Here is a 57671-nt window from a genome sequence, read left to right as displayed (position 1 = left end):
CTGTAATTTGTCGATGCTATGAAATAGTCATTTGACTCAATAAACAAGCCTGCATTCGCAGGCTTTTTACTCTATGTCACCCGCATTAATTCGTCTTCTGCTGGCGGGATAAACCTTCCCTCGCCACCAGTTGTAACCAATTTTGGATCAATGCAGAGTTAGCACTGTGGCGGCGATAGGCACCAAATAGCGGTCGTTTCAGACCTTCTTGGCCGAGTTTTACCGTAGCGAGACTCAGTCCATGTCCTTCATTAATCGACCAGCTTGGCAGTGCGGCTATGCCGTCTTTACAGGCGATGCGTTGCAATAACATCATGGTTAAATCACAGGTTTTTTGCTCGCCCGCCTCTATGCCCGCAGGCTCTAAAAAGTGGCGATAAATATCTAAACGTGTCAACGGCACTGGATAACTGATAATAGGCAAGTGTGCTAATTGCTTAGGGGTGACATAGGCTTCTTTCGCTAAAGGATGATCCTTAGCAACCACTAACTTCACTTCAAAATCAAACAAATGCTGGTAGGCGAGTGAATGCCCAGGCACAGGATCTGAGGTTAATACAATATCCAGTTCACCCATTTCTAAGGCATTGAGCGAGTCGAACAGATGACGGCTCGATAAGTCTAACTCGGCTGCCGGATGATCTTGCCTAAATTGCTCCATTACAGGCATTAACCAGCGAAAACAGCTATGGCACTCAATGCCGACCCGCAACTGATTGGTTTCGGTTTCCAGCCCATTCTTCAAATCTGTCTCGGTTTCTAACACCTTAGGCAAAATTTCTTCGGCCAGATGCAGCAGGCGTGCACCTTCTTGGGTGAATGACAGTGGCTTACTCTTACGCACAAAAATGGGCGAGTTAATCCTTTGCTCCAGCTCCTTAATCTGGTGGGAGAGGGCGGATTGAGTGACAAAACGTTTTTTGGCTGCGCCCGCCAAACTGCCGCTTTCTTTCAGGGCCATTAAGGTTCGCAGGTGTCTTAGTTCGATCATGTTCACTCCAAGTGAATTTCGCTCATGTTGTGCTTGAAATCAATTCGGTTGCTGGCATAGAGACTAACACAATAAACTTCTAGACGTCCAGACGCCCATTGTTATTTATCAAGGCTGAAATGCTGAAAAGTGCCAAGAGAAAACAATCTGGTGGGTGCAAGTGCCGAATATGGCTTATCTCAAATAAAGGAAGATAGTGTATGCAATTAAATAGTCTTGGGTTTCCCCGTATTGGGCGTCGTCGTGAATTGAAATTTGCCTTAGAAAAATACTGGCGTGGTGAGAGCACTCAGGCGGAATTACGTGAAGTGGCGAGTGAACTTCGCCGCACCCATTGGCAGTGGCAAGCTGCTGCGGGCATTGAGCAAGTTCCCGTAGGTGATTTTGCCTTTTATGATCAAGTGCTGACCTTAAGCGCGACTTTAAATGCCATTCCTGATCGTCATCGTGGTGAAGGGGCAATCGATCTCGATACTTTATTCCGTGTTGCCCGCGGCAGAGCGCCAACGGGCCAAGATGCGCCAGCCTCTGAAATGACCAAGTATTTCAATACTAACTATCACTATCTGGTACCTGAGCTCAGCCAAAACCAAGTGTTTTCGATTGCCTATGAGCAATTTTTCGATGAAGTCAGCGAAGCGCAAGCACTAGGCTATAAAGCCAAACCTGTTCTACTCGGCCCAGTTAGTTACTTGCACCTTGCTAAAACTGTGAGTCAAGAGTTCGATAAGTTAAGTTTATTACCGAATTTATTAGCTGCTTATGCTGACATTTTGGCGCGTTTTGCTGCTCAGGGAGTGCATTGGGTACAGCTCGATGAGCCCATTCTCGCATTGGAATTGGATGGCGAATGGCAAGCGGCTATGACTGAGGCGTATCAAGCACTCAGCACTGCGAAGGTGAAGATCCTTCTTACCAGTTATTACGGCGGTATCGCTCACCATCAAGCACTGGTATCAGCCTTGCCGGTCGCGGGTTTGCATGTCGATTTAGTCACAGCGCCGGATCAATTGGCAGTCTTTGCCAATGCGCTTGGTCAAGATCAAATTTTGTCGGCGGGTGTGGTCAATGGTCGCAACGTGTGGGCGGCAGAGGTGGATTTGATTGCCGAACGCATAGGCGCGGTTGCCCGTGATCTCGGAGATCGCTTGTGGATCGGTACTTCTTGCTCACTCCTGCATAGCCCTGTGGATTTAGAGGTGGAAGCCACGCTTGAGCCTGCGCTGCGTCAACAACTCGCGTTTGCGAAGCAAAAATTACTCGAACTGGCCAATGTGCGCCAATTGCTACTGGCACCTGAATCTATCGCGGCAAAAGAGATTGTGCAAACCTGTTTGGCACGCCGTGAGGCGAAAGCGCAGGCCGCCGACAGTCAAGTGATTGCCCGCGTTGCCGCGTTGACATCTGCCGATTATGAGCGCGTCAGTGATTTCAGCGTACGCCAAGCTGTGCAGCAGCAGAAATACCGTTTACCTCTGTTGCCGACCACCACCATTGGCTCCTTCCCACAAACACCAGCAATCCGTGGACTACGCAGTCGTTGGCGCAAGGGCGATCTGAGTGATGCACAATATACAGAGCAATTGCAGCAAGTCACCCGCGATACAATCGACCGCCAGCTTAAACTCGGTATCGATGTACTGGTTCATGGTGAGGCCGAGCGCAACGATATGGTGGAATACTTTGGTGAGCAGCTTGCGGGCGTTGGCTTTACCAAAAATGGTTGGGTGCAAAGTTATGGTTCACGCTGTGTTAAGCCGCCGTTGATCTATGGTGACGTCAGTCGTCCAAAGGCGATGACGGTCGATTGGGCCGAGTTTGCCCAAAGTCTCACCGACAAACCTGTAAAAGGCATGTTAACTGGTCCTGTGACGATTCTGCATTGGTCATTCGCCCGTGAAGATATCGGCCGCGATGTGATTGCGACTCAGCTGGCGCTGGCGATCCGTGATGAAGTGGTGGACTTACAAAATGCCGGTATTGGTATTATACAAATTGATGAGCCCGCCTTCCGTGAAGGTCTGCCATTGAAACAAAGTGAATGGCAAGCCTACTTAGATTGGGCGGTGAATGCCTTTAAACTCAGCGCTGCTGGCGTGACTGATGAGACTCAAATCCACACCCACATGTGTTACAGCGAGTTTAATGACACCATTGCCGCGATTGCCGCCATGGATGCCGATGTGATTACTATCGAGACTTCGCGTTCACGGATGGAGTTACTCAACGCCTTTGAAGATTTTGAATATCCAAATGAAATTGGCCCCGGTGTGTATGACATTCACTCGCCAAACCCCCCAAGTGTGGAGGCCATGGTGCACTTAATCGAGAAAGCGGCGCAAAAAGTGCCCGTACGTCAGCTGTGGGTCAATCCAGATTGTGGCCTAAAAACCCGTACTTGGGATGAAGTCGAACCCGCATTGAAAAACATGGTCGATGCCACGCGAGAACTACGTCGCCGCCTTGGTTAATATTATGCTTGAGTGAAATATTTTTTACTGAGCTTACTGAGCTTACTGAGCTTACTGAGCTTACTGAGCTTACTGAGCTTACTGAGCTTACTGAGCTTACTGAGTTTACTGAGTTTATTGAGTTAGTAACAGCGGATGCTTATGCATCCGTTGTTGTTTATTGCTTGCCGACGAACTTAAGCATCTCGCGGTAAGCCTTTTTCGATAATGCGCACCATACGCTCGGTTTTGCGGCGGGCTTTTTGTTGTTCAGTTGCAGCGCTTTCAGCAAGGCGCGATTGCTGGGCATTAAGCGCCCATTCAATATGCTCACGCACTATCTCATCGATATCTTCGCTGTGATTGCGGGCGTTAAGTGCGGCAATAATGCTTGGGCTTGCGGGAGCATTACCCAGTGCTACTGCAATATTACGTAGCCAACGTTTATGCCCAATGCGGCGAATGGCGCTGCCTTCAGTTTGTTTAAGGAACTCGGCCTCGCTCCAAGTAAAAAGGCTGAGAAGGTCAGGTTGCTTTAACTGCGGACGAATATGAAAGTCAGTTTCTTCAGTCAGCGGCGCTTGGCGATTGATGGGACACGCGAGTTGGCAATCATCGCAGCCATAGATGCGATTGCCCATGAGTGGCCTAAATTCTTCGGGAATAGCGCCCTGCAGTTCAATGGTGAGATAGGAAATACAGCGTCTGCCATCGACCACATAAGGTTCTACGATTGCACCCGTTGGGCAGGAGGTGATGCAGGCGACACAAGTGTTACAGCCTTCTTGAATGGGAATATCCACAGGTAGAGGCAAATTGATCAGTAGTTCACCTAAAAAGAACCAACTGCCAGCCTCATGGTTGAGTATGAGTGAGTGTTTACCTGTCCAGCCTATACCGGCTTTTTCGGCTAAGGGGCGCTCAAGTACTGGCGCTGAGTCAACAAAGGGGCGAAAGTCAGCTGCATCGAAACCGAGAGCAACTAACTCTGCACTGATTTGATCCCCCAGCTTTTTAAGCCGAGCGCGGATCAACTTGTGGTAGTCGCGACCTCCTGCATAACGGGAAATATAACCTAAGTTGGGATCGGTGAGATTCGTTGCAAAGCCAGCTTCGGGTGGTAAATAGTCCATCCGTACGGAGATCACCCGCACTGTGCCCGGATGCAGTTCTTGCGGGCGAGCGCGCATCATGCCATGGGTGGCCATATAGGCCATTTCGCCATGAAAACCTTTGTCTAGCCATGCTTGAAGTTTGGCTTCTTCAGCGGTTAAATCCGTATCGCAAATGCCAACCTGCGCAAATCCGAGTGCTTTTCCCCACGTTTTAATTTGCAGAGCGAGCCGCGACAGCATGCTGGCATAGGATTGGCTTGGGGTTTGATTGGCTAAAGTTGACATGAATTGATTGCAGCGAGGCTCTTGGCTAGGTGGCAATATGATAGCAGTTTTCACTTATTGAGGACGAGTTTACTCAGAAGGGGGCGTGAGGCGATATTTTCTTTGGGGTATTTGTTTATTTGCTGTTGGGATTGAGTCTATGATTAGGTCTAATGTTTATCGTTTGGTATTCGTATGCTGAGTGCGTTTCCCCTTAGGGCGTGTTTTCTTGCGATGAGCTTATTAGGCCTGATGCCTAATCTTGTTTTTGCGGCGCCTGACAAGTTGAAATTGGTGACCGAAGCTTGGCCTCCCATGAGTTACGAGCAAAATGGTGTGCCGCAAGGTTTTGCGGTGGACTTAGTCAATACCTTGCAATCAAGACTGGGTCAGAGTGAAAAAATCGATGTGTTACCTTGGGCTCGGGCGTATTCGATTGCCAATACCTCAGCGAACGTTTTACTTTTTGCTACGTCAATTAATGATGAGCGAGCTGAGCAGTTTGATTTTATCGGTCCTATTGCGACCAGTAAAATTGCATTGTACGCAAGGGCGGCAGATCCTATCGCTCTCGATCAACTTGCTGAACTTCAATCGACAGATATTGTGGGGGTTTATCGGGAATCGGCGGGTGCGCAGTTGCTACAACAAGCGGGCGTGGATAATTTGCTGGTGGCGAGTTTTCCGCAGCAATCGGCGAAACAGTTGCTGTTTTCTCGAATTCGTTTTTGGTGCCAGGCGGATCTTGCGGTAAAGCAGATACTCGAAGAAGTGGGTGCGAGTGAGACAGATATCCGCCAAGTGTTTGTAGTATCGGAGATTAATCTCTATTTAGCTTTTTCTAAAGGGACATCGGCGGCAACCGTTATCAGTTGGCAAACAGAGCTTGAGAAAATGAAAGACTCAGGTGAATTTAGTCGTTTGTATCAGACATGGTTTGGCACTTTGCCACCGCCATTACAACATCAAGTGTTTTGGCATAAGGCCGTTTAATTCTCTCTTAAAGCCTCATTCTTGGCTGATTTCACACAATTTCTGCCCGCATTTTTAGCCTCATAAAGAGCATTGTCGGCCCGCTTTAGCAAGGTGGCAAAATCTTTATCTTGATATGCATCTTCAGTATTATTTTGTGGTTCTAAAGTGGCGACACCAGCGCTAACGGTCAATTTGAGTTCTGCTGGTAAATTCTGTGCGCTAAGGCAGCTAATATGGTTCTGCAATTGATGCGCCAGCGCCAACGCACGTGTGGCATCAGTGTTAGGCAATAGGATTAAAAACTCTTCACCACCGATGCGGCCAACGAGGTCTTTATTACCCGATAAGGCTCGGCCTGCATTTGCAATGGTCATAAGGGCGCGATCGCCTAATTCATGGCCGAAGTTATCGTTGATTTTTTTGAAGTGATCCGCATCAAAAATAATCACTGAAAAAGGGCTTTGATGTTTTAAGGCTTGCTGAAAATATTTCGCGGCTTGGGCATAAATATGCCGACGATTAGGGAGTTTGGTAAGGTAATCCGTGAGGGCAATAACTTGCAGTTGGCGATTTCTATGTACTTGTTTATAAGCGAATATAGACACTATCGTCAGGATAAAGCCCGCTAGTAATAGGATAATGTGTTGCAGTGATTTGTTCTTTTCGAGTAGCGCGAGCTCTTGTTCTTTAAGGTTTTGGTTTTCAATCAAGCGTTGATTTTCTGATTCAATCCGACTGGTATCAAACTTGACCTTTAATTCTGTCGTATGATGGGAGAGAGAATTGCCATCGACTTTTTTTGTTAGGGTAACAAATTCTTGCAGCGCTCCGTAGGCGGCAGATAAATCATTCATCGCCACATATATGTTACTTTTAAGCTGCAGCAGTTGAGTGAGTCCCCGATTATTCTGCAGAGTGCGAAAGGCTTTTTCCCCTTGCTCAAGTTCGGTAAGCGCCTCTTTATAGCGAGCTTGTTGAAACTTTATATCGGCCATAAAAAGCTTCATGAAGCTGTAATCGGTCAGATCTTTTTCATTAATAACAGTATCGGCTTCGATTAAATACTTTTCGGCTTCGTTTAGACGATTGAGTTTGATTAAACTGTAGGCAATATTTGTTGCCATAGTTGCTGCCACTTTTTCCTGCTGATGTTCCTTGAAGTATTGATAACTTACTAAGAAATTATCTACGGCCTGTTGATGTTCACCGAGTTCATCTAAGGCAAGGCCAATGTCCGAGTTGACATACATTGCCTGTTCTTGGTTATTGTTTTTTAGATAGAGAGCTTTGAGTTTGGTGTAATAGCGGATTGCACTTTGGGGATCGCCATAACGTCTAAAACTGGTAGCAACATCGGCAAGGTTAATGTTAGCCCAACCGCTTAAATTGAGTGATTCATAGAGATCTTGCGCTGTGACGAGATCGTCTAATGCCGCAGAAAAATCGCCAATATAAGAGTAAAGTGCGCCGCGAATGCTGCGCGAGTCGGCGATTAGCTTTAGGTCTTCATGCTCATAGGCACGTTTAACACTGAGATTATAGCCTTCCATCGCGCCATCCATGTCACCACTTAATTGCAGAAACCAAGAGCGGCAGAGCGTGAGGTCGGTAATGAAATGGGGGGAGGCAGTTGGCGGAATATTGCTCAGTGCTTGGTTAGTATTTTTAAGTGCCAGTGCAATAGCTGTGTCGTTTTCTGTATTCTGATCCCAGCATTTAAGCAGTTGCAGCTTTTCATGACGGGTGACATCGTCAGTCGAAATTAGTTTGCTTAATAACGCTAGATTGCTTTCGATTTCTTCACGGGTCATAGGGACGCCGCTTTCAAATCTTGCAAATATTTTATCAACCTGAGTCTTTTCTTCTGCCATAGCGTTGCTGAGCGGCAGTAGAAGCAGCAATAAGGAGAATGATAAATACCTAAGTTTATGTAGCAAAAAAGATTCCTGTTCGCATTAAAATCAATAGCTAATTATTAGCTTAGCATAACTTGTTTGCTCATTTTTAATATAGATGTATAGCAATTTTGCATTCGGTTAATGATCAAGGTATAAACTCCGCCTTGGTTATTATCCCACAAAGGAATCACCCTTGAAGAAATTACTCTGTGCTGCATTATTCATGATGAGTGGCACTAGCTGGGCAGGCTCAGATTTAGAAACCTCTGGCGATGTATTGCATTTATTATTACCCGCTACTGCGATGGGTGCGACCTTGTTTTATGAAGAGGGTTATGATGGTAGTTGGCAGTTAATTCAGGCAGCGGTGTCGAGTCGGTTAATTGTTGAAGGTCTTAAGTATGGTGTGAGTAAAGACAGGCCAGACGATAGTGGCGATGATTCGTTTCCATCGGGTCATACCTCAGACAGCTTTATGGCGGCGACGTTTATTCAGCAGCGCTATGGTTGGCAATATGGTTTACCTGCCTATGTTGCCGCATCTTATGTGGGCTACACCCGAGTGGCGAGCGACCAGCATTACCTCGAGGATGTGTTAGCTGGCGCGGCGATTGGCGCGCTGGCGGGTTGGTATTTTACTCAACCCTATGAGGGGATTACAGTTACGCCGATTGCGGGTAACGGCGTTTATGGTTTATATGTGAGTGGCCAGTTTTAAGACTATTTTTGGGATGCGAATCGAGATTTTTATGAGCGAATTATCAGCTGTTTACCGCGAAACTGCCGAGCAGATTTCTTACAATGTTGCGAATAAAGTGTTACCAATGGCGAAATTACCGGGTGACTTATTAGCAGCGTACCAAGGTTTGTGTGCCGAACTGTTGGAAGACAGGGAAGGTAAATTTAGCCAAGCTTGGGCATCTTTACCTGCCAGCGCACGTAATCTAATGGAACAAGCCGCATTCCACGGTTTCTATATCGCGAATGCTTGGTTGCAATTGAGTCGTGTCGCCCAAGAAATTTCTGAGCAAGCCGATACCGATAGTGCAATCCAAGAGCAAGAATATAATGGCATTTTTACGCGCTTAGCCGATGAATCGCTCAAAGAAAGCCTACGTAAGTTGAAGAAAGCGCGTACCGATCGTGCTTTGCTCAATAGCTTTAAACAGGTGATGGCGCCTTAGTTTTTATTGAAATCAGCACAGAGTCAGAAAATTAAAAAGCCCGTTACTGCAAAGTAACGGGCTTTTTGCTGGCTAGCACAAACGCTCAACTAAGCTGCTTTACTGCGACTTGGGTCGCGGCAACGCTATGCTTAGAACGAAGTGCGTTTGTAGCGGCGATATTCTGGACTCCAGAAATTGCCTTCAATCGACTGCTGTAAGATCTCATCGCTCATTGGCAGCGTTAACCCTTGTTCAACTGCGACTTTACCTACGGCGAAAGCAATATGCTTACTCACCGCATGGATATCTTCGAGTTTAGGCAGTAGTGGACCTGTACCATCGATTGCCAGTGGCGAACATTCGGCAAGTGCGCGACTTGAAGCCATCAGCATGGCATCGGATACATGACGTGCGCCAGACGCTAATACGCCTAAGCCAATACCTGGGAAGATAAAGCTGTTGTTGCACTGGGCAATTTCATAGGTTTCACCATCGACAACCACTGGCTCGAACGGGCTGCCCGTAGCGACGAGTGCTTGACCTGAGGTCCAATGCAAAATGTCCTTCGGTGTCGCTTCTACGCGACTGGTCGGGTTCGACATAGGGAAAATAATCGGCCGAGCACAATGGCTGTGCATAGCACGGATGATTTCTTCGGTGAAGAGTCCTGGAACGCCAGATACCCCAATCAGCACTGTCGGCTTGGCGTTGTTAACCACATCGAGCAGTGAAATATTGTCGCTGAAATTGCTCCAATTTTGGATGTTGGTGCATTTCTGCGCCAATTTTTGCTGGAATGGCAACAGGTTAGGCATGTTGTCGAGCAATAAGCCCCAACGGTCAACCATACACACTTGAGTGCGAGCTTGCTCGTCGCTGATCCCTTCAGACACCATTTGTGCCACGATAGCTTCGGCAATACCGCAACCGGCACTACCAGCACCAAGGAAGGCGATACGTTGTTGATTCAATTCAGTGCCCGCAGCCTTACACGCGGCGAGCAAGCAACCAACGGCAACCGCAGCAGTACCTTGAATATCATCGTTAAAGCAGCAATAGCGATCCTTATAACGCTCTAGGATCGGCATGGCATTCTTTTGGGCAAAGTCTTCGAACTGGATCAAAGTATCCGGCCAACGCACATGTACAGCTTGCATAAAGGCTTCGATAAACTCGGCGTATTCTTCACCACCGATGCGTGGATGGCGCCAACCCATATACATAGGATCTTCTAACAACTGCGGATTATCTGTGCCTACATCTAAGGTAATAGGCAGGGTATAAGCCGGACTGATACCGCCACAGCTAGTGTAGAGTGACAGCTTACCGATAGGGATCCCCATGCCGCCAATACCTTGATCGCCAAGTCCTAAAATACGTTCACCATCAGTGACTACGATAATTTTAACTTTTTGACGAGTCGAGTTATTGAGGATGTCATCGATCCTATCTTTGTTCGGATAGGAGATAAACAAACCACGGTTGCGGCGATAGTTTTTCGAGAAACGTTCACAAGCTAAACCTACTGTCGGCGTATAGATGATGGGCATCATCTCGCTGATGTTATTTTGCACTAAACGATAAAATAAGGTCTCGTTTGTGTCTTGGATATTACGTAGGTAAATGTGCTTGTCTAAGTCGTTATTGAAACTTCTAAATTGATCGTAGGCGCGAGAAGCCTGCTCCTCAATCGTTTCAATGGCATAGGGGACTAAGCCTTCGAGGTTAAAGAAAATACGCTCTTCTTCAGAAAATGCACTGCCCTTGTTAATCAGTGGGGCTTCAAGAATGGCAGGTCCTGCAAACGGAAGATAGAGGGGGCGTTTATTATCGTCCATGGGTAACCTTTTGAGTTATTGTTTAAGTGGTCAATACGTGCTGTAAGTCACGTAAGGTTATCATGAAATGTGATCTTTGTTGTCCGTGGAGCGAGGTATTTGTGGTTTTTTTTGCAGCAGTAAAAAAGTCAGCTGTTTTAAACAGGATTTCTGAGGTTGTTGAGATGGAATTGTTAAGGTCTTGTTTATATCCAAACAAGCTCAGGTGTAGATAAACATGGATATAAAAAAACGCAGCCTAAGCTGCGTTTTATGTCATAAGTTTAGCGTTATACGCCGCGATACTTAAGTGATAAGCCGCGGATAAAGTTACGCAGTATTTGATCGCCACACTCTTTAAAATTCTTGTGGTCTGGATTGCGGAACAGGGCGCTTAGCTCTGATTTTGACATTTGCACTTCGGCTAAAGCCAAAGCTGCTACTATGTCTTCTTCACGCATTTCGAGGGCAACTCTCAGCTTTTTAAAGATGAGGTTGTTGTTTAAACGTGAAACGGGCGCTGGAATTTCTGCACCTTCACGTAGACCGCGCTTCTCTATGATAAGACCATCTAAAAACTGACATAAGGTCGTGTCGTTACAAGCTTTATAACCTTCTTCCTCTTCTTTACGTAGAAGATCAATCATCTCTTCGACAGGCACTTCTCTTCCAGCTTTAGCAAAAATTTTAATCATTTTTGCATTGCTAAAATCAAACACGAAGCGCAAACGGCGCAAAATATCATTATTAATCATGGTCATCTCTTGGCGCGGCTGCGCTGTCTGGTTTAAGAGCCCGCATTATACACCCAAACCACCTTAATTGCAGAATTCAGCGGGAATTTAATGGCAGTTAGTTAAGGCCATTTATTGCTCCGGCATAAACATTCTGTGCAATTAACCTTTAATGATGTTGTACCAATAGATAAACAGTGCCGCGAAAATCAGTAGATAAATCAAGCCAAACCAAGAGAGGAGTTTCATCTTAGTGCCGTATCTATCGGCCTCGGGGAGCTGTTTGCTGGTCATTAAGCGGTAATTTAACCAAGCAAAAATGACTGTGGTCATAAAGGCCAAAATCATCACAAACTCGAGTAACGGTAAGAGTGCACCTTTAAAGAAGAGGATCAGCAATAAGCCAAAGGCACTGATGACGAGCATGATCCCTGTGAGACGTTTATCTGAACTGGTCTTTGAGGTGAGTAACTGCCAGCCCATATCTAAGGTACGGCTATAGCCATCGATCACTGTTACTGTTGTGCTGAAAATACACAGAAATGCCACAATACCAATAAGATAACGACTCTCGCCGCCCATCACTTGGCTGTAAAGATTAATCAATTGATTAGCAAACTGCGCGCCGGAATCTGAAAAGTGTTCGCCACTGCCATGCATCACTAAAGCGCCCAAGGACAAAAACACGATCGCGAGGATCGCAGTGATTATATAGCCTAAGTTAAAGTCGAGCAGCGCCTGCGCTTTCGTCACTGTCTGGCTTTTTTGTTTTTCGAGCAACCAGAGAGAATTCCAAGCGCTGACTTCAATCGGGGCTGGCATCCAACCCATCATGGCGACCAAAAATCCCACATGGGCCCATTGCCAAGGTGAAGGAGAGATAAAATTGCTCGCTAATGGTTGAGCGTGATCCCAAGCTAAGGCCACGGCAATTAAGGTGGTTAAGGTTAGGGCGAACATGATGATCTTAGTGAGTCTATCAAGCAGTTGATAATGGCCTAAAATCAGTAAAGCCAATGAACTCAGTAATACCAGTAGGGCTAACCAATCGATGGGCAGCGGAATAAATTGGGTCAACATAGCGGCGGTTAACATGCATACCCCTGCAGTACTGGCAATGGCGGCGATCACATTGAGCCCAGTAAACAGCAGTAAGTAACCTCGGCCCTGTTTTTGGTAGCCGTGCAGTAGACTCTCCCCTGTGGCAGCTGTGTAGCGTGCGCCAGCTGCAAAGAAGGGATACTTAAGTAAATTCACCCCAAGAATAACCCAAGCCAGTTGCCAACCAAATTCGGCGCCCGCCCGAGTCGAGGCGACTAAATGGGATGCGCCAATCGCCGCTGCGGCCATAAGAACACCTGGGCCCATGGCTTTAATGCCGAGAGTTAGGTGTGTCATCCAAGAGGATGAAGGAGAAGTTACTGAAGATTCTGTCATGTCGTTATTAAAAATGCCTGTTGAAAATTAATCTGGGGAATCGAATAAGCCCTCATGCTAAGGCTGCGCTCATGTTAAAGCCGCGCTAACGCTAAGTGAGTGGCTCAACATTAAAGGTAAAGTGATTGAACTAAAAGTCGTTTTATTCAATTTATCTGTTTAATTTTTGGCTGAGTAAAGTTTCAATGCGTTTTAAGCTTGCAGCCATTTCGACTACGATTTGTAATAGCGTATTATCTGGCTGTGCCGATGGGATTGTTGGGTGCAAGGGTTGGGTAAGCCGTTCTTTTTGTTCTAATACGCGGGCTCTAAATCGAGGCGCATCGACTATGCCGACTAAGCTTATCAATGCGCCTGCGCCCGATTGCCCTGCGGTTTCTACCGTGAGTTTATGCAGACCAAATAGGCGCATAATTGGGCCTTGGATCAATGCCATATCGGTAATTTTGTCCAAAGGCACAGTGTTTTCAGTACGAGTTAATATGCCCCTCCTGACAATAAGTTTATTGCTGGTGAGCTCGGCACTCATATTGCGAATATAGCGGCGAGTCCCCCAGAGCCCGATTGGAAACCAAAGTAATAACAAGGGAATACCTATTATGCTTAGGCTGAAATAGGCGGCGCCTGAAAGCAACCAATACAGACCTAAATGGGTTTCAAACTCTGCTTGATAAATAATCTTGTCTTCCATCTTTTTTCCTTAAATTCTGATATTCAAATACTGCGACTTGTTTTGTAGGTTGAATTTTTAGTGCCTAGACCTACTTTGATTCTCGTATGAGGAAAATACACCGCATCAAATGTAACAAAAGTTTAACTTTTATTTCTCTGCCATTGACTTTGGTTTGTAACTCATTACCTTGTGTATTGTTAATTTAGGGCTTTCTTATTGTTAAAATAATTTTAATGAGATAAATAAAACAAGGGAAATGTATGAACAGACCTCAGATTCTACCCAGTGCTTGTGCAATCGCAATTGCAATGGCATGTGCGCCAACAGTGGCCCATGCTGCCGATAAAGGTGCAGAAAAAGTTGAACGTATTGAAGTAACGGGTTCCCGTATTAAACGTACCGATATTGAAGGCCCTTCCCCTATTCAATCGATCAGTAAAGACGATATTGCCAATATGGGATTTGATAACCTGCAGCAATTACTTGAACGCATGCCTGCCAATGGTGCTGGCGCGTTTTCTACCCGAGGAAACAGCCAAGATTCAACCGCCAACGGCGGCGCATCTATCAGTCTACGTGGTTTAGGCCCAGATGCGACCTTAGTGTTAATTAACGGTCGTCGTGTTGCGGCGAGTGCTTTTGCCGAAGGTATCACTAATTCCTTTGTTGATATCAATAATATTCCGGTATCAGCTATTGAACGTATCGACATACTGAAGGACGGTGCATCGGCTATTTATGGTTCTGATGCGATCGCGGGTGTGGTTAACATAGTTCTGAAAAAAGACATTGAAGGCATTGAGGTCAATCTTGGCTACGGTGATGCTTCAGGCACTGGCTACGATGAAACTACAGCGAATATGGTGTGGGGGATGAAGTCCGATAAGGGTAGCGCATCGGTTATCCTCGACTATTTCAAAAATGATACTTTAGCTGCGACTGATTTAGGACGTTTTGGTGTTTCAAATCAATCACCTTATGGTGGTGAAGATTTTCGTTCTTCCCGTGGCTTTCCTGGGTATTTCTATGTTGATGGTGTTAAAACTATCGACCCTGCTTGTCCTGCTGATAGTGCAACCGCGAGTGGAAGTTGTTTATTTGAGTACGGCTCATACAATTTTGTTGCGCCGGCTGCGGAGCGCGTAGGGGCTATTGGCCAATTTGACTATCATTTTAATGATGATTTAACAGCATTTTTAGAGTTAGCGGCGCAGCACAATACCTCAATCGCAGGGGGAGCACCGACACCACTTGACGAGGATGCTGGTTTAACTGTACCTGGATCTCACCCGAATAATCCTTGGGGGAAAGATATTGAAATTGGTCGCTTCCGTACGGTTGATGCGGGCGCACGACGTTGGGATATTGAATCCGATAGTTTACGTTTAGTCGCAGGTTTACGCGGTGTAGTAAAAGAGTGGGATTGGGAAGCTTCTGTTCAAAAAGGTCGCAGTGAGTCGACTCAAACGGGTGATCGCAGCCAAGGCTGGGTAAGAACCGATTATTTGCAACGTGAAATTGATGCGGGTCGTTACAATCCTTTTGGCGGCACGATGAACTCACAAGAGATCATTGACGCTATTACCACCAGTTTAGTACGCCAAGGTTTGTCAAACATGACATCTTATGCGGCTAACATATCTGGTCAAGCATTTACCTTGGCCGGTCGCGACATCATGATGGCAGCGGGAGCTGAATATCGCGAAGAAGATGTCAGTGATGTGCCCGATGAGCAATTCCAACGTGGATTGATTTTTGGTACTGAAGCTGTCTCTGCGGCGGCATCCCGTGAGCAATATGCCGCTTATATGGAATTATCTATTCCAGTCACGGATAACTTCGAGTTGCAACTCGCTGGTCGATATGATCATTACAGCGATTTTGGTTCAACGACTAACCCTAAAGTTGCCTTTCAATGGGGAGTGACCGACGAGTTAACGGCGCGCGCGTCTTGGTCTACGGGCTTCCGTGCACCCTCGTTAGCGCAGATAGGTCTTGGTCCATCTCGCGAAAGTAGTTTCTTTGTCGATACTTACCGTTGCGCTGCCGATAATGTTGATTGTGAAGCCTTAGATTACAACACTGAATTTGAAGGTAACTCTGAGCTGGATGCTGAAGAATCCGAAACTTGGAACGTCGGTATGATCTGGGCGCCGAGTCAGACGTTTGATGTGGGTTTTGATATCTTTAGCATCACGCAAGACAACAAAATTGATAAACAGCCATTAGGCGATATCTATACTGCAAATTGTAACGATCAAAATAGCACTGTGTGCGAGCGCTTAGCGCCACAGCTAGGTCAAACTTTAGGTCCGATCAGTATTATCCATTCAAGCTTTATCAACTTAAGCTCTCAAGATGTACAAGGGATGGATGTCTCTAGTCATTATGGTTTTGAGTTAGATAGCTATGGGGATTTGAAGTTTGGCTTAGAGTACAGCTACTTACATAATTTTGAGAAAGATGGTCTGGATTACACGGGTGAGTATAAGTTCCCTCAACATCGCTGGTTACTCACCACTAACTGGACTATGGATAATTTTGCCGCCAATATTAATTTGAGTTACATCGGTGAATTTGAAGATACCCCAGATATCAATTTCGATGGTGTACTTGATTTTGAAAGTAATAAGTCTCGTATGATCGACTCTCAATTATTGGTCGACATGTCTGGTACTTATCGCTTCAATGAAATGTTCAAGCTGACACTAGGCGTGAACAACGTATTTGATGAAGAGCCACCATTTGCTATCGGTGACGGTGATACGGATCTCTACGGCTATGTTATTTCAGTACATAATCCTATGGGCCGATACATTTACACTAAATTCACGATGAACTTCTAACTACCGCTTAGCGTCATTTCATTCGGAATGGCGCGTCATTTATGATGGGTGGTGTGATCTCTAATAAAAAAGGCCAATAATGATATTGGCCTTTATTTTTATAGGGTTAAAACTTGTGACGGTTGAGTTTATAACTGAGTCGCTGCCCACTTTGCGCGACTTTCGCGGCTTTCACTCATTTTGGTCGGTTCACGGAAGGCTTTGTAGGCATCCACGTCGAGAGCCACTAGGCTGACGTCGACTTCTAGGACCAGTTTGCACTCTTTCTTAATGCGCCAAGCTGCCGTGTTGTACAGCTCAGTAAAAGGCAGTGAACTTAAGAATTCGGGGTTGTATTGTGTGTAAACCGCTTGAGTGGGGTAGACCACGAAGGCTAAGTGACGCTTAGGTTCTTTCTTAAATAGTTCTTCGATACCATCGCAGGTGTTGAGCACTTGCATCTCAATGATGTCATCAATATCAAGCAGTTTCTTTTGCGCCAGCTCAGGTGCCAGTTGTTCACCGCTTTCCCAGGCGAGTACATCGGCTTCGCTATGGTTAGTCAGAGCACCAACTTGAGCCGCGCTTAAGCTGAGTGACTGGCGTAAGTAGCTCATTTCGATGGCATTCAAGCCAATGTTCTTATACATAATCGTGTTCTCAATGCAATAAAAGTAAAATTAGTATTTGATCTTTAACCAGATTTCTTCAACCCATTCCCAAAACGACTCCCAATAGATATCGGTAAAGTCGCCGTTTTTCCAGAAATGTACTTGACCATCTTGGTCGATACAGTAAAAAGCATCACCCTGCTGACATATGGCAATCATGTCCCTTGGCATACCGATGGACCACGCATAGCAAGTCACTTCGGGCAGGTAGGTGTGCGAGTAGGGATCCGATGCTGTTACTGGCTCTATCGTGCCGTAAATCACATCACTGGCATACAGCAGGTATTCTTTTAGCTCCCTTGGCAATGAAATCAGGATTTGCTCTTCGACTTCGACGAGCTGCTCAAATGTAGGTAATTCGAGTGGTACAGGAACAGTTTCGCTGCGTTCTTGGAGTTGCTCAATAATGTCGTGCATGGCATTTCCTGCTTATAGGGCTATGGCGCGGGATTATATACTTAAAAAGACGTTCGATGCGAGAGAGTGCTTTTTTACACCTTATTAAGATGATGTTTCAGGCGCTGTAAAATATAAAAAAGCGCTGGTACCTTTACAGATAACCAGCGCAAGAGTGGAAGCTTTTTAGTTAAGCGACTGAGGCTCTTAATAAACTGGCTTCATCAACCCGTTTATAGTTAAGCCATGCCTTGTGGTACAACTTATGTGATTCTTGACGTAATTGGGCAATCTGCGCGAGTTCAAACTCACTTAGTGAACGTTGTTGTTTACGAGCATTGGCCTCAATCCTCTGTACTTTTTCATATACCTTGTGTTCAGGACCATTTTTAATATCAGCGATATCCTGTAGGTGTAATTGCACTTCAGCAATCATGCCTGATTGGGGTAAGCGTACCAGTAGATTGAGATCGCGATAGCCGGAGGCTTTAGGTTCAGCAAAGCGGTTTTTTTGTTTCACAACTTGGGTGTGCTCATTCAAAGTTTGGTAGGCCTGCATCAGATCTTGAATGCTGTCGGTCACAATACTTGCCCTTGCAAGGTCGGTAATTTGGCTGGCATCACCGTTAAATTTTGTGGCCACTTTATCGGCAGCTCTTTGGTAACTCTTTACTGGCGGAACAATCACTTGTGCCTGTGAATAATGGGCAATCTTGGTGAGTAATTGGGCGAGTTCAGCTTGTGCATCATAGGCTTGGTGATGGAGCACGGATAAGTCATTCGAGGATTGATGAGGCGCATCGAAGGTCTGACTGCTGAGTGCATATAGACCTTGTAGGTCATGGCTTGATGCCTGTCTTGCACTGTAATTACCACGTTCTGCTTTACTGTCACTAATGTCGAGAGGATTTGCTACACCAGCGCGGCTTGATAATAAGAGTAGAAAAATAAAAAAAGTACGAAATAACTTAGTCATGCGGCCTACTTCCTTATGGGTGAGTTATTCAGGTCACGCACCCACCATAGGCTTCTATTGCTTAATTAAAGCTGAACCAACCATGAAGACTTGTTCATCTCAGTGGTTTAAGGAAATAAAAATGGCGCCACCTGTAACAGTGAGCGCCATTGTTGGCCAGCTTATGCCGCTGAACAGTGATTTAAATTTGGCTTACCAAATTTTTACGCGTTTCTCTGGTGCGATATACATGGCATCGCCAGGTTTTACATCATACGTAGTGTAGAACTCAGGCATGTTAGATAGTGCACCCAGTGCGCGGAATTCCGCAGGTGAGTGTGGATCGGTCGCTACGCGGTTACGCATTGCTTCTTCTTTAGCTTTTGCGCGCCAAATTTGCGTGAAGCCGATGAAGAAACGTTGATCGCCCGTTAAGCCATCGATAACGGGTGCATCTTTACCGTTAAGCGATTTCTTATAAGCACGATAAGCGATAGTCACACCTGACAAGTCACCAATGTTCTCGCCTAAGGTTAAGCTGCCGTTAACATGCAGATCATCAAACACTGCGTAACCATCGTACTGTGCGATCAGCGCTTGGCCGCGAGCAGAGAACTCTTTCAAGTCTTGCTCTGTCCACCAATCACGCATGTTGCCTTCGCCATCGAATTTAGCGCCTTGGTCGTCAAAACCATGGCCCATTTCGTGGCCGATTACCGCACCAATACCACCGTAGTTGACTGCATCGTCAGCCGCCAAATTGAAGAAGGGTGGTTGCAGAATTGCAGCAGGGAACACGATTTCATTCATGGTTGGGTTGTAGTAAGCGTTAACCGTTTGTGGCGTCATGTGCCATTCGTCTTTATCGATTGGCGCGCCCAGTTTGGCTAATGATTTAGCATGTTCAACTTCGCTGGCACGCATAGCGTTACCGACTAAGTCGTCTGCCTTGATGGTCAGCTTACTGTAATCTTCCCATTTGTTCGGGTAACCGATTTTCGGGTTGAATTTTGCTAATTTATCCGCAGCAGCCACTTTAGTGCTGTCGCTCATCCAAGTTAATTCTTTGATGCTGTCGCCGTAAGCACCACGCAGGTTTTCAACCAGTGCTTGCATACGGTCTTTGGCTTCTGGAGTGAAGTGACGTTTGACATACACTTTACCCACAACTTCACCAAGAACGCCATTGACGGCTGCAACGCCACGCTTCCAACGAGGTTCTTGTTCTTCTTGACCATTCAATGTCTTAGAGAAGAAAGCGAAGTTTTCATTGTCTAACGCTTCACTCAGATTGCTCGCCGCGTGCGTCAGCACTTGCCATTGCATATAGGTTTTCCAAGTGGCTAACTCAGTCGTTTTTAAAACTTCGTTTAACCCTTGGATATAGCTAGGTTGGTTAACTATGATATCGGTTTGCTTGTCAGCGCCAAGAGCGGCTAAGTAGCCAGCCCAATCGATATCTGGTGCCAGTGTTGGCAGATCTTTGACTTGAAATAGATTGTAGGTTTTAGTGCTGTCGCGATTTTCAACCACATCCCAATGCTTAGCAGCAATCGCCGTTTCTAAGGCTAAAATAGCTTCAGCACTGGCTTTCGGGTTAGCAAGACCCGCAAGGGTAAACATTTTTTCGATATGGGCGACATATGCCTTACGGATATTAACGAAGCGTTCTGATTCGTTAAAGTAGTAGTCTTTTTCTGGCAGGCTTAGGCCATATTGATAGAGATGAGTTGCGTAACGGCTAGAGTTTTTTGCATCAATATCGATATAAAATGCTATTGGGGTACCCGCGCCAGCGATTTGGCTGTGGGCGAAGTACTTCACTAATTCATTCTTATCTTTTAAGGCATTAATAGCATCAAATTCGCTTTGGATTGGTGTGACTCCCAGTTTATTGAGTGTCTCAGTATCCATAAATGAACGATATAAATCGGCCACTTTTTGCTCGTCTGTACCAACGGCGAGGTTGGGCGTTGCAGCCACTTCTTCGATAATGGCTTTTACGTCGTCACGTGATTTTTCACGTAAATCGTAGAAAGCGCCAATGCTAGTGCGATCGGATGGGATCTCAGTGTTTTTTAGCCAAGTGCCGTTAACGTATTTATAGAAATCGTCTTGTGGACGAATCGCTTTATCAAAATTAGCAAATTCAATTCCAGAACCTAGTGCTTGAGTCACTGCCGCTGCGGTGGCTGTTTTAGCAGTTTCAGGTGCTTTAACTTCGGCTGCCTTGTCATTACAGGCAGTCAGGCCTGCGATAAGTGAGGCACACAGTCCCCCAATGAGTACTTTTCTCATGTTGTTTCCTTCGAGTTTATTATTGTGCCCATTATTGGGGCTGTTATTTTGGCAAAATGGGATTGCTTCAGGCGCAATGAACTATGTTAATGCCTTACTAGGAATCGAAACAAGGTCATTACACTGTTTATCGTGGATTTATCTTGAGTGATATGTAACTAAAGGTTACCAGTGAGCATATTTAAGTCAGTAGCTGCAAAGTTACCGTATGCAGGCCTTTTCAGGTAAGTGAGCACTTCGATTTATCATTTTAAAATAGGGTTAATTCAGTTGCCTAATTAGTTTTGCAGGGTTACCTGCAACCACTGTTTTGGCTGCGACATTTTTAGTCACTACGGCGCCAGCACCGATGACGGCATCATCACCAATATTGATTCCTGGCATTATGATTGCGCCGCCGCCAATCCATACCCGTTTACCGATGTGAATCGCTTTAGCGGTTTCCAAACCTGAGCAACGTAGCTCGGCATCAAGTGGGTGACTTGAGGTATAAAACTGTACATTGGGGCCGACCATAGTCTGTTCATCAATAAAAATGGGGGCATTATCCTGCAAGGTGACATTGACATTGATGAACACTCTGTCAGCAAGAGTGAGATTGATGCCATAACTGATAAAAATCGGCGTGGAGATAGTTGCGACTGGCGATTTAAGGGGCAGAAGTTGTTGGCAGAGTTGGGTGTACTCAGTACTATTTTGAGCAATCGTTTGATTTAATTGTCGATTCAGTCGCTGCTGTTGTGTTCTTAAACTTAAGAGTTCGCTGTCAAGACAATCATATTCTTGGCCTGTGATCATCTTTTGGAATTCAGTCATAGCATCTTTCCCTATGGTGATTACTGTCAATGCGTAAGGGCTAATATAGAAACACAGGTCGCGTTGAGCAGCAATTCTTTGCCCTTTGAACGGGTCGGCTTCATAATACGGCAGTTTTCTTTATTGAAGTTGAGTATTAACGTGCGTTTAGACAAATTTATCTGTGAGAGTACCTCACTGACTCGCTCATTAGCGAAAAAAGCCCTGCATCGCGGTGATATTACTTGTGATGGCTTAGTCGTTAAAGACTCGGGTTTTAAAGTGACTGAAGGTATGTGTGTTTGCCTTGAAGGCGAGCCGATTGTCTTAGTGGGCGAGCGTTATTTAATGCTTAACAAACCGGTAGACACTATTTGCTCGACGATAGATGAAACCTACCCTTCGGTATTGAGCTTAGTGGATGTGCCTAAGCCAGAAACTTTGCACATTGCTGGTCGTTTAGATGCTGACACTACAGGACTCGTGTTGATTACCAGTGATGGCCAATGGTCGCATAAGATCACCTCACCGAAGAAAGAATGTGGCAAACGCTATTTAGTGCAACTCGATGAGCCAGTGGATGCTAGTTTGATTGCGGTTTTTGCCGCTGGCGTTGAATTGCGCGGTGAAGATGGTCTAACTAAGCCGGCGTTACTGGAGATTATTGATCCACAATTAGTGCGATTAACCATCACCGAAGGTAAGTATCATCAAGTGAAGCGTATGTTTGCCGCTGTGGGCAATCATGTGCAAGGGTTGCATCGTGAAAGTGTAGGGCAAATTGAATTAGACCCCTCCTTAGCACTGGGTGAATGGCGATATTTGACGCCTGAAGAGATAGCTTCAGTCTGATGACTTTGATATAAAAAATGCCGCCCGAGTTTTACTTTGGCGGCATTTTTATTTGTGCTAAATAGCTTTTATTACTGTTTCTTTAAAATCAGATGACCGCTGATGGTATTCATCTTCACGTTGGCTGCACCAGAGCCTGTTTGGAATGATAACTCTGTGCTTGGTACATATTTTTGTTTTTGCGGTACATCTTGGGTTAAACCGTTGTTGATTTTTCCACCAGGACCACCATCTAAGTTGAAGCTGGCATCGGGAACATCATTAAAGATCACGGTAATATCGCCACTCACACTTTCAAAATTTGCTTTGTTGAAGTTTTTAGCGAGTGATACTTGTGAATCTCCGCTGACGGTTCTGAGCTCGATTTCCTTGGTGACGCTAAAGTTAGCATTCACTTCACCTGAGACTTGTTCAATCGTGACTTTTTCTGCTTGAGTGTGGCTTTTTAAGTCACCGCTAACGAGGCGATAATTCATTTCTCCTTTACTGTCAGTGTCCTGAATCGTGCCGGATACGGTTTCTAATTTGATTTTTCCATCAAGTGCTTTGGTCGTGATATCACCAGAGACTGTATGTAACTCAGGTTTACCACTTAAGTTGTTGGCGTTGATATTGCCGCTTACCGTATTCAAATCTAGTTCACCTTGAGTTTCGGCAACTTGCAGATTGGCAGATATGGTATCTGCACTGAGTTTAACCGTTTTTGGGACTTTAATGGTGAGCTGTGATCCTTTGTCATTATTGCCATTATAGTGGCGAGGCATTTTGTCTTCGATATTGAGACTATTTCCCTGTTGCTCAAACACAAAGCCTTCGCTCAATTCATCTAATGTGCCAGTGACACTCACTTCACTCTTATCCCATGTTTGAATGGTCACATCACCGCGTTGGACTTTGATCTGCAGTTGAGTGTCGCTGCTGACACTTAACTGTTTATCAACGCTTTGTGCTGCTAACACATTGCCCATTAAGCCTAAACAGAGTGTCGAAACCAATAGGCTAGCTTTAGTGAGATTGAGGTTACTCATAGGGTGTTTCCTTGTGTCGAGTTTCTAATGGGTAATTTTTGGCCCTGTTGTAATAGGTCGAGCTCACGCTGCTGCACCCAAAGCCACAGTTGCCAAAGTTGTTTATCGGTTGGATTCGCTTGTAAAGCTTGGTAAATCTGTGTTGCCGCGAGCCTTAGCTCAGTTAAACCTTGCTCAACGGGTGCGCTGAAGCTGCTCGTTTGCCACATTAGCGCATTTGGCGCCTGTTCTAGGTTGTCCACTTGCGCTTGGTGTGATGTTGCAATTTGGGTGAGTAATAAATGTAAGGCCACATCCTCTGGTTGCTCTGGCATAGCTTGGTTCTGGGCAAGCTCTGTCTGCTGCATTATGAATGAGTTGAAATAGGGCAATTGGGTATATCCCAATGCCGCTAGAATAATAAACGAAGCCGCTATCGCCCAAGCGTGACTCTTCTGGGATTTGTACGTTTGGGGTATCAGCGTTTTATCCATGCGTTTTTCAATGCCTTGCCACAGATCATGTGTAGGCGACATCTCTTTGGGCGCGCTATTAATCAATTGCTCAAGCTGTTGTTCACGGGAAAGCGGCGTTAACGTCATTACAGCATCTCCTGTAGTAGTTGCTTAGCTCTATGGTATTGGGTCTTACTGGTGCCGACGGCAATGCCAAGTAAGTCAGCGATTTCATCATGTTGATAACCTTCGATTGCACAGAGTACGAAAACCATGCGAGCGCGTTCTGGCAGTTTGAAAATTAACTTATCTAATCCGCTATAGCTGCTATCAGAGCTTAAGGGTTCTGTTTCTTGTTCCAGCGGAATAAATCGTGACCAAAAGGACTTTTGTTTACGAATGCTGCTCAATGCTTGATTGACACAAATACTGTGTAACCAAGTGGAAAACTGACTCTCACCTCGAAATTGTGGCAACTTCTGCCACACTAAAATAAAACACTCTTGGGTTATTTCTTCAGCCATAGCGCTATGGCCGCAAAGGCGCAGTGATAGGGCGTAAATACGTTGGTAATGGCTTTGATACAGCAACTTGAAGGCAGTTCTGTCTCCTTGGCTCGCTAAGGTGACCAGTTCAAAGTCAGACATTGAGCCATTGAGTGGGAGGATCCCTGCTGTCACTGTAATTTCCTGCCATAATGATTGAGTGTTGTAGTTTTGACGCAGTGGGCGCTACAAAAGGTTTGGAACCTTAAAAAATATATTTTATTTAGATCAATTATCCAGCGTAACATTTTTGTAATTTGTAGTAGAATTCGCCCGAAAAAGTACTGCTAAGCTAATGAAGTAATTCATTTTATATCAATTGATATTATGACACTTACATCTGCTTTGATACGGTATATTTAACGTAATTAAAACGAAATACTTTGTAGTAACGGTAGGGTATCACCCTGAAGAACTAAGTTAAAAATAATGCGGTACTCACAGTATGGGAGCTTAAATCGACAAGCTATCAAAGTATTTGATGTGAACTTTTAATGTATTGCTATGTTTGCGCTGTTAAAGGCTTAATTTCCAGCTATCTTTTTAAGATAGATTATATATTCGGGGACTTTCTATGCTAATCCGCTCAAAGTTGTTACTCAGTGCTGCAGTGTCTATTTCGGCACTAATTGCCATGTTTGGATTACAACTCTATTCAAATTCGGTGAAATCGGAACTTTCTAACGCGGCTCAAAGTGTGCTTGATTTAGAGCGCGACGTCTTAATTTTGCGTAAAAATGAAAAGGACTTTTTCGCTCGCAAGGATTTGAAATATGTCGAGCTGCATAAGCAAAGCCACATGGCAATCGACAGTATTGTCCCTGAGTTAGAGAAAGCCTTTAAAGAATATGGGGTATCGACTGCCTCACTTGAAAGTTTTGACCGTAATTTAAATCAGTATCAAGCCGCTTTTTCTGAAGTGGTGCAGCTACAACAAGAGATTGGCTTAACACCTAAAACAGGTTTGTACGGTACGTTACGAGCTGCGGTGCATAACGTTGAAACGCTACTCAAAGAATTTGATCAGCCCGCACTCGAAGCCGCAATGCTGCAACTTAGGCGTAACGAAAAGGATTTTATGCTGCGTCGTGAGCTAAGTTATGTCGAAACCTTCGATACTAATATTAGTAAGTTTAATGACAAGCTTCATGCCTCGAGTATCGATATTGATACTCAACGAAAAATTGAAGAGCTTATTACTCAATATCAAAAGGATTTCAAAAGCTTAATTAATAAGGAACAGCAGCTTGGTTTGACCGAAAATGACGGTACTATGGCGCGAGTTTTAGCTGCAAACCAGCAAACTGAGAGCAGTACGAGTGACTTGAAAAATTTGGCTCTTAAGGCCATTGATGATGCTGAGAGTAGTAGTGTTAATGTCGGTATTACTGTGTTTATCTTTATTGCGTTACTACTATCAATCATTACCTACTTGATTATCCGCAGTATTATCGCGCCTGTTGAGCGTATCACGCAGATCATTTCTCGCATCGAGGTGAGTAAAGATCTGACATTGAGGTGCGATGCCTCCACCCAAGACGAACTTGGTGAAATTGCACAGCATTTCAATAGCATGGTGAGTAGCTTCCAACAGCTGATTGAGCAAGTGATTGAGTCGGTCGCAACGATTAACACTTCCTGTAAACGTGTTTCAGAAAATGCCATGCTCGCCTCCGAAGGTGTGGGCCAACAACTTAATGAGACCGACATGGTCGCAACAGCAATCACTGAGATGGGCGCAACGATTGAGGAAATCGCTAAAACAACCGAATTAGCGGCATCAAAAGCGGGTCAGACCCACGATAATGCCCAAAGTGGTCAATTAGAGGTTGAGCAAACGATACATAAAATCCAGTCACTTGCTGAGCAGTTGAATAGCTCAGCAGCGGTCGTTAACGAATTGGAACGTGACAGCGAGACTATCGGTAGCGTGTTAGATGTGATCCGCGGTATTGCTGAGCAGACCAATCTTTTAGCCTTGAATGCCGCGATTGAAGCGGCGCGTGCGGGTGAGCAGGGCCGTGGTTTTGCTGTGGTTGCCGATGAAGTGCGTAACTTAGCGATGCGGACGCAATCGTCAACCCAAGAGATTGCTAACATCATTCAAACGCTGCAGACGCGTACCCGATCGATTGTGCAATTGATGGAATCTAGCCAAAAACAAGGCGTTGAAAGCGCTGAACAAGCGGCAAGTGCAGGCGCTTTATTGAAGCTTATCAATAACGACGTGCGTAATATTATGGACATGAGTACTCAAATTGCGGCGGCTATTGAAGAGCAAAGTATGGTGGCGGCCGAAGTGAACAAGAACGTGGTGGTGATCCGCGATATCGCTGAGGAGTCATCCCATGCGGCAGATGCGAATGCGTCGGCATCTGATGAGCTGAAAGCGCAGGCTGAATTCTTATTCCGTGCGGTGAGTAATTTTAAAATCTAATATTTAAAAGCCAACTCTAATCTGATGAGCAAAAGCTAGCTTAGAAAATACACTAACAAAAACGCACTCCGAGGAGTGCGTTTTTATGTCTGAGTAATTAGCTCTGCAAGCTTAGTGATTCGTTAAAACAGCAAGCTGTGCATTGGAACCGCTCAGATTAGTCAGAACGTTCAGTAACAGAACTATTAGTGACGGAACATGGCAGAAATAGACTCTTCGTTGCTTACGCGACGAATAGCCTCAGCCAGTACCGCAGACATAGTTAACTGAGTTACTTTAGCCACTTTCAACATTTCTGGGCTTAAAGGAACGGTGTCAGTCACAATCACTTCATCAATCACTGAGTTAGCGATATTTTCAGCCGCTTTGCCAGAGAACACTGGGTGAGTTGCGTAAGCAAATACGCGGTTCGCACCATGTTCTTTTAAGGCTTCAGCCGCTTTACACAGAGTGCCGCCTGTGTCGATCATATCGTCAACGATAATGCAGTCACGACCTTGAACATCACCAATGATGTGCATAACTTGCGCAACGTTCGCTTGTGGGCGACGTTTATCAATGATCGCTAAATCAGAATCATCCAACAGTTTTGCTACTGCGCGAGCGCGAACAACACCACCGATGTCTGGAGAAACAACGACTGGATTATCTAAGTTCTTCGCTAACATATCCTCTAGTAGCACTGGGCTACCAAATACGTTATCAACAGGAACGTCGAAGAAACCTTGGATTTGCTCAGCGTGCAGGTCACAGGTCAGAACGCGGTCAACACCCACGCTAGACAGGAAATCGGCAACCACTTTTGCAGTAATAGGTACACGGGCGCTACGAACGCGACGGTCTTGACGAGCATAACCAAAGTAAGGAATAACAGCTGTGATACGGCCAGCAGATGCACGGCGCAGCGCGTCAACCATCACGATGAGTTCCATCAGGTTGTCGTTTGTCGGCGCACAAGTGGATTGGATGATGAACACATCGGCCCCACGTACATTTTCGTTAATTTGGACACTGATTTCACCATCGCTGAAACGACCAACCACTGCGTCTCCGAGTTTGCAAAATAGACGATCGGCTATCTTTTTAGCGAGACTGGGGGTGGCGTTCCCAGCAAAGAGCTTGATGTCGGGCACTGTATGAACCTCAGGCGTTTGCTTTATATTTTAGTGGCTAGAGTAACGACGATGTAGGGACGGGAGGAACCCGAGGCGTTATCGTTAAGTGGTTACTCTAGAAGAAAGTAGTTTAAGGGTGACTGAGTCGCGTGATGAGCGGCGAAAGATTCATCCCTTGTGCAACAAATCCTTGCATTTCAGACGGTAATTTCGCCAAGGCTGCGAGAGCTTGTTGCTTTTGTGTGAATTCCCCGAACACGCATGCGCCTGTTCCTGTCATTCTCGACGGCGCATATTCTAGCAGCCAGCCTAATGCCTTGGCAACTTGAGGGTATTTAGAAACGACTAGTTTTTGACAATCATTTGCCCAAGGTTGGTTCATTAAGGTCTCTATGGCCAGTTTCGGGGTATCACGTGGTAAAAGTGGATCTTGGAATACTTCAGCGGTGGATACATGGGCATCGGGTGCGATGATTAAGTACCAAGGCTCACTCGGATTTACCGCTTGTAAGCGTTCACCTACACCTTCGGCAAAAGCGGCGAAACCATGAATAAAAACAGGAATATCGGCACCAAGTTTAAGGCCGATTTTAGCCAGTTCTTCGGTCGATAATTGGGTGTTCCATAATGTGTTCAGTGCCACTAAGGTGGTGGCAGCATCTGACGAGCCGCCACCTAAACCTCCGCCCATGGGTAGACGTTTATCCAACCAGATTTCGGCGCCGCCAGTAAAGCCTGTGGTTTGTTGTAATGATTTTGCGGCTCGCAGAATTAAGTTATCGCTATCGGCGACAACATTAGAGATATTGGAGTGCAAAATCAGTTCTGCGGTTTCAGTGACCTTAAAATCGAGCATGTCACAGTAATCAATAAACTGAAACAAGGTTTGCAGTTCATGATAACCATCTGCGCGGCGACCATTCACGTGTAAGAATAAGTTAAGCTTGGCTGGTGCTGGCCAATGGCGTGAAATTGCTGCGGGCATGCTAAGGTTTCTCTTCGAGTATGATTGCAGGCTTGCCGAGGGCTTGCCATTGATTCAATTGTAGTTTGAGTTGTAACTCACCACGCTCAAGCTTTAATTGATGGGGCACGTTGGCGCCGCTCTGGGATTGCCAACTTAAAAATGTGACCAGCCAAGGCGGTGGGGTTTGAGTGTTCGTGAGCTGTTTAGGTTTGCCTTGGCTATCGCTTTCAAGTACTTGATCATTCTGGCCAACTTGACCAGTGATCCACAAAGGTAAATCGGCCAAGGGGATGGACCAACCGCTGACGCGCTCGAGTAAACGCTGGGCATTCTCGTCGCGAAAATCTTTGCCATCGATATGTAAATGGGCAGAGTTCGAGGTTGAATTAAGCGTCAACACAGTTGTGCCTAGCATAGTCGTGAGTGTGAGTTCATCGCGATCTTCACTGTGGCGCCAGTAGATATTGGCACTGAGTTTATCGTCGGGAGTTTTTATCGCTAGTTTTCCCTGTAATTCCCAAGCTTTGGCTTGGCGCGCATTATTGACTGTGATTGGGCTTAAGTCAGTCATCGGCGGCAAAGTTTCACACCCCGCCAGTAAGAGTAGGGCGCTTAAGGTAAAACAAGAGAAAATGGTTTTTGTGAGGCGCTTCAAATTATTCATCTATGACTGATATACCAAAGTCCTTATGATACGAGGGCTTGGAAAGAATACCAATGCCAAACGTAAAATTTCCATCGGCGGTCACTTAGATTTGCTCCCTTGGGGCAAATTTTGCCTTACCTATTATTGATAGAAAATTTAGGTAAGAAGTTAGACCTTTATTCGGTTTTGTTAAGCGTATTCTGTTTTTAGTTGGGCCGATTCAGTAGAATGCCCTTATTAAGAGAGTCGCCAAGAATCTAGAAAGAGTCAGATGAGCCTTGTAGCAATCGGTATTAACCATAAAACAGCCACGGTAGACCTGCGTGAGAAAGTTGCCTTCTCTCCGGACAAAATTCATGACGCTATGAAGAGTCTGGCCAGTCGTACACGCTCGGGTGAAGCCGTTATTGTCTCGACCTGTAATCGCACTGAGTTGTATTGCAACAACGGCGATGAGGCCGACATTATTGCGTGGCTTGAAGAATATCACGGCCTAGATCATGAGGATGTAGCACCTTGTCTCTATAACTATCACGGTCAAGATGCCGTAAGGCATTTGATGCGCGTAGCCTCCGGGCTCGATTCTTTGATCCTTGGTGAGCCGCAGATTCTCGGTCAAGTAAAGCAAGCGTTTGTTAAGGCCAAAGAGGCTGGTACGGTTGCGCTAACCATAGATAGACTCTTTCAGAATACTTTTTCAGTCGCTAAGAAAGTCCGCACTGACACTGAAATTGGCGCCGCCGCAGTTTCTGTGGCATTTGCCGCGGTAAGCATGGCGAAACATATTTTCTCATCGATATCGACCACTAAAGTACTGTTGATTGGTGCAGGTGAAACCATAGAATTGGTTGCGAAGCATCTTAAAGACAACGGCGTGGCTTCAATGGTCGTAGCAAATCGGACGTTAGAACGTGCCCAAGGCATGTGTGAGGAGTTTGGCGCAACAGCAATTACACTGGCGCAGATACCAGATTATCTCCCAAAAGCCGATATCGTGATATCCTCTACCGCCAGCCCTCTGCCTATCTTAGGTAAAGGCATGGTCGAAAAAGCGCTAAAGCAGCGTCGCCATCAACCTATGTTATTGGTTGATATAGCAGTTCCCCGGGATATTGAGCCGGAAGTCGCCGATTTGGATGACGCGTTTCTGTATACAGTGGACGACCTGCATAGCATTATTGAACAGAATATGGCTTCTCGAAAAGAAGCCGCCGAGCAAGCTGAAGTAATTACTGAAGAACAATCTTTCCTATTTATGGATTGGATCCGTTCTTTAGAGTCGGTCGACAGTATTCGCGAGTATCGCAGCCAGAGCATGGCGGTAAAAGATGAGTTAGTGGAACGCGCCTTGAATAAATTAGCTCAGGGCTCAGACACTGAGCAGGTATTGATTGAACTAGCCAATCGCCTGACCAACAAACTTATCCACGCACCGACACAGGCCCTCACGGCAGCGAGTCGTCAGGGCGATTTGAATACTCTCGGTCAGTTAAGATCAGCGCTTGGATTAGATAAAAACTAAGGTTAGCGAGTTAAATGAAGGAATCCGTTATCCGCAAGCTGGAAGGCTTGCTCGAGCGCAATGAAGAAGTCATGGCTTTGCTGGGTGATGCTAGCGTCATTTCCGATCAAGACAGGTTTCGTGCGTTATCGAAAGAATATGCCCAGTTAGAAGACGTTGTTGCTGGCTTTAAAGCTTATCAGCAAGCGCAGGCCGATCTCGATTCTGCCAAAGAAATGCTGGAAGAAGACGATGCTGAAATGCGTGAAATGGCGCAGGAAGAGATGAAGGCCGCTAAGGCCAAACTCGAGCAGCTCGAAGACGAATTGCAAATTCTATTACTGCCAAAAGATCCTGACGACGATAAAAATGCCTTCGTTGAGATCCGCGCTGGTGCAGGCGGTGACGAAGCGGCTATTTTTGCCGGTGACTTATTCCGCATGTACAGCCGTTATGCTGAAGCGAATCGCTGGCAGATCGAAATCATGAGCTGTAACGAAGGCGAACATGGTGGCTTTAAAGAAGTGATCATGAAGGTCAGCGGTGACGGCGTATACGGCAAACTTAAGTTTGAATCCGGCGGCCACCGTGTACAGCGTGTGCCAGAAACCGAATCCCAGGGACGTGTGCATACTTCAGCGGTTACTGTTGTGGTACTTCACGAAGTGCCTGAAGCGGAAGCGATTTCAATCAATCCAGCCGATCTGAAAGTCGATACTTATCGTTCATCGGGTGCGGGTGGTCAGCACGTTAACAAAACTGACTCAGCTATTCGAATCACCCATATTCCTACTGGGATCGTGGTGGAATGCCAAGATCAACGTTCGCAGCATAAGAACCGTGCCCAAGCTATGAGTGTACTGGCCGCACGTATTCAAGCTGTTGAAGACGAAAAACGCCGTAGCGCCGAAGAATCGACCCGTCGTAGTCTGGTTGCCAGTGGCGATCGCTCCGAACGTGTACGTACTTACAACTTCCCGCAAGGCCGCGTGAGCGAACACCGCATCAACTTGACCTTATATCGCTTGAACGAAGTAATGGAAGGCGATCTCGATGCTATTTTATTGCCTCTGATGCAAGAGCATCAAGCCGATCAGTTAGCCGCACTGGCTGACGAGCAGGGGTAATTTTGTCAGATCAATCTAGCATAGCCGAAGCCCTGCAATGGGCTTATGTGCAGTTAGCATCAACCTCTGAATCCGCTCATCTGGATGCAGAGGTTTTGTTGTTATATTGCCTCAATAAAAGTCGCAGCTATTTGTATACTTGGCCTGAAAAATCCCTAACGGTTGAACAGTGGAAACGCTTCCAGCAAATGGTACAGAAACGCCAAAAAGGCGTACCTGTGGCACATATTGTCGGTGAGCGCGAATTTTGGTCGTTGCCTTTTATCGTCAACGACACCACTTTGATCCCGCGTCCTGATACGGAAATTTTGGTTGAAACTGCATTGAACATGCCGCTTTCTACCTACGCCAAAGTGCTCGATTTAGGCACTGGTACTGGAGCCATTGCGCTGGCGTTGGCGTCTGAGCGTGAGTCATGGCAAATCACCGCGGTCGATAAAGTCGATGATGCCGTGGCTTTGGCTATCGCGAATCGTGAGAACTTAAAGCTGCCACAGGTCGAAATTCTCCAGAGTGACTGGTTCAGTGCCGTAAAGTCGCGGGACTTTGATTTAATCGTCTCAAATCCGCCCTATATTGATGAAGCTGACGAACACTTGCACCAAGGTGACGTGCGTTTCGAGCCCCAAAGCGCGTTAACCGCCGCCGAGGAAGGCTTTGCCGATCTTTATTATATTGCCAACACAGCTCGAGATTACTTAAAGCCTAACGGCTATATCCTGCTCGAACATGGTTTTGAGCAGGCTGTGAAACTGAGGGCTAAGCTTATCGAACTCGGCTACGAGAATGTCGCCACAGTGCGAGACTTTGGCAGTAATGACAGATGCACTATGGGTAAATGGGCAGAATAACACGCTGCTTTAAGTGAAGATATTTATCCAGTTATACCGATTTATCGAACGCCATTGCTTATTACCAATGGCGTTTTTGTTTTCGATAGGGCGACCTTAAGTTGGTGTAAGATGAAGATCCCAAACCTTAAACATCACAACACTTTTACCATAAAGAATTTACTGCCGGTTTCTGGGTAGGCTTGTTGTATCCACTGCATGCGATAGTCGTGGCGCTCATAAAAGGGCTTAGCTTGAAAATCTAAGGTATCGAGTAGGGCAAATTGGCAGCCGCGCTCCTTTGCTTGGCTTTCTGCGGCTAATAATAAGCGCGTGCCGATACTTTGGTGTCTTAAAGAATCATCGACCCACAGATACTCGATTAACAACCAATTGCCGAACGTTTTACCACTGATCCCTGCTAACAGTTTACCTTCGGAGTCCTGTAGTTTGAGTCCGAGATTTTTACGGCTAAGCCCCTGCCATTAGACTTGGTTGAACTCGACAATTTTTTGTTTTACAGCGTCGGCGAACTCGGTTGATTCATCGTTAATTAAGCTTAAATTCATCGTCACTTCTCGTTTGATTTTTTATGATGTTAGCTCTGAATATCTAGGCTGATAGGCATTGGTATGCCGCCAAGGATTAGGGTAAACTAGCGCCTTTGTCACTGGCCATAAGTATCGTAATGGAAACTTTTTACAGTCTATATCCTGCGGTTAAACATCTGCATTTTACCTTTATCGCGTTGAGCGTGTTATTGCTCACCGTGCGCTTTGTCCTGCATCTGCGCCAATCGGCTCTGATGGAGAAGAAGCTGCTCAAGATAGCGCCCCATGTTATCGACACTTTCCTACTGCTGTCGGGCTTAACTTTGTGTTTTATGATCCAGCAATTTCCTTTTGTGGATCCTTGGATGACCGAAAAAATCGGTGCTGTAGTTGCTTACATTGTCCTAGGCGCCATTGCCATAAAAGCGAACAGAAACAAATTGTTCAAAGTGTTTGCTTACTTAGGCGCGATAGGTTGGTTGGTTTATGCTGCTAAATTGGCTCATTTTAAACAAGCGGTATTATTGGGTTAATGGGTAACTACACTCTGCAAGATGGCATTTCATTGCCCGAGTCGGCATTGGATGTAGGTGCGCACCTTGGATTTTCTAAACTTGAAGCCGCTAAATGGGCTTGGTTTGAAATGGCGGGAGCCGTATTAAGTCATTACTTGGTTGATCAACAACAGCGTTTTAATGCGCTGTTGCATTGGTTTTACGAGGATTTAGGTTTTTGTGTTCGTGAGAACTACTTCAGTACAGAGGCGGCAGATTTAGGTACTTGCTTAATTAGTCGCCAAGGTAATAGTACAACGCTGGCGACGGTATTGATGTTGCTGGCGAAGCAGTTAGATCTTGAACTCGAACCCATATTGCTACCTGGCAATACGGTTCTGCGTTGTAAGATTGGCGGTGAAGTGAGTTATTTGGATCCTTTAACGGGCAAGGAACTCACCCGTCACCAGTTGCACGTGTTAGTGCGCGGCGAGTTAGGTAATGCTGCTGAACTTAAGGCGAGTTACTTAAAGCCTGCAACGGTGAAAAAACTGCTGACGCGTATGCTGCATGAGCTTAAGGCGGGTTGCATAGTGTCGCATCAATTTGAGGCAGCGATGGAGTGTTGCAGTCTGCTGTTGCAATGGCATGTTGACGATGTGCATTTGAATCGTGAGCGGGCGTTTATTGCACAGCAGTTGGGTTGTATTAATGTGGCCGCCGCCGATCTGCAGCATTTTGTTGATAATAGTCCTCACGATCCCGTGATCGAGATAGTGAAGATGCAGCTCAAAGAATTAAACGAACACGCCGAGGTTTATCACTAAAGCAGAGCCTTTCGGGGCTCTTCTTATTTATTCAACTTTTATTAACGAATTCAATCCGCAAAAATAATAACACTGGGCAGATGGAAGTTTGACCCAGGGACTTAAAAGTTAAGTCTCTAATAAAAATAATAACTGTATCAACAGGGAGAAATTAGCATGACAAGCACGGCTTTAGTGACGAATGATGCCACGGCGTTAGGAATACTCGCGACAATTCTAGGTTTTGTATTTTATACCAGTAGCAGTAGTCATCCTTTTTGGCAGAAGTTTTATCGTTTTATTCCCGCCCTTTTATTGTGCTATTTCTTGCCATCGTTATTGAATACCTTTGGGGTAATCGATGGTAATACCTCACAACTGTATTTTGTGGCATCCCGTTATTTGCTGCCAGCTTGTTTAGTCTTATTGATTTTAAGCGTTGATTTAAAAGCTATTTTAAGTTTAGGGCCGAAAGCTTTGATCATGTTTTTAACCGGCACTGTCGGTATCGTTATCGGCGGCCCTATCGCCTTGTTGCTGGTGTCGGTTATTGAACCTTCTTTAATTGGGGTCGATGGCCCCGATGCGGTATGGCGTGGTATGACGACCTTAGCGGGGAGCTGGATTGGTGGCGGTGCAAACCAAGCTGCAATGAAAGAAATTTATGATGTGGGCGGTAATATTTTCTCTGTGATGGTGACAGTCGATGTGATAGTCGCCAATATTTGGATGGCAGTGCTGCTGTTCCTAGCCTCAAAAGCGAAAGAGATCGATGCTAAAACCGGTGCGGATACTTCTGCAATTGAAGCGTTAAAAGATAAAGTTGAAAAGTATCACGCTGAAAATGCGCGTATTCCTAATCTGCGCGATCTTATGCTGATTGTCGCTGTAGGCTTTGGTATCACAGGTATTGCTCATATCGCCGCTGATTTTCTGGGGCCATTTTTTGAAGTGAACTATCCTTGGACCGCAGATTACAGTTTAACCTCTAAATTCTTCTGGCTAGTGGTGATAGTCACAACGATTGGTTTGGCGATGTCATTCAGCCCAGTGCGTCATTTAGAGGCGGCGGGGGCATCAAAAGTGGCTTCAGCCTTCCTTTACATCTTAGTTGCGACCATTGGTCTACATATGGATGTGAGTAAGGTGCTCGATACGCCATTGTACTTTTTAATTGGTATTGTGTGGATGATAGTCCACGCAAGCTTTATGTTATTGGTGGCTAAGCTGATTAAAGCCCCGTTATTTTATATGGCCGTAGGCAGCCAAGCGAATGTGGGCGGCGCTGCGTCGGCTCCTGTAGTTGCGGCGGCATTTCACCCCGCATTAGCACCAGTGGGCGTACTGTTAGCCGTATTAGGTTATGCGTTAGGAACCTATATGGCATGGATTTGTGGTCAAATTTTACAGTTAGTTGCGGTATAACCGCCTTAGCTCCTATTCACCGCTGGGAAAGGTTCCAGCATTTTAGAGAGAAGTTGCGATGAGTAATAAAATCATAAACCTAGGTTCAATCGAGATTGCCAACGATAAACCTTTCGTGTTGTTTGGTGGCATGAACGTGCTTGAGTCTCGCGATCTCGCTATGTCGATTGCTGAAACCTACGCCGAAGTGACTCAAAAGCTGGGGATCCCTTATATATTTAAGGCGTCTTTTGATAAGGCGAATCGTTCTTCGATCAACTCTTATCGCGGTCCAGGTATGGAGGAAGGCTTAAAGATTTTTGAAGAGATTAAAAAGACCTTTAATTTACCTTTGATCACCGATGTGCATGAAGTGCATCAGTGTGCGCCAGTGGCAGAAGTAGTTGATATTATTCAGTTACCTGCATTTCTAGCACGCCAGACAGATTTGGTTGTCGCGATGGCAAAAACTGGCGCTATCATCAATGTGAAAAAGCCACAGTTTTTAGCACCACATGAAATGCGCCATATCATCACTAAGTTTAACGAAGCGGGTAATGACGAGATCATCCTGTGTGAACGTGGTTCAAGCTTTGGATATAACAACTTAGTCGTTGATATGTTGGGTATGGACGAGATGAAGCAATCTGGCTATCCGGTGATTTTCGATGCGACCCATGCGCTGCAACGCCCTGGTGGTCGTGCAGATTCAGCGGATGGACGTCGCGCACAGGCGACCGAGTTAGCGCGCAGTGGTATGGCGCTGGGTTTAGCGGGTCTATTCATTGAGGCGCACCCTGATCCTGATAACGCTAAGTGTGATGGCCCATGTGCGCTGCCTTTGCATCAGTTAGAAAATTATCTGAAGCAAATGAAAGCGATCGACGATTTGGTTAAATCCTTCGAGCCAATCGATACCAGTAAGTAATCGCAAGCTAAGACTTAATGAATTAGTGACTTAATCCTAAAGCCTCGACTCGTTCGGGGCTTTTGTTTTTCAGTCGAGGAATGTGATTGGTATAGCCCCGTAGCTATCTGAAACATTAATGTTTTATGATGGGCTTTGCCTAACAATCTTGTTTTTATAGCCGACCAGATTCTTTACGGAATACCTTTATGTGGATCTTACTCACTTTGCTGGCGGCATTTATGCAGGCTTGGCGTAATGCGTTTCAAAGCCAGTTGAGTAAAGAAGTGAGTGTTGCGGGCGTGACCTTAGCACGTTTTATTTGGGCTGGGCCGATTGCCGCCGTGTATCTGGCGAGCTTATATCTTTGGCAGGATGTCGGAATCCCCGATTTTAGCGATCGTTTTATCGGTTTTATTCTCGGAGCATCGGCGATGCAAATCCTCGCGACGGGCTTGATGGTGAAATTGTTCAAGCAACAGAACTTTGCCGTTGGTGCTGGGCTAGCCAAGAGTGAAGCTGTGGTCGCGGCTGTGTTAGGCACAGTGTTTTTTGGGACGCATTTATCCCTTTTAGGTTGGTCGGGAGTGTTGTTGGGTGGTGTGGCAATTTTTCTCATGAGTGCCAAACAAGGCCTGCGAAGTCTGTCGCTCAATACGGTATTGATTGGTTTGGCTTGCGGTACTTCGTTTGCGCTGACATCGCTTTGGGTACGAGAAGCGAGTTTATGTTTGAATGTGGGTTTCCCCCATAGCGCTGCTTGGGTGCTGTTATTCGTGATTAGTCTACAGACCTTAGTGTTAGTCAGTTATCTGTTACTTAAGGATAAATCCACACTGGCCGCGTTATGGCAGCGACCTAAGCTAACCTTACTCACCAGTACCGCCAGTTGTTTAGGTTCTATCGGTTGGTTTAGTGCTATGTCGTTGCAGGCTGTGCCCTATGTTAAAACCTTAGGCCAAGTTGAAGTTTTCTTTATGATCTTGATTGCCACCTTTTGGCTGAAGGAAAAAGTAAAGATAAAAGATATGCTAGGGTTAGTCTTGATCGCTATCGCCGCTATTTTGGTGATGTGGGAATAGACTAAATTAATAGAAGGTATGCTGGTTTTTTAGACTAAAATAGAACTCGATTCAGTGTATTTATATCAAGCAAACATTCGCTGAGATACAAATATACACACGTCTTGCTCCATAGATTTTGATACTATTTTTAACCGAGCGCTGTGTGAGTTAAGGATATATGCGAAAAAAGTTAGCAAAATTAAATCTGCCATTATGGCAATGGCTGGCAGTCATATTGTTTCCAATTGGAATTGCTGCTGTTGCAAGTTATCTCTCTGCACAGTATTTTGTTGAAGATAAAGTCAAAGGTGTGGGGGCTATTTATGTAGATCACATAGATACTTTGATCTCTCATGCCGATGAAATCAGCCATTATGCATTGGCATTGAAGGATTCTGAGTGTCAAGAGTTATACAACTATATGTTGTTCCAACCTTACTTTCGTTCGGCTTTAATATTTGATTCACAACGCGTTTATTGCTCATCTAAAACCGGTGATATTGATATTCCCCTGAGCATTGTTAGTGTTACCGAAAATCTTGAAATATCTAATCAGTTTATTATTGCGGGCACGCCTTTTATGCCTGAGGTGCCCGCGATAGTGTCATCTAAATGGGACCCTAAATCTAAACACGGCGCCGCTGTGATCATTGAAGGGAAATATTTAGTAGATTCCTTTGTACAACCCGATGTGTTTCCTAGCGCAGTTATCAATGTCGCTTTATCCATCAATGGTAAAACGATTCCTGAATCACTCGAGTTTATCAAAAATGAGGTAATGACTTTAGATTCTGAGGATCATCGTTTTTCGGTGTTACTAGAAATGTCACCTGCTTTTTTTAGGCATTTTTTTTGGATATTTTTTGCCATCTCATTACCCTTTAGCATTATTTTGATTACGGGTTCTATCTTGTTTGTGCTCTATTCACGGTTATCTCGTCACTCCCTTGCTGATGATATTCGTAGCGGGATAGAGAACGAAGAGTTCTTTTTGGTTTATCAACCTGTGATCTGTGCTGAGGACGGCAAGGCCAAAGGAGTCGAGGCATTAGTGCGTTGGCAGCACCCACAAATGGGCTTAGTACGGCCTGATTTGTTTATTCCTATCGCCGAAGAGAGCAAGTTAATTGTTCCATTGACCAATTATATCTTCGAAAAGGCATTAAAAGATTTTGCTAATATGAAGGTTGAATCGGGCTTTAGAGTCGCGTTCAACGTGGCGCCAGAGCATTTTACCCAAGATGATATCGAGTCGAAATTTATTCATCTGCGGGATTCTTTGGATCGTATTGGCGTTAAGCCTTTAATCGAAATCACCGAACGGCAATTATTAACGCCGGATATTTGCCAGCGCATTGAAAGCTTACGCCAGTTGGGGATTTTAGTGGCTATCGATGACTTTGGTACTGGGCAAACAACCTTATCTTTGTTACAAACCATGCCATTGGATTACTTGAAAATCGATAAATGCTTCATCGATACCATAGGGCAGGACTCCGTGACTTCCCACGTACTCGATACCATTATTGAGCTCTCCCATAAGATGAATTATGTGGTGGTGGCTGAAGGGGTTGAAACGCAGGAGCAGGCAGATTATTTGACTAGTCGCCAAGTCCATTTTTTACAAGGTTATCTCTTTGCTAAGCCGATGAAGTTGGCGGATTTAAAGTTATGGTTAGTCGAGCATTTTAAAAAGTAGCATCATGATGTAAGTCAGCCATCAGGGCGCCTTGGTACCCTTATGGCTATTCAACTGTCTTAACTAAAGGTTCTGGCTCGAGGTTCTGATTAAAGGCTATAACCCGTTTCTTCGTGTTCCGATAAATCTAAGCCGTTAACTTCTTGCTCTGTGCTGACGCGAAGGCCGCCAAGTAGCTTACGGATGATCACAAACAGCAACCAAGTGACCACCGCAGTATAAGTAAATGTCGCCGCAACCCCGATAATCTGTACCCCAAGTTGGTCTATCATAGTGTCGTTCACTGCCGCAAAACCGAAGCCGCTAAAGACGCCTAATTGGGTCGAGCTAAATACTCCTGCCAAAAGGGTACCGAGAATACCACCGACACCGTGCACGGGGAAAACGTCTAAGGAGTCATCGATTTTAAGTTTCTGTTTGATATAAACAGTTGAGTAAAAACACACGATTCCACCGAGTAAACCTATGACTAAGGCGCCTGCTGGGCCAACATAACCAGAGGCGGGAGTGATAGTGCCTAAGCCCGCTACCATGCCTGTGACTATGCCAAGGGCGCTGGGTTTACCAAACTTAATCCACTCAATTGCCGCCCATGTCATCGCGCCCATAGAAGCGGCGAGATGAGTGGCTAGAATCGCCATGGCTGCGGTGCCGTTAGCGCCTAGCGCACTGCCGCCGTTAAAACCGAACCAACCCACCCACAGCATGCCCGCACCTGTGACAGTCATCGTCAGGTTATGCGGCATAATCGCCGAGTTTAAAAATCCTTTGCGTGGACCTAGCACTTTAGCGGCCACGAGCGCAGCAACCCCTGCGGTGATATGCACCACGGTTCCGCCCGCGAAATCATACAGTCCTAGCTGTGCTAACCAGCCACCGCCCCACACCCAGTGGGTGATCGGCGCATAAACCATTAATAACCAAGCACCTGAAAAGATAAGCACAGCTGAAAACTTCATTCGCTCGGCAAAACCACCGATGATTAAAGCTGGCGTTATGATGGCAAAGGTCATTTGAAATAGCATAAACAGCGGCTCGGGAATATCCCCGCTAAGACTATCGCGACCAATACCTGACAGTAGTGCTTTGTCTAAGCCACCGATGAAACTGTTACCTGTGTCGAATGCGAGTGAATAACCTAGCCCGAACCATAAAACTGACACTAGGGCGGCAATAGAGAAGCATTGCATCAATATTGAAAGCACGTTTTTACTGCGAACTAAACCGCCGTAAAACAAGGCTAATCCTGGCAGGGTCATCAACAACACTAATGCGGATGAGCTTAAGATCCACGCTGTATTTGCAGCGCTAAATTGACCATCATCGGCGACGGCATTCGTCGCCAATATACTGAATAATATCAATAGGGATTTAATACTGAGTCTGAAGCTCACTAGCATCATAGGGCATCAACTCCTTCTTCCGAAGTGCGAATGCGCACCACTTGTTCTAACGAAGTCACAAAGATTTTGCCATCACCCACTTTGCCCGTATGGGCTGCAGCAATAATGGCATCAATAACGGCATCTTCTTGATCGGAATGAATGGCAACTTCGAGTTTAATCTTAGGTAAAAAGTCCACTGCATATTCAGCACCACGATACAATTCCGTATGGCCCTTTTGGCGGCCAAAACCGCGTACTTCAGTGACTGTCATGCCATGGACGCTGAGCTGGGTTAAAGCTTCACGTACATCGTCTAATTTGAATGGTTTAATGATTGCGGTGACCAGTTTCAATTTTCTCTCCAACAAGCTGCAGACTTAATTTATTGGAATAAAGCAGGAATTAGGCCATATAGATAAAGCATTTATTATCATTGCGTTAACATTAAAATGCACCGAAATAGCTTAAAATTTTGATGCAAAACGGTGCAAGGCAAAGTTAATCTGCCCTGATTTGGTGCGTATTGTTGGTGCAAGTTAAATTTGCTTGACTAGCATGAGTGCGGCAAAAGCCGAGTGAGTATGGCACTAGGGGAATTCGCGTTTTAATGCGGTAAATAAAAAGTGGGGATTTAGCAAAAAATTAAAAATTATATCAATTAAACATAATGTTATATTTAGTTTTGCTATGTGAGTTTTCTTGCTTAAGCTTCTAGCTGTTTGACGCGCGCCCAGAGGTCAGCATTAACTGGTGCACTTAAACCGTGCGCTTGTGCACGCTCACAGATATAACCATTAATTTGGTCTATCTCAGTTCGTCTTTGGTGTGTAATATCTTGGTGCATCGATGAGAAATTCCCCGCAGTGAGGCGGATCACCTGATAGACCCTGTCGTGTAACAATTGTTTATCTAGAGGCACGCCCTCGAGTGTGGCAACCGTGACTAACTCGTCGAGAATGCCTTTAATCATGTCACTAAAACCTGGCTCGGCGAGTGTGCCATTAGGACATTGATATAGTGCTGTAAGTGGATTAATCGCGGCATTAACGGCGAGTTTCTGCCATAGACAAGGCACAATGGCATCTACCCATTCACTGTTGGGGATAGCCGCCAGTAAAGCATTGCGATAATGCTCAGTGAGCTCTGTACCTGTAAAATGCCCAAATTGAGTTAGCCCTTGTCCCGTTTGCCTAATTTGCCAACTGGCTTGACGTAACACCCCTTGAGAAGTTGTCCCTAGGCTTAACCCTCTGCTATCAGCTTGCGCATCAATTAGCGGCGCTAGGGCTAAATGAGGTCCCATTCCATTGTGTAACAACAAAATGTGGCATTGTCTGGGCAGTTGGTTAAGTAAGGGCAAAAGTGCATCGAGCACTTGATAGGCTTTGACGCAGACAATCACGAGGCGGATATTATCGAGCGCATTGGCCGTCAAGATAGGCACAGAATACTGGAGTGCTTGTGTTTTCTGTTGATTATCATTGGCCGGCGCTAATGGAGTGACGCTAAGTGTCTGCTGTATAGATACAATTGAATCGCGGCCGATAAGACCAACACCTATGCCGGCTGTAGTCAGTTGGTGGCAAATAAGCTGCCCAACGGCACCAGCACCTAAAATCGCAATATCCACCACGCGATTTATGTTCACAGCATGAGTCATATCTGTAGCCTTAAGGTATCGGTCATCAGTACCAGTTTGAAGCGCCTGGGTTAATCTTCTCGCAATTGCGCTGCGCGGAAGTATTTGCCATAGGCCCAATTGCAAAAGTAAAACAGTGCAATACCCGAAAAGTCGGCAATAACATCACCCACAGAAGCGCTACGGTAGGGCAAACGTGATTGCACCAACTCAATTAAAATGGCGTAGCTTGCCAGTGTGAGAGATAACCAATACCACTTAGGTTTGAAAGCAAGATAGGTGAGATAGGAGAGGCAAAAAAAGCTCCCAAGATGGCCTACCTTGTCGATATTCGGAATACTTTGCGAATAGGTTGGTCTGGAAAATACCAGATAACTGATCACGACAAAGGCTACGGCTAAAGCCAGCTTAAATAGGGTATTTTTAGTTATCACAAATATGTTTGTATTAGCTTAGAGTGGGGCAATGATAGGAAAATGCGTAGCTAAAGTCACCCATGATTACGCTTTTATTCTAGGCTTTACCTTCAACTTAGGCTTGTGTGTGGGTAAACTAGCTGCATATTAATTTGATATGGGACATAAAAACTATGCCTTCAATGGATATTGTGTCAGAAGTGAATGAAGTTGAACTGCGTAATGCGGTTGATAATACTAAGCGTGAGCTGGCGACACGTTTCGATTTTCGCGGTAAAACGGCTGACGTGGAATATAAGGATCATGTGGTCACGTTAACCGCTGAAGATGACTTCCAATGCCAACAATTAGTGGACATTTTACGTATGCAACTGAGCAAACGTAATGTGGATCCGTCTTCGATGGAAGTCGATGAGAAAGCCATCCACAGCGGTAAAACCTTCTCCCTAAAAGTGAAGTTTAAAGAAGGTATAGAAACCTTAATTGCTAAAAAACTGGTCAAGCTAATTAAAGACAGCAAACTTAAAGTGCAAGCGTCTATTCAGGGCGAGAAAGTACGAGTTACAGGTAAAAAACGTGACGATTTACAAGCTGTCATGGCGTTGGCACGTGAGTCTGAGTTAGGCCAGCCTTTCCAATTTGATAACTTTAAAGATTAATCGAGCAGAATTGGTTTAACGTGATGCAGTATCGCGTTTGCCATTTCGTCTTTAAATGTAAAAGCCCTCACACTAAGGTGTGAGGGCTTTTTTATATTGATGACATAAGTGCTATGAGACCTTAATCCGATTTTGTTGGTGCACTTTTTGATGAATCATCCATTAATGATGTGCTTGGATGCGGCGCATACTTGTTGACTAAGACAACCAAAAACAACACCGGAAAGCCAATAACACTGGCGGCGACAAAGAAGTTCACATAACCAAATGCGTCGACATAAGCGCCCGAGAAGCCCGCGATAAATTTAGGGAAAAGCAACATAATCGAAGACAGTAAGGCATATTGCGTTGCACTGTAGCCGTTGCTAGTGAGACTCGAGAGATAGGCTATAAATGCCGCCGTGGCTATCCCAGCGCTGAAGTTATCCACGGAAATAGCAAAGGTTAAAAAGGGCACGTTGTAGCCAATCACTGCCTGCCATGCGAATAGCAGATTGGTTACGGCAACCAGTAAGGCACCGAGGAAAAGGATTTTCATAGTTCCGAAGCGGGCTAACAAAACACCGCCGAAGGCTGCGCCGACTAAGGTCATGATCAGGCCATAGATTTTACTCAAATAGGCAATTTCTTCCTTAGTGAATCCCATGTCCACATAAAAGACGTTCGCCATAATCCCCATCACAATATCCGAGATCCGGTAGCAAGAAATCAGTAATAAGATAAGGATAGCGCTGCGGCCATAGCGTTTGAAAAAGTCGATAAAGGGTAAAATACTGGCCGTATATACCCAAGATATGCCCGCTGCGATAATTCTAGGATAACGTGCACTTAAGCGTTGTTTTAGCACTAATTCAGTGGCATCGGCGGCGCGGGTATCGACTTCGGGTTCGCGGCTAAAAAGCGTGGTCAAAATCCCAACAGACATCAATCCTGCCATAATCAGGTAAGAAGTTTGCCATGCCACTAAGTTGTATGCCGTGTTACCGGGTTCAACCCAAGCCGCTATCGTGAGAGCACCTGCGGTGGCGATAATCATGGCGCTGCGATAACCCACTTGATAGGCCGCTGCTAGTGCGGCTTGCATCTTTTCTGGGGCTGATTCAATCCGAAAGGCATCAATAACAATATCTTGAGTGGCTGAGGCAAAGGCGACCATTAATGCGAACAGTGCCAAGCGCTCGAGATCTTTGAGAGGGTCACTAAAAGACATGCCTAAGATGGCACCAACCAATAACAACTGAGCGAACAGCATCCAGCTACGGCGGCGGCCTAGAAATCGAGTTAGCAGCGGCAATGAAAGCCGATCGACTAAGGGTGACCAAGCCCATTTAAACGCATAGGCTAAGGCTATCCAGCTGAAATAACCGATTGAAGTGCGATCAACACCAGCTTCACGCAACCAAAAGGATAACGTTGAAAATACCAGCATTAATGGTAGACCAGCAGAAAAACCCAGTAATAACAGGATCAAAACCCGCTTGTGATAATAGACACTGAGGGCATCGAGTGTACGTTGAATAAAACCTGTTGCGGACATAGGCATGAGTCTAAGTGTTTAATCCGCTTAGCTTACGGGTAAGGTGCCATAGGGTTCAAGGGCTAATGGTATTCCTTTTACTTTGGAGTCCCGTTTAGCACTATAAGATGGTTGAATATGGCTCGAGAGTTAACTGCTTGTAGCTAAAAGTTTATCGCTTATCTTTATCGCCAGCATTGATCTTGATAGTAAGGAGAGCGTAATAATGTACACACGAGGAATTTGTTTACGAAATAAAAAGGCCCTATTACAGGGCCATTTTTTATCGATAGGAATGCTGAACTTAAGGTCTTATCCCGATGCATCCCTGCGGCACTCGGCCGCCTAAACTCAGGTAGTCACAGCAATCATTTACTTGCTTACGCAGATATTGATTACCGCGGATCACACAGTCAGGCCACCTGTTAAAGCTGTGGAGCAAGTGCCAAAACACTTTTTCAGTTTCCGTTTGCGCTTCGCCAGTCGAATTCAGTTGCTGCCATTCTTCTAACGTATCCCATAAGTAAAGTTGCACTTCATGGAAGTCTAGTTCTTCACTCAAAAACGCTTTTCCATAGAAGGCGAGTTGGGGCGCTTTATTATCGATGAACTCAGTTGCCGTCATCGTTTGCCTCCTTTCTGTTTACTATCACAGTATAGATGCAAAATTAGCGCTTTTGCTCGAAATTATATTTTGATTACTGTTTTGGTAATAATTTGGCTTTTTTCAATATGATAGGGGTAACAGGAACATCGGGCCAATTGAGCTTAGTGTTAGTTCCTGTCTCAACGACAGCCATAGCTTCGAGGACAGTTTTACCTTCAATCACTTCACCAAATACGGCATAACCCCAACGACGTTTAGAGGGATCGAGCTTAGTGTTGTCGGCTACGTTAAAGTAGAACTGACGAGTGGCTGAGTGCGGCTCGTTTTCACGTGCCATGGCGATAGTGCCCATGCTATTTGTTAGGCCATTTCCTGATTCGTTGACTATCGGCTTGCCGTCTGGCAACTCTTCATACTTAGGGGTGAGTCCACCGCCTTGCACCACAAAGTCACTGATCACACGGTGAAATATCGTGTTGTCGTATTCGCCTTTAACGACATGAGTTAAAAAGTTATCGACAGTGATTGGTGCACGAGTTCTATCTAGCTCGACCACGATTTTGCCTAAGCTAGTATCAAATTCGACTCTGGGATACAAGGTATCGGCCTGAATGTCGAGTGCGAGACTATGATGACTCATAAATATGAGCAAGAGGGCTGATATCCAACGGAGCATATTGATTTCCTTATAATAAACTGACGCTGTTATTTTTGTAGAAACTGATTAAGCTCAGGATCGTTTAGAATCTCGCCGGTAAGTTGGCCGAGCAATTTGTTCATATCCAGTTCTAAAGTTGCAAAATCGGGTGTTAAAGGACCTTTTAAAGTGCCTTTGGCTTTATAGCGTTTAACCAGCTCTTGGGTGGAGTTTTTGGCTTGAACTGCGATTAACACACTGTGTTTTGCCTCATAGCCAAAGGTCTTTTTAGTGATATCCATTTGCAATTCTTCTAATTGAATTTGCACTGAATTAGTTGCGCTTGGGTCGATTTGGTAGCCCGCTTGAGCAAAACCTGCGCGGAATACTTCATCGAGTAACAGTTTAGGCGGTTCGCTCGGGCCAACTAAACGTGTTTTTGTCCCTTCTTCAATAAAACGAGCAACATAATCGACTGTGCGTGTATCTACCGTTTCAAGAGCGATAGGTACAAGTTGCGCCGTTTGTTGGCTGATATTGGGCACTTGAGGGCTGAAAGCCATATGAGTCGGATTTTGGCTGGCACAGCCCGCGAACAGCAGGGGGAAAGTCAAGGTCAGTAATAGCCGTTTCATGGGATCTCTCGTACAAGTAAAAGTGGCTACAGCATACCAGAAATCACTTTTGATGCCACAGAACACCGTGATTCAGTTGAGGTACAGCTTTTATTGCTAATATCTTGTGCTCATTATTCACATCCGTGTTTTCTGTGCATTCACATCATTTATTCGCATAGTTACAAGGCATGGAAGGCAGGTTAAATATGGAAAAAATATCATTCACTTCGTTATTTGTTGGCCTGATGCTGGCGTCAGGCATGATGAGCTCCAATGCGCTCGCGGGCGATTCTGTCCATATACTGGGTGGTAGTTTAGGTTACGGTACCCAAGAATTTGAAACTAAGAACGGTAAATATGATGCGGGTGACACCTTAACCAGCGACTTATATTACCGCTATATGCTCAACGAGCATTTTGGGTTTGAGGCGGGTTATTTAGCGGGTTCAGGTGGGATGGCGAGTGCGCTTGTTAGCGTCATCAGTGAGATAAAAGATTTACGTTACCAAGGTGTTAGAACCGTCGCTTACGGTGAGTATGCTTTGTCTCGTGGTAACAGCCTGTATGCCAAATTAGGCGCTGCTTACACTCAAGTCAGCTATGAGATAGATAAACAAGATATGGACTCGGATGATGTCGGTTTTTATGGCGCTGCAGGCTGGCAATATCGATTTAAGTCAGGATTCGGTTTGAATTTGGAATACCAATATATCCCGATGAAAGAGCTTGAATTACAGGGGATCAACTTTGGTATTAGCTACCGATTCTAATCTTTCCTTATCCAACTATTAAAGCGCCTTTAGGCGCTTTAATAGTTTTACAAACAAGGAATTTAAAACATTAAACCGAATACTGACTGGCAACAAAATGACAACATTTTGTCCTTGCACTCTTTTAATGCAATGGGGGACAGGTTAGAGTAAAAATTCGATGTTTAGAATGAGAGAGCATAGATGCTCCCGCGTCTTTTTTGTAAGGCTTAGTCATGTTAACGATAGCAACGCAAATCGCCCCAGATAACCTGATCAATCAGAAGGGGTTACCCCATTTCGGTCATTTCGATGGCATAGTCAAAACCTTAGGTTTAGCGGACTTTGCCTATTTCGATACTATGGATAAACCTGCTTCAGCGTGGGCTAAGCATTTCGATTATAAACAATTTCAGTTTGTCTCTTTGGTCACGCCGCGTTATGTCCTAGGCATCGCGCTTGCCGATATTGCCTACGTCGGCAGTGCTTTTTGTTATTTATACGACATAAAAACCAACACACTCACCCAGCTTGATTGGCTAAAACCTTTGAGGTTTGGCTATCAGATGACGCCATCGCCCGCCGAGGGCCGAAGTAGTATTGGCCGTAAAGGGGCGCAGTTAAGCTTTGAGATTGTAGAGGGCGGTTGGCGGTTAGTGATTGATACTAAAAATATTCAAGCCGATGTGACTTTACACTCAGCCCCCTTAAGTTTGCCTATGGCTATGTGTAGTCCTACTGGATACAACGGCTGGACTTACACACAAAAGCATAATGGTTTGACCGTTAAAGGTAGTTTGACTGTGGGTCATGAGCCGCAGCCGCTGAATCAAGCTTTAGCAGGCTATGACTTTTCAGCGGGTTACATGCGCCGTGATACCAGTTGGCGCTGGGCGTCAATTAACGCGCGGATCCATGAGGGCATTATGGGGCTTAATTTAGCGGCGGGTGTTAATGAAACTGGGGCTACTGAAAATGTCTTTTGGATTAATGGCGAGCGTCATTTACTCGGGCCAGTGCAATTTGAGTTTGATCGCCATGCCACGCTCGGCGCCGAGGTTTGGCGAGTCTACAGTCAAAATGGCCAAGTGGATTTGCAGTTTGCGGCGCGCAATTGTCGCAGTGAAAAGCGTAATTTGCTCTTGCTTAAGAGTAATTTCCGCCAATTCATCGGTCATTTCAGCGGCACGATTACCGATAATCAAGGACACAGTTACCAGTTAAATAATGTTCTGGGGCTCGCCGAAGATCATTATGCCCGCTGGTAGCTAACGATGACTAACGGATCGCAGCTGCCTGCGTTGTGGCGTTGAATGCGGTTTATAGAATGCAGTTAGAGTTTTTATAAAAGTAACAATAAAAATAATCATAAAATAAAAATAGAACAGGATGATCTTATATGGATATCGCCTCGCTGATCCAGCACCCAGAATTGTTACTGCTGGTGCTTGCACCTTTGTTTTTCGTGTGTATTTTGCTGGAATGGTACTTTGGCGATAAAAGACAAAAGCTACCGTTAAGTGCACGTTATCGCGGCCAAGAAGTGCTGTGTAATTTCAGCCTCGCGGCCATGCACCAAGGTGCCGATCTGCTCACTGGTTTGCTGATCGCTAAGCTATATTTGGCGATGTTTGGTTGGAAGTTATTCGATATTGAAATGGGCCCATTGAGCTTTATTGCCTTGATGGTTGCGCAGGACTTTTGTTATTACTGGTTCCACAGGGCGAGCCACAGAGTCCGCTGGATGTGGGCGGCTCACGTGGTGCACCATAGCTCTGAGAATATGAATTTTAGCACTGCGTTTCGTCAGAGTTTAATGTATCCCTTTGCAGGCATGTGGGTATTTTGGTTACCGCTAGTGGTCATAGGTTTCGACCCAAACTGGGTGGTGTTTGTGGTATTACTCAATCTGGGATTGCAATTTTTTGTGCATACCCAAGCGATTAAATCACTCGGACCGCTGGAATGGGTTTTCAACACACCGTCTCACCACCGGGTGCACCACGGTCGTAATTCACAATATATAGATAAGAACTATGCTGGCGTGCTGATTATTTGGGACAAGCTGTTTGGTACCTTTGAGCCCGAAGTGGAGACTGTGATTTACGGCATCACTAAGCCAGTGAATAGTTTTAATCCCTTTAAAGTGACTTTTAGTGAATGGCGAGACATGTTTGCAGAGGTCACAGCGACAGGCTTGAGTGTTAAACAACGACTGCGTATCTTGTTTGCTCCACCTTCCAGCAGTTTAAAAAGCGAGGAATAACAATCCACTGCATTTTCCAAGTTAAATAGCGCAAATGGCTAATAGAGTCTTGAATTTAGCCTTGCTAGCATATATTCCGTTTTTTGCCACTGTTTTGGTGTAAAAATGTACAATCCCATACTTTGGTGGTACTTTTTGGGGTAAGGAGTTTAACTCGGGAGGACTTATCATGATGGATGAACCTCGATTATCCGCGGAGGAGCTTGCTTGTTTTAGCGAACTTTTTTCGCAGACTCGTGTGGGCACTGCCTTGACTAACGATCCCCTGGTCAATCATGTGCTCACAGTCACAACTGAAGTGCCGCAAGTTATCGCTTCGATTCTCGGTAAGGCAAAACTCACTCTATTGGCCGAAGTCGGGCCCTATAAACTCTGGTTTCCACTACTGATGAAAGTGGATGACTTTGGACAGTTTCAACCCACTTTAGGTGTGCCTGAAGTGCTAGATGCCTCGGGAGTGGAGCGCAGTTGGCGGTTAACCCAAGCCGATGATGTGTGGATATTCGACCACGATCAAGGTGAGCAATGGTCTGTTGCCTCGTTATCCAGTTCTGGCATGGCTATTCGCGCTAAATCACAGCAGCAATTTAAGCAATTGTTAGGCAGTAAAGACTTGCAATTACAACTGCCCAATGGCGAGACTATGCGCGTCGATATCGAGCCTATTCGTAGCGAGAAAGGTCTGGCCTTTGTTAAGTTTCAGGCCGAAACCGAAGAGCGTGAAGCGTTACGTCAATTCTTATTTAGCCGTCACCGCTCTCAGCATGCTCAACTCTACCGAGACTTACGCTAGTACCTGCATTGCGACAGTTTTTGGCCTTGTGTTAGTTGACCTGTTATCTAAAAATCTCAGTTCTGCAGCTCAAATGTGAAATCTACTGATTTAGAAACTGTCATTTGTGATTGCTGTGCTTTTCCCAGATTGTTACCTGCCAATCTGTCGCTCGATGGATTAGAATGGCGGTGAATTCAACACATCAGAGCGAGCGGTATGCACGTACATATTTTAGGAATTTGTGGAACCTTCATGGGTGGTCTAGCGTTATTGGCTAGGGCAAAAGGGCACAGAGTGACGGGCTCGGATGCCAATGTCTATCCTCCAATGAGCACGCAACTAGAGGACCAAGGCATTGAGCTTATTCAAGGTTTTGATCCTAGCCAGCTGGGTGAAGCAGGGCACTATCCTGACTTAGTTGTCATTGGTAATGCCATGAGCCGGGGTAATCCTTGCGTGGAAGCCGTGTTGAACATTGGCATCCCTTATACCTCTGGCCCGCAGTTTTTAGCCGATCATATTTTGCCTGAGCGTTGGGTGCTGGCAGTGTCTGGCACTCACGGTAAAACCTCGACATCTAGCATGTTAGCTTGGATTTTAGATTATTGCGGTTATGAGCCTGGGTTCTTAATCGGTGGCGTACCGCAAAACTTTGGTGTGTCGGCACGTTTAGGCAAGACCGCTTTCTTTGTCGTTGAGGCCGACGAATACGACAGTGCCTTCTTCGATAAACGTTCGAAATTCGTGCATTATCATCCGCGTACCTTAGTGATCAACAATCTTGAGTTCGATCATGCCGATATTTTTGCTGATCTGGCTGCGATTCAAAAACAGTTTAACCACTTAATTCGCATCGTTCCTGGTGAAGGCAAGATCATTTGGCCCGCCGATTCCCATGCCGTTAAGCAAACGATTGATATGGGTTGTTGGAGTGAGCAAGAAACCTACCATTTAGCCGAATCGACCAGCGGTTGGTATGGCAAAGCGTTAAGTGATGATTGCCATCGCTTTGAAGTGTTTTTTGATGGCGAGTCCCAAGGTGTTCTCGAATGGGATTTGATTGGTCAGCACAATATTGAAAACGCCATGATGGCCATTGCTGCCGCACGCCACGTGGGCGTTAAGCCGAGTGCTGCAATTGAAGCTTTAGCTAAGTTTATGCCACCTAAGCGTCGACTCGAATTACTCGGAACCGTTAATGGTGTGAGCGTATACGACGACTTTGCCCACCATCCGACGGCCATTGCGACCACGTTAAAAGGCATGCGGGCTAAGGTTGGGCAGAGCAAAATTACTGTGGTACTCGAGCCGCGCTCAAATACCATGAAGAGCGGTGTCCATAAAGACACTTTAGCTTTTTCTATGATGCAAGCCGACGAAGCCTTTTTATATCAAGCCGATACCATCGACTGGAATATGAAAGAAGCCATGGAAGCGGCGGTGATCCCTGTGACTGTGTTACATCAAATTGATGATGTGGTCGCCAAAGTCGCAGCAACCGCCAAAGCAGGCGACACCATAGTGGTGATGAGTAACGGTGGTTTTGGTGGGTTACATAAGAAGCTGTTGGCCGCATTAGAACAGGCTTCAACTGTAGAGCAGGTTAGCTAAGATGGCCTACGCAAAGTCGACTAAGGCGATTAGCTTAGCTTGGACAGGTGCCTCGGGTGCTCCCTATGGGCTTAAGTTACTCGAGTGTCTGTTGGTATCGGGATATCAAGTGTTTTTGATGATCTCCAGTGCAGCTCGAGTGGTATTGGCGACGGAACACGGCTTACAGTTAAGCGCCAACAGTGACAAAGCCCATGCCCAGCTGTTGGCTTTGCTGCACGAAAAAGGCGTGATTATTGCTGGCGAGTTAGTGGTATTAGGCAAAGATGAGTGGTTTTCGCCGCCTGCATCGGGTAGCGCTGCACCTAAACAAATGGTGATTTGTCCTTGCTCTACGGGGACGTTAGCGGCAGTTGCTACCGGAATGAGTAATAATTTACTCGAACGCGCCGCCGATGTGGTGATTAAAGAGCGCGGCCAACTTATCCTAGTACCTAGGGAAACTCCTTTTAGTGCCATACACTTAGAGCATATGTTAAGCCTTTCTCGCCTCGGCGCGACCATTATGCCCGCTGCACCCGGCTTTTATCACAATCCCAAATCGGTAGAAGATCTGGTAGACTTCATGGTCGCTCGAATTCTCGATCATTTGGGCGTTGACCATGCATTAACGAGTCGCTGGGGTTATGACAAACAGTCTAACCGCGACCTCGACAATTGAGACTTATATGAAACACACCACCGAAGTGATGATCTCTGCAGAAGAGATAAGCCAGAAATTGGATCAAATGGCAGAGCTAATCAATGCCCATTATGCCCACAGCGAACGTCTGCTGATGGTAGGCTTGTTAAAAGGCTCAGTGGTCTTTATGGCTGACCTGTGTCGCCGCATTAAAGGCCATGTTGAAATCGATTTTATGTCGGTTTCCAGTTATGGCAATACTATGACCAGCTCACGGGATGTGAAAGTGCTGAAAGATGTGCAATCAGATATCGCCGGTCGCGATGTATTGATTGTGGAAGACTTGATTGACTCAGGTAATACGTTAAGCAAAGTGCGCGAGATGTTGTTACTGCGGGAGCCTAAGAGTCTTGCACTGTGCACCCTGTTGGATAAACCTGAGCGTCGAGAAGTGGATGTGAAGGTCGATTTTATCGGTTTTACTATCCCTGATGAGTTTATCGTAGGTTATGGTATTGATTATGCCGAGCAGTATCGCAATCTACCTTATATCGCCAAAGTCGTACTACTCGATTAAGTGTCCGATACAGTTTAAAACTCCCGCAACAGGCGGGAGTTTTGCTTTTTGCGGCAATATAAAAAGTATTAATGATTGAATCATTAAAGATTGTCTTTTCAATCAATTAGCTAATTTTTTGTTTTAGTTCTGCAACCTATCATTGTAATTGTGTTTTTTAGCACCATCTTATTACTTTCTAATGTGTAAGGATCGGTACAAATATGGCGAATATTACCCATGCTCTGGTACTCGAAGGGCTTAAAAAAACCTATAAAGGCGGCGTCGAAGCGGTCAAAGGCATCAGCCTTACCGTCAATCAAGGGGATTTCTTTGCCTTGCTCGGCCCCAATGGTGCGGGTAAATCCACCACGATTGGTATTATTAGCTCCTTAGTGCAGAAGAGTTCAGGTACGGTCAAAGTCTTTGATTATGATATCGATAAGCAGCTAGAACACGCCAAACTCTGCATTGGTTTAGTGCCACAAGAGTTTAACTTCAACCAGTTTGAAACCGTGCTGCAAATTGTGGTGAATCAAGCGGGTTACTATGGTGTGCCAAAACCTATCGCCCTTGAGCGTGCCCAAAAATACTTAAGCCAACTGGATCTGTGGGAAAAGCGCAATAGCCCTTCGCGGGAATTATCCGGCGGGATGAAGCGACGGTTAATGATTGCGCGCGCCCTGATGCACGAACCTAAATTATTGATTTTAGATGAACCTACCGCAGGTGTGGATATTGAACTGCGCCGCTCTATGTGGGAGTTTCTTAAACAAATAAACCAGCAGGGCGTGACGATCATCCTGACCACTCATTACCTTGAAGAAGCGGAAATGCTTTGCCGTAATATCGGCATTATCGATAAAGGTATTTTAGTGGAATGCACTAGCATGAAGGCGTTGCTGAGTAAGCTGAATATGGAGACTTTTATTCTCGATCTTCGTCGCGATACTGGAACGGCCCCCGTGCTCGATGGCATGGCTTGTCGCTTAACCGACTCTCATACCTTAGAGGTGGATGTAGCGAAAGAGCATAATCTTAACGATGTCTTTAGCCAATTGAGCGCAGCCAATATTGAAGTGCTATCGATGCGTAACAAGTCTAATCGGTTAGAAGAACTCTTCGTCGAACTCGTGAAGAAAACTCAGGGAGCCTCAGCATGAATCAGCTCTACTTTATTGCCTTTAAAAGTATTTTAAGTAAAGAGATTAATCGTTTTACGCGAATTTGGATCCAGACCTTAGTTCCGCCAGCGATTACCATGACCTTGTATTTTTTGATTTTTGGTAACTTAGTCGGCAGCCGGATTGGAGAAATGGGCGGCGTATCTTATATGGAGTTTATCGCCCCTGGTTTGATCATGATGTCGGTGATCACTAACTCTTACTCGAATGTCGCTAGCTCATTTTACAGTGCCAAGTTTCAACGTAATTTAGAAGAGTTGATGGTGGCACCTGTGCCCCATTATGTACTGATTGCTGGCTACGTCGGTGGCGGTGTGGCGCGCGGTTTGTGTGTCGGCCTAATAGTGACGTTAGTTGCCATGTTCTTTGTCGACATAAGCTTACATCACGCAGGTTTAGTGGTGATGACGGTATTTTTAACCTCAGTGCTATTCTCATTGGGTGGCTTAATTAACGCTGTTTTTGCCAAAAGCTTCGACGACATCAGTATCATCCCCACCTTTGTGCTTACCCCATTAACTTACCTTGGCGGCGTATTTTACTCCCTGTCACTTTTACCCCCATTTTGGCAAGGCGTGTCGGCACTCAACCCTGTGGTCTATATGATCAACGTGTTCCGCTACGGCTTTTTAGGCTTCGCCGATATCAGCGTGCCATTATCCATCGCCATTATGATCGGTTTCTGTGTCGCACTTTGGACCTTAGCGTATTACTTAGTCTCGCGCGGAATCGGCCTGCGTTCCTAGACATATTTCTTTAGAGCGTAATAGAAAAAGGGAGCCATTAAGGCTCCCTTTTTAGTGTCAACAACTCGTTACTTCATACGACGACGCATTGCCACCAGTGGTAACAATAAGGCGGTTAGCCAACCTAGAGCACCGCCACCTGAAGATTCTGCTTTTTTAGCACTAACTGTGATGGTTGCTGTACCGGGATCACTTTCAAGTTTGCCATCAGAGGCTGTAACAGAGAAAGTAAGAACATGGTCACCGCTAGGAGCAGAGAAGTTTATGCTGTCTCCACCATTAGTAAATGTGACTTTAATACCACTTGTTTGTACCCAGTTATAGGTTAGGGTGTCTTTATCTGCATCTTTAGCATTGGCCTTAGCTGTGACAACAAACCCTTCTGTACTTGCCATGCCCGTAGGTGCAACGGTTGGTTTGGTATTATTAATCATGACAGTGACTTTTGCTGGCGCTGAAGCATTACCCATAGTATCTAGTGCAATAACTTCAACTTCCATTGTCGTGCTCTGTTGGTTAATTACAGCATCAGTACTTAAATGCACTGTTCCATCTTTATCGACAACGACCATGCTGCTATTAGAGTTCAGTGTGACAAACTCGGAGAATGGACTTGTGATCATGTCTGGATCTGTTGCTGTTAATTTGCCTAACACAGTTCCTGCTGCAGCACCTTTATCTACTGAAAGCATCACGTCGGCTACTGTTGGAGCAGAGTTACCTTCGTCAGAGGTATTAGCAACAACGGACATAGAACCAGAATCAGACAGGAACATAAAGCCTATCGCATTATCGCCAACTTGAGTTTCTAAAGTTGCACTTTCTCCTGGTTTTAGTTCAGTAACTTCATTGCCTTCTGTATCAACTAGCATTGCAGAAGTTCCTGAACCATCAAGCATCAGTGTTGCCACTACGCTGTCTTCATCACCCGATGGAATTGGAGCCCAGTCACTATCCTCAACGCGGAAGCGAACCTTTATAGTCTTACCTAAATCCGCTTGAGTTAAGCCTAAATCTTCAAAACAGGCTTTACTCGTTAGGAAGTCATTACCAGTCACGTGGAATACAGGTTCTAATGTTCCAGACGAAGTACCATATTTAGAAACTAAACCATAGATAGATCTTGGATATGCTTCATTGAACCAGTTTAAGTTCGCCGTTGCTGCTGTGTAATCCCAAACTCCATCATTGTTAAGATCATAATCGACTGAATAGTTACCCGCTAGAGGATGGATAATAGGATCGCGCATTTGTAGCGTGTTATATATCGCAATACCCGCATCACATGAGCTGCTTAATAACAGTTCACTCGATGCATTGAGCAAGTCATGACGTTTTGTATTATCAACAGGGCTAGTTGCAATAAGTGGAGCCGTAAATGGATCTGTAATTGAAGTTGCGCCTACGTTGGTGAGTGTGCGCACTATGCCATCGGCAGTGGTTTCTGTTGCAACTGAAATTGCGGCCGCTGCTTTTGGCAGAATATGATAAACCAAATGTAGTGCTTTTTCTTCGCCATCCATAAATTGGATCGCACCATCGTATTCTGACAATGTTAATGCAGTAGAAGCATCTGCAGCAGTCCCATCAAGCTCATAGGATGATGTAAGAGTCCATTCTGGCAGTTTTGTTGGATCTATTGTGGCTGTAACGTCAAAGTCGACAGTTTGTCCTGCTGGAATCGTTACGCTTGCAGGTACTGCAAAACTTAGTGCTCCAGAATCTAAGTCATTCTGGAAACGTTGGTCGACTTTTAGTGTGTAGGTTTTTTCTGCTGTCGAGAAGTTCTTAACAGAAACCGTTTTAGTAATTGAAGTTG

54 protein-coding genes and 1 pseudogene (2 of these 55 only partly in view) are annotated in these 57671 nt (G+C 45.4%); 27 read left to right on the top strand and 28 right to left on the bottom strand.

Going from position 1 to position 57671, the window contains the following annotated elements:
* A protein-coding gene (locus KO531_RS03575; protein ID WP_105250172.1) for an HDOD domain-containing protein crosses the window boundary here: on the top strand, positions 1–6 show its end. Its footprint begins 723 nt before the window's first position; 6 of the gene's 729 nt are visible here — the last part of the coding sequence; the start codon falls outside the window, past its left edge; it ends in the stop codon at positions 4–6.
* 79 nt (positions 7–85) lie between these two features.
* Here KO531_RS03575 and KO531_RS03570 read toward each other — a convergent pair whose 3' ends face one another.
* Positions 86–991, bottom strand: a complete 906-nt coding sequence (locus KO531_RS03570) for a LysR family transcriptional regulator (protein WP_105250171.1) — start codon at positions 989–991, stop codon at positions 86–88.
* Positions 992–1191: 200 nt separating this feature from the next.
* Here KO531_RS03570 and metE point away from each other — a divergent pair, with 200 nt between their 5' ends.
* On the top strand, positions 1192–3462 hold the full coding sequence (gene metE, locus KO531_RS03565; RefSeq protein WP_219250398.1) for a 5-methyltetrahydropteroyltriglutamate--homocysteine S-methyltransferase: 2271 nt from the start codon (positions 1192–1194) through the stop codon (positions 3460–3462).
* Between the two features lie 176 nt (positions 3463–3638).
* Here the strand turns inward: metE and queG are convergent, their stop codons facing one another.
* A complete protein-coding gene (queG, locus tag KO531_RS03560; RefSeq protein ID WP_219250397.1) occupies positions 3639–4841 on the bottom strand; it encodes a tRNA epoxyqueuosine(34) reductase QueG in 1203 nt (400 codons plus the stop codon).
* 174 nt (positions 4842–5015) lie between these two features.
* Here queG and KO531_RS03555 point away from each other — a divergent pair, with 174 nt between their 5' ends.
* Positions 5016–5813 carry a transporter substrate-binding domain-containing protein gene (locus KO531_RS03555; protein ID WP_028761670.1) on the top strand — a complete coding sequence of 266 codons (798 nt, stop codon included), beginning with the start codon at positions 5016–5018 and terminating at the stop codon, positions 5811–5813.
* Here KO531_RS03555 and KO531_RS03550 read toward each other — a convergent pair.
* Positions 5810–7732, bottom strand: coding sequence for a GGDEF domain-containing protein (locus tag KO531_RS03550; protein ID WP_219250396.1), 1923 nt, complete (start codon positions 7730–7732; stop codon positions 5810–5812). The two genes, KO531_RS03555 and KO531_RS03550, sit on opposite strands and share 4 nt — an antisense overlap.
* A gap of 154 nt (positions 7733–7886) precedes the next feature.
* Between KO531_RS03550 and KO531_RS03545 the strand changes: the two genes are divergently transcribed.
* Both KO531_RS03545 and KO531_RS03540 read left to right on the top strand, forming a co-directional pair.
* Entirely contained in the window at positions 7887–8411 is a 525-nt protein-coding gene (locus tag KO531_RS03545) for a phosphatase PAP2 family protein (RefSeq protein WP_113939058.1), read from the top strand.
* 31 nt (positions 8412–8442) lie between these two features.
* Positions 8443–8877: a DUF3069 domain-containing protein gene (locus KO531_RS03540; protein WP_105250165.1), complete on the top strand. Its 435-nt coding sequence runs from the start codon at positions 8443–8445 to the stop codon at positions 8875–8877.
* 131 nt (positions 8878–9008) lie between these two features.
* Here KO531_RS03540 and KO531_RS03535 read toward each other — a convergent pair whose 3' ends face one another.
* The 4 genes from KO531_RS03535 to KO531_RS03520 form a co-directional block, all read right to left on the bottom strand.
* The gene (locus tag KO531_RS03535; RefSeq protein ID WP_105250164.1) at positions 9009–10697 is read right to left on the bottom strand and encodes an NAD-dependent malic enzyme; all 1689 of its coding nucleotides are present in this window, start codon (positions 10695–10697) and stop codon (positions 9009–9011) included.
* A 269-nt stretch (positions 10698–10966) separates the two neighbouring features.
* Positions 10967–11431 carry a DUF1456 family protein gene (locus KO531_RS03530; RefSeq protein ID WP_168824742.1) on the bottom strand — a complete coding sequence of 155 codons (465 nt, stop codon included), beginning with the start codon at positions 11429–11431 and terminating at the stop codon, positions 10967–10969.
* Between the two features lie 141 nt (positions 11432–11572).
* Positions 11573–12847: an Nramp family divalent metal transporter gene (locus tag KO531_RS03525; RefSeq protein WP_131523746.1), complete on the bottom strand. Its 1275-nt coding sequence runs from the start codon at positions 12845–12847 to the stop codon at positions 11573–11575.
* 151 nt (positions 12848–12998) lie between these two features.
* Positions 12999–13538, bottom strand: coding sequence for a PH domain-containing protein (locus KO531_RS03520; protein ID WP_131523745.1), 540 nt, complete (start codon positions 13536–13538; stop codon positions 12999–13001).
* A gap of 242 nt (positions 13539–13780) precedes the next feature.
* Between KO531_RS03520 and KO531_RS03515 the strand changes: the two genes are divergently transcribed.
* Entirely contained in the window at positions 13781–16366 is a 2586-nt protein-coding gene (locus tag KO531_RS03515; protein WP_219250395.1) for a TonB-dependent receptor, read from the top strand.
* A gap of 128 nt (positions 16367–16494) precedes the next feature.
* Here KO531_RS03515 and KO531_RS03510 read toward each other — a convergent pair whose 3' ends face one another.
* The 5 genes from KO531_RS03510 to KO531_RS03490 all read right to left on the bottom strand — a co-directional run bounded on the left by KO531_RS03510 (position 16495) and on the right by KO531_RS03490 (position 21481).
* Positions 16495–16995 carry a DUF4447 family protein gene (locus KO531_RS03510; protein WP_131523743.1) on the bottom strand — a complete coding sequence of 167 codons (501 nt, stop codon included), beginning with the start codon at positions 16993–16995 and terminating at the stop codon, positions 16495–16497.
* Positions 16996–17025: 30 nt separating this feature from the next.
* Positions 17026–17433, bottom strand: coding sequence for an SMI1/KNR4 family protein (locus KO531_RS03505; protein WP_113939053.1), 408 nt, complete (start codon positions 17431–17433; stop codon positions 17026–17028).
* Positions 17434–17602: 169 nt separating this feature from the next.
* Positions 17603–18388, bottom strand: coding sequence for a RelA/SpoT domain-containing protein (locus tag KO531_RS03500; RefSeq protein ID WP_131523742.1), 786 nt, complete (start codon positions 18386–18388; stop codon positions 17603–17605).
* Positions 18389–18580: 192 nt separating this feature from the next.
* The gene (locus tag KO531_RS03495; RefSeq protein ID WP_219250394.1) at positions 18581–20665 is read right to left on the bottom strand and encodes a M13-type metalloendopeptidase; all 2085 of its coding nucleotides are present in this window, start codon (positions 20663–20665) and stop codon (positions 18581–18583) included.
* Between the two features lie 261 nt (positions 20666–20926).
* Positions 20927–21481, bottom strand: coding sequence for a sugar O-acetyltransferase (locus KO531_RS03490; protein ID WP_198571876.1), 555 nt, complete (start codon positions 21479–21481; stop codon positions 20927–20929).
* A gap of 78 nt (positions 21482–21559) precedes the next feature.
* On the opposite strand from KO531_RS03490, the gene rsuA reads away from it, so the two are divergent.
* Positions 21560–22312, top strand: coding sequence for a 16S rRNA pseudouridine(516) synthase RsuA (gene rsuA / locus KO531_RS03485; RefSeq protein WP_219250439.1), 753 nt, complete (start codon positions 21560–21562; stop codon positions 22310–22312).
* Positions 22313–22383: 71 nt separating this feature from the next.
* Here the strand turns inward: rsuA and KO531_RS03480 are convergent, their stop codons facing one another.
* The 3 genes from KO531_RS03480 to KO531_RS03470 are packed head-to-tail and all read right to left on the bottom strand — an operon-like array spanning position 22384 to position 24454.
* Positions 22384–23340: a DUF4097 family beta strand repeat-containing protein gene (locus KO531_RS03480; RefSeq protein ID WP_219250393.1), complete on the bottom strand. Its 957-nt coding sequence runs from the start codon at positions 23338–23340 to the stop codon at positions 22384–22386.
* A complete protein-coding gene (locus KO531_RS03475) occupies positions 23337–23921 on the bottom strand; it encodes an anti-sigma factor (protein WP_219250392.1) in 585 nt (194 codons plus the stop codon). Before KO531_RS03475 ends, KO531_RS03480 begins: the two co-directional genes overlap by 4 nt.
* On the bottom strand, positions 23921–24454 hold the full coding sequence (locus KO531_RS03470) for an RNA polymerase sigma factor (protein WP_113939254.1): 534 nt from the start codon (positions 24452–24454) through the stop codon (positions 23921–23923). Before KO531_RS03470 ends, KO531_RS03475 begins: the two co-directional genes overlap by 1 nt.
* 439 nt (positions 24455–24893) lie before the next feature.
* Here KO531_RS03470 and KO531_RS03465 point away from each other — a divergent pair, with 439 nt between their 5' ends.
* Entirely contained in the window at positions 24894–26756 is a 1863-nt protein-coding gene (locus KO531_RS03465; protein ID WP_219250391.1) for a methyl-accepting chemotaxis protein, read from the top strand.
* 185 nt (positions 26757–26941) lie between these two features.
* Here the strand turns inward: KO531_RS03465 and KO531_RS03460 are convergent, their stop codons facing one another.
* From KO531_RS03460 to lolB, 3 genes are all read right to left on the bottom strand, one after another.
* Positions 26942–27889, bottom strand: coding sequence for a ribose-phosphate pyrophosphokinase (locus tag KO531_RS03460; protein ID WP_006080255.1), 948 nt, complete (start codon positions 27887–27889; stop codon positions 26942–26944).
* Between the two features lie 112 nt (positions 27890–28001).
* Positions 28002–28856, bottom strand: coding sequence for a 4-(cytidine 5'-diphospho)-2-C-methyl-D-erythritol kinase (ispE, locus tag KO531_RS03455; protein ID WP_219250390.1), 855 nt, complete (start codon positions 28854–28856; stop codon positions 28002–28004).
* 1 nt (position 28857) lies between these two features.
* Positions 28858–29502: a lipoprotein insertase outer membrane protein LolB gene (gene lolB / locus KO531_RS03450; protein WP_219250389.1), complete on the bottom strand. Its 645-nt coding sequence runs from the start codon at positions 29500–29502 to the stop codon at positions 28858–28860.
* 253 nt (positions 29503–29755) lie between these two features.
* On the opposite strand from lolB, the gene hemA reads away from it, so the two are divergent.
* The 3 genes from hemA to prmC are packed head-to-tail and all read left to right on the top strand — an operon-like array spanning position 29756 to position 32963.
* Entirely contained in the window at positions 29756–31006 is a 1251-nt protein-coding gene (gene hemA, locus KO531_RS03445; protein WP_028761678.1) for a glutamyl-tRNA reductase, read from the top strand.
* Positions 31007–31020: 14 nt separating this feature from the next.
* Positions 31021–32112, top strand: coding sequence for a peptide chain release factor 1 (prfA, locus tag KO531_RS03440; RefSeq protein ID WP_131523734.1), 1092 nt, complete (start codon positions 31021–31023; stop codon positions 32110–32112).
* A 2-nt stretch (positions 32113–32114) separates the two neighbouring features.
* Positions 32115–32963 carry a peptide chain release factor N(5)-glutamine methyltransferase gene (gene prmC, locus KO531_RS03435; RefSeq protein ID WP_113939044.1) on the top strand — a complete coding sequence of 283 codons (849 nt, stop codon included), beginning with the start codon at positions 32115–32117 and terminating at the stop codon, positions 32961–32963.
* 134 nt (positions 32964–33097) lie between these two features.
* On the opposite strand, the pseudogene KO531_RS03430 reads toward prmC, so the two are convergent.
* A pseudogene (locus KO531_RS03430) lies at positions 33098–33511 on the bottom strand (GNAT family N-acetyltransferase).
* A 119-nt stretch (positions 33512–33630) separates the two neighbouring features.
* On the opposite strand from KO531_RS03430, the gene KO531_RS03425 reads away from it, so the two are divergent.
* The 6 genes from KO531_RS03425 to KO531_RS03400 all read left to right on the top strand — a co-directional run bounded on the left by KO531_RS03425 (position 33631) and on the right by KO531_RS03400 (position 39867).
* On the top strand, positions 33631–34026 hold the full coding sequence (locus tag KO531_RS03425; protein ID WP_006080263.1) for a SirB2 family protein: 396 nt from the start codon (positions 33631–33633) through the stop codon (positions 34024–34026).
* Positions 34026–34814, top strand: coding sequence for a tetratricopeptide repeat protein (locus KO531_RS03420; protein WP_105250146.1), 789 nt, complete (start codon positions 34026–34028; stop codon positions 34812–34814). The genes KO531_RS03425 and KO531_RS03420 overlap by 1 nt, the downstream gene beginning before the upstream one ends.
* A gap of 156 nt (positions 34815–34970) precedes the next feature.
* Entirely contained in the window at positions 34971–36218 is a 1248-nt protein-coding gene (locus KO531_RS03415) for a DUF819 family protein (protein WP_105250145.1), read from the top strand.
* Between the two features lie 58 nt (positions 36219–36276).
* Complete coding sequence (kdsA, locus tag KO531_RS03410; protein WP_219250388.1) at positions 36277–37125, top strand: 3-deoxy-8-phosphooctulonate synthase; 849 nt, start codon at positions 36277–36279, stop codon at positions 37123–37125.
* Positions 37126–37313: 188 nt separating this feature from the next.
* Positions 37314–38186, top strand: a complete 873-nt coding sequence (locus KO531_RS03405; RefSeq protein ID WP_219250387.1) for a DMT family transporter — start codon at positions 37314–37316, stop codon at positions 38184–38186.
* 160 nt (positions 38187–38346) lie between these two features.
* Positions 38347–39867 carry an EAL domain-containing protein gene (locus tag KO531_RS03400; protein ID WP_219250386.1) on the top strand — a complete coding sequence of 507 codons (1521 nt, stop codon included), beginning with the start codon at positions 38347–38349 and terminating at the stop codon, positions 39865–39867.
* An 89-nt stretch (positions 39868–39956) separates the two neighbouring features.
* Here KO531_RS03400 and KO531_RS03395 read toward each other — a convergent pair whose 3' ends face one another.
* The 4 genes from KO531_RS03395 to KO531_RS03380 all read right to left on the bottom strand — a co-directional run bounded on the left by KO531_RS03395 (position 39957) and on the right by KO531_RS03380 (position 43325).
* The gene (locus KO531_RS03395) at positions 39957–41270 is read right to left on the bottom strand and encodes an ammonium transporter (RefSeq protein WP_219250385.1); all 1314 of its coding nucleotides are present in this window, start codon (positions 41268–41270) and stop codon (positions 39957–39959) included.
* Positions 41267–41605 (bottom strand): P-II family nitrogen regulator, encoded by a 339-nt coding sequence (locus KO531_RS03390; RefSeq protein WP_105250140.1) that lies wholly within the window; start codon positions 41603–41605, stop codon positions 41267–41269. Before KO531_RS03390 ends, KO531_RS03395 begins: the two co-directional genes overlap by 4 nt.
* A gap of 350 nt (positions 41606–41955) precedes the next feature.
* Entirely contained in the window at positions 41956–42912 is a 957-nt protein-coding gene (locus KO531_RS03385) for a 2-dehydropantoate 2-reductase (RefSeq protein ID WP_219250384.1), read from the bottom strand.
* A 50-nt stretch (positions 42913–42962) separates the two neighbouring features.
* Positions 42963–43325 carry a VanZ family protein gene (locus tag KO531_RS03380; RefSeq protein WP_105250138.1) on the bottom strand — a complete coding sequence of 121 codons (363 nt, stop codon included), beginning with the start codon at positions 43323–43325 and terminating at the stop codon, positions 42963–42965.
* A 155-nt stretch (positions 43326–43480) separates the two neighbouring features.
* Here KO531_RS03380 and KO531_RS03375 point away from each other — a divergent pair, with 155 nt between their 5' ends.
* Positions 43481–43966 (top strand): YajQ family cyclic di-GMP-binding protein, encoded by a 486-nt coding sequence (locus KO531_RS03375; RefSeq protein WP_006080274.1) that lies wholly within the window; start codon positions 43481–43483, stop codon positions 43964–43966.
* A gap of 121 nt (positions 43967–44087) precedes the next feature.
* Here the strand turns inward: KO531_RS03375 and KO531_RS03370 are convergent, their stop codons facing one another.
* From KO531_RS03370 to KO531_RS03355, 4 genes are all read right to left on the bottom strand, one after another.
* Positions 44088–45503: an MFS transporter gene (locus tag KO531_RS03370; protein WP_219250383.1), complete on the bottom strand. Its 1416-nt coding sequence runs from the start codon at positions 45501–45503 to the stop codon at positions 44088–44090.
* Between the two features lie 283 nt (positions 45504–45786).
* Positions 45787–46107 (bottom strand): hypothetical protein, encoded by a 321-nt coding sequence (locus KO531_RS03365; protein WP_028761869.1) that lies wholly within the window; start codon positions 46105–46107, stop codon positions 45787–45789.
* A gap of 73 nt (positions 46108–46180) precedes the next feature.
* A complete protein-coding gene (locus tag KO531_RS03360) occupies positions 46181–46765 on the bottom strand; it encodes a peptidylprolyl isomerase (protein WP_168824782.1) in 585 nt (194 codons plus the stop codon).
* 29 nt (positions 46766–46794) lie between these two features.
* Entirely contained in the window at positions 46795–47361 is a 567-nt protein-coding gene (locus KO531_RS03355) for a YajG family lipoprotein (protein ID WP_105250136.1), read from the bottom strand.
* Between the two features lie 188 nt (positions 47362–47549).
* On the opposite strand from KO531_RS03355, the gene KO531_RS03350 reads away from it, so the two are divergent.
* From KO531_RS03350 to KO531_RS03310, 9 genes are all read left to right on the top strand, one after another.
* On the top strand, positions 47550–48113 hold the full coding sequence (locus KO531_RS03350) for a porin family protein (protein WP_219250382.1): 564 nt from the start codon (positions 47550–47552) through the stop codon (positions 48111–48113).
* A gap of 215 nt (positions 48114–48328) precedes the next feature.
* On the top strand, positions 48329–49360 hold the full coding sequence (locus tag KO531_RS03345) for a DUF2804 domain-containing protein (protein ID WP_168824786.1): 1032 nt from the start codon (positions 48329–48331) through the stop codon (positions 49358–49360).
* Between the two features lie 131 nt (positions 49361–49491).
* Positions 49492–50358: a sterol desaturase family protein gene (locus KO531_RS03340; protein WP_219250381.1), complete on the top strand. Its 867-nt coding sequence runs from the start codon at positions 49492–49494 to the stop codon at positions 50356–50358.
* A 169-nt stretch (positions 50359–50527) separates the two neighbouring features.
* Positions 50528–51151, top strand: coding sequence for a hypothetical protein (locus KO531_RS03335; protein ID WP_219250380.1), 624 nt, complete (start codon positions 50528–50530; stop codon positions 51149–51151).
* Positions 51152–51349: 198 nt separating this feature from the next.
* Entirely contained in the window at positions 51350–52744 is a 1395-nt protein-coding gene (gene mpl, locus KO531_RS03330; protein WP_219250379.1) for a UDP-N-acetylmuramate:L-alanyl-gamma-D-glutamyl-meso-diaminopimelate ligase, read from the top strand.
* 1 nt (position 52745) lies between these two features.
* Positions 52746–53405, top strand: coding sequence for a flavin prenyltransferase UbiX (locus KO531_RS03325; protein WP_028761725.1), 660 nt, complete (start codon positions 52746–52748; stop codon positions 53403–53405).
* Positions 53406–53412: 7 nt separating this feature from the next.
* Complete coding sequence (hpt, locus tag KO531_RS03320) at positions 53413–53943, top strand: hypoxanthine phosphoribosyltransferase (RefSeq protein WP_219250378.1); 531 nt, start codon at positions 53413–53415, stop codon at positions 53941–53943.
* 203 nt (positions 53944–54146) lie between these two features.
* Complete coding sequence (locus tag KO531_RS03315; RefSeq protein WP_113939775.1) at positions 54147–55085, top strand: ABC transporter ATP-binding protein; 939 nt, start codon at positions 54147–54149, stop codon at positions 55083–55085.
* Positions 55082–55852: an ABC transporter permease gene (locus tag KO531_RS03310; RefSeq protein ID WP_006080287.1), complete on the top strand. Its 771-nt coding sequence runs from the start codon at positions 55082–55084 to the stop codon at positions 55850–55852. Before KO531_RS03315 ends, KO531_RS03310 begins: the two co-directional genes overlap by 4 nt.
* 68 nt (positions 55853–55920) lie before the next feature.
* Here KO531_RS03310 and KO531_RS03305 read toward each other — a convergent pair whose 3' ends face one another.
* Positions 55921–57671, bottom strand: the 3' portion of a protein-coding gene (locus tag KO531_RS03305; protein ID WP_219250377.1) for a S8 family serine peptidase. It continues 1879 nt past the right edge of the window; only the last 1751 of its 3630 coding nucleotides appear in the window; the start codon falls outside the window, past its right edge — the gene reads right to left on this strand; its stop codon occupies positions 55921–55923.

The organism is Shewanella sp. NKUCC06_TVS, assembly GCF_019345515.1.
GTDB lineage: Bacteria > Pseudomonadota > Gammaproteobacteria > Enterobacterales > Shewanellaceae > Shewanella > Shewanella oncorhynchi.
Note: the sequence above shows the minus strand (reverse complement) of the source record. Positions and strands in the feature narration are given on the sequence as shown.

Excerpts from the sequence above, each read along its gene's own strand:
- KO531_RS03570 (WP_105250171.1), bottom strand. The coding sequence starts at position 991 with ATGATCGAACTAAGACACCTGCGAACCTTAATGGCCCTGAAAGAAAGC.
- metE (WP_219250398.1), top strand. The coding sequence starts at position 1,192 with ATGCAATTAAATAGTCTTGGGTTTCCCCGTATTGGGCGTCGTCGTGAA.
- queG (WP_219250397.1), bottom strand. The coding sequence starts at position 4,841 with ATGTCAACTTTAGCCAATCAAACCCCAAGCCAATCCTATGCCAGCATG.
- KO531_RS03555 (WP_028761670.1), top strand. The coding sequence starts at position 5,016 with ATGCTGAGTGCGTTTCCCCTTAGGGCGTGTTTTCTTGCGATGAGCTTA.
- KO531_RS03540 (WP_105250165.1), top strand. The coding sequence starts at position 8,443 with ATGAGCGAATTATCAGCTGTTTACCGCGAAACTGCCGAGCAGATTTCT.
- KO531_RS03535 (WP_105250164.1), bottom strand. The coding sequence starts at position 10,697 with ATGGACGATAATAAACGCCCCCTCTATCTTCCGTTTGCAGGACCTGCC.
- KO531_RS03530 (WP_168824742.1), bottom strand. The coding sequence starts at position 11,431 with ATGATTAATAATGATATTTTGCGCCGTTTGCGCTTCGTGTTTGATTTT.
- KO531_RS03525 (WP_131523746.1), bottom strand. The coding sequence starts at position 12,847 with ATGACAGAATCTTCAGTAACTTCTCCTTCATCCTCTTGGATGACACAC.
- KO531_RS03520 (WP_131523745.1), bottom strand. The coding sequence starts at position 13,538 with ATGGAAGACAAGATTATTTATCAAGCAGAGTTTGAAACCCATTTAGGT.
- KO531_RS03515 (WP_219250395.1), top strand. The coding sequence starts at position 13,781 with ATGAACAGACCTCAGATTCTACCCAGTGCTTGTGCAATCGCAATTGCA.
- KO531_RS03510 (WP_131523743.1), bottom strand. The coding sequence starts at position 16,995 with ATGTATAAGAACATTGGCTTGAATGCCATCGAAATGAGCTACTTACGC.
- KO531_RS03505 (WP_113939053.1), bottom strand. The coding sequence starts at position 17,433 with ATGCACGACATTATTGAGCAACTCCAAGAACGCAGCGAAACTGTTCCT.
- KO531_RS03500 (WP_131523742.1), bottom strand. The coding sequence starts at position 18,388 with ATGACTAAGTTATTTCGTACTTTTTTTATTTTTCTACTCTTATTATCA.
- KO531_RS03495 (WP_219250394.1), bottom strand. The coding sequence starts at position 20,665 with ATGAGAAAAGTACTCATTGGGGGACTGTGTGCCTCACTTATCGCAGGC.
- KO531_RS03490 (WP_198571876.1), bottom strand. The coding sequence starts at position 21,481 with ATGACTGAATTCCAAAAGATGATCACAGGCCAAGAATATGATTGTCTT.
- KO531_RS03480 (WP_219250393.1), bottom strand. The coding sequence starts at position 23,340 with ATGAGTAACCTCAATCTCACTAAAGCTAGCCTATTGGTTTCGACACTC.
- KO531_RS03475 (WP_219250392.1), bottom strand. The coding sequence starts at position 23,921 with ATGACGTTAACGCCGCTTTCCCGTGAACAACAGCTTGAGCAATTGATT.
- KO531_RS03465 (WP_219250391.1), top strand. The coding sequence starts at position 24,894 with ATGCTAATCCGCTCAAAGTTGTTACTCAGTGCTGCAGTGTCTATTTCG.
- ispE (WP_219250390.1), bottom strand. The coding sequence starts at position 28,856 with ATGCCCGCAGCAATTTCACGCCATTGGCCAGCACCAGCCAAGCTTAAC.
- lolB (WP_219250389.1), bottom strand. The coding sequence starts at position 29,502 with ATGAATAATTTGAAGCGCCTCACAAAAACCATTTTCTCTTGTTTTACC.
- hemA (WP_028761678.1), top strand. The coding sequence starts at position 29,756 with ATGAGCCTTGTAGCAATCGGTATTAACCATAAAACAGCCACGGTAGAC.
- prfA (WP_131523734.1), top strand. The coding sequence starts at position 31,021 with ATGAAGGAATCCGTTATCCGCAAGCTGGAAGGCTTGCTCGAGCGCAAT.
- KO531_RS03425 (WP_006080263.1), top strand. The coding sequence starts at position 33,631 with ATGGAAACTTTTTACAGTCTATATCCTGCGGTTAAACATCTGCATTTT.
- KO531_RS03420 (WP_105250146.1), top strand. The coding sequence starts at position 34,026 with ATGGGTAACTACACTCTGCAAGATGGCATTTCATTGCCCGAGTCGGCA.
- KO531_RS03415 (WP_105250145.1), top strand. The coding sequence starts at position 34,971 with ATGACAAGCACGGCTTTAGTGACGAATGATGCCACGGCGTTAGGAATA.
- kdsA (WP_219250388.1), top strand. The coding sequence starts at position 36,277 with ATGAGTAATAAAATCATAAACCTAGGTTCAATCGAGATTGCCAACGAT.
- KO531_RS03405 (WP_219250387.1), top strand. The coding sequence starts at position 37,314 with ATGTGGATCTTACTCACTTTGCTGGCGGCATTTATGCAGGCTTGGCGT.
- KO531_RS03400 (WP_219250386.1), top strand. The coding sequence starts at position 38,347 with ATGCGAAAAAAGTTAGCAAAATTAAATCTGCCATTATGGCAATGGCTG.
- KO531_RS03395 (WP_219250385.1), bottom strand. The coding sequence starts at position 41,270 with ATGATGCTAGTGAGCTTCAGACTCAGTATTAAATCCCTATTGATATTA.
- KO531_RS03385 (WP_219250384.1), bottom strand. The coding sequence starts at position 42,912 with ATGACTCATGCTGTGAACATAAATCGCGTGGTGGATATTGCGATTTTA.
- KO531_RS03375 (WP_006080274.1), top strand. The coding sequence starts at position 43,481 with ATGCCTTCAATGGATATTGTGTCAGAAGTGAATGAAGTTGAACTGCGT.
- KO531_RS03370 (WP_219250383.1), bottom strand. The coding sequence starts at position 45,503 with ATGTCCGCAACAGGTTTTATTCAACGTACACTCGATGCCCTCAGTGTC.
- KO531_RS03365 (WP_028761869.1), bottom strand. The coding sequence starts at position 46,107 with ATGACGGCAACTGAGTTCATCGATAATAAAGCGCCCCAACTCGCCTTC.
- KO531_RS03360 (WP_168824782.1), bottom strand. The coding sequence starts at position 46,765 with ATGCTCCGTTGGATATCAGCCCTCTTGCTCATATTTATGAGTCATCAT.
- KO531_RS03355 (WP_105250136.1), bottom strand. The coding sequence starts at position 47,361 with ATGAAACGGCTATTACTGACCTTGACTTTCCCCCTGCTGTTCGCGGGC.
- KO531_RS03350 (WP_219250382.1), top strand. The coding sequence starts at position 47,550 with ATGGAAAAAATATCATTCACTTCGTTATTTGTTGGCCTGATGCTGGCG.
- KO531_RS03345 (WP_168824786.1), top strand. The coding sequence starts at position 48,329 with ATGTTAACGATAGCAACGCAAATCGCCCCAGATAACCTGATCAATCAG.
- KO531_RS03340 (WP_219250381.1), top strand. The coding sequence starts at position 49,492 with ATGGATATCGCCTCGCTGATCCAGCACCCAGAATTGTTACTGCTGGTG.
- KO531_RS03335 (WP_219250380.1), top strand. The coding sequence starts at position 50,528 with ATGATGGATGAACCTCGATTATCCGCGGAGGAGCTTGCTTGTTTTAGC.
- mpl (WP_219250379.1), top strand. The coding sequence starts at position 51,350 with ATGCACGTACATATTTTAGGAATTTGTGGAACCTTCATGGGTGGTCTA.
- KO531_RS03325 (WP_028761725.1), top strand. The coding sequence starts at position 52,746 with ATGGCCTACGCAAAGTCGACTAAGGCGATTAGCTTAGCTTGGACAGGT.
- hpt (WP_219250378.1), top strand. The coding sequence starts at position 53,413 with ATGAAACACACCACCGAAGTGATGATCTCTGCAGAAGAGATAAGCCAG.
- KO531_RS03315 (WP_113939775.1), top strand. The coding sequence starts at position 54,147 with ATGGCGAATATTACCCATGCTCTGGTACTCGAAGGGCTTAAAAAAACC.
- KO531_RS03310 (WP_006080287.1), top strand. The coding sequence starts at position 55,082 with ATGAATCAGCTCTACTTTATTGCCTTTAAAAGTATTTTAAGTAAAGAG.